Here is a 57,671-nt window from a genome sequence, read left to right as displayed (position 1 = left end):
CGCTTCACCTACGACCACACGGGCTTCACGGGTGCGGGCGGGCTCGTGATGACCCAGATCCTGGGTCACGTCCGGCGGAAGATGCTGAGCGTCGGCCTGTCCGCCGTGCTGAACGATCTGGACGAGGACGGCGAACTCCGTCCCGGAAGCACTCTCAGGCCCAGGACCTGACTCTCTCATCGAGCAGGCCGTAAGTTGTTCGGCGGTCCTGTTGTCGAACCGCGCAGCGATGGCCGGCACCATGCCGCGGAAGATGTCGTGGCCGTGGCCGCGGTCCGTGAGCTGGGCGGTCATCGATCGCTGCGAACGCCTTCCGCGTCCGCAGTGTCGGCCACTTCATTGAGGTCGCCCCATGGACACATACGGGAATAGCGATGAACGGCCCACCGTGACCGCCTGGTCCGCGCACCGGAGCGTCGTGAATCCTGACTGATCGCATTCCGAGCGAAGCGCTCATGCCGGCCCCGTACACACGGACGAGCGCCCTCCCAGGCCGGCTTGGGGCCATGGAAGGGCGCTCAGCAGCCGGCCGCAGGTCATGGCCGCCACGCGTCAGTTGTGGCTGTGCAGGATCTCGTTCAGGCCGCCCCAGACCGCGTTGTTCGGGCGGGCCTCGACGGCGCCGGAGACCGAGTTGCGGCGGAAGAGGATGTTGGAGGCGCCGTTCAGCTCGCGGGCCTTGACGATCTGGCCGTCGGGCATGGTGACGCGGGTGCCCGCGGTGACGTACAGGCCGGCCTCGACCACGCACTCGTCGCCGAGGGCGATGCCGACGCCCGCCTCGGCGCCGATCAGGCAGCGCTCGCCGATGGCGATGATGACGTTGCCGCCGCCGGACAGCGTGCCCATCGTGGAGGCGCCGCCGCCGATGTCCGAGCCGTCGCCGACCACGACGCCGGCCGAGATGCGGCCCTCGACCATCGAGGTGCCGAGCGTGCCGGCGTTGAAGTTGACGAAGCCCTCGTGCATGACGGTGGTGCCCTCGGAGAGGTGCGCGCCGAGGCGGACCCGGTCGGCGTCGGCGATGCGCACGCCCTTCGGGACGACGTAGTCCGTCATCCGCGGGAACTTGTCGACCGAGGTCACCTGGAGGTGCAGGCCCTCGGCGCGGGCGTTCAGCCGGACCTTCTCGATGTCGTCGACGGCGACCGGGCCGAGGGAGGTCCAGGCGACGTTGGCGAGGAAGCCGAACTGGCCCTCCAGGCTCAGGCCGTGCGGCTTGACCAGGCGGTGCGAGAGCAGGTGCAGACGCAGGTAGACGTCGTGCGCGTCGATCGGCTTCTCGTCGATCGAGGCGATGACCGTACGGACCGCGACGACCTCGACGTTGCGGCGGGGGTCCGGTCCGATCGCCTTGGCCGCGCCCTCGCCGAGGAGTTCCACGGCCTGCTCGGCGGAGAGCGTCTCGGTGCCGGCCGGGCCGGGCTCGGCGACCAGCGCGGGGGCGGGGAACCAGGTGTCGAGAACGGTGCCGTCGGCGGCGATGGTGGCGAGCCCGGCGGCCACGGCGCCGGTGGGACGAAGAGCAGTCGTGTCGGTCATGAGGGCAACCTAACCGGCCGGGGGCCGGGGAGGCGAACCAGCGTACGGGGCGTCTCAGGGGGCGGGCCCCGAAGATGCGCCGGGCGGCCCGCCCGCTCCCGGGAGCGGGCCGCCCGGATCTGGAGGATGGCGTCAGGGGCGCCCGCCGGCCTTGTCCGCCACCGCCGTCGTGAGCAGCTCGCCGGCAGTGCTGTCCTTGCCGTCCAAGACCATGCGAGCCGATGAATCGGTGATCTTCACGCCGGGCAGGAGTGCGAGGGCCCGGTACAGCGAGGCCGACCCGTGGGGCGGCATCGCGCGGTGCCCCGGCGGGCTCGGCGGGGCGGGGAGCGGCGCACGCGTCCGCTCAGGGGATCACGCGTTCCAGCACCTCGCGCGCGTACCCCTCGTCGTACGGCGTCCCCGTCAGCAGGACCTGGAGGCAGATGCCGTCCATCAGGGCGACCAGCGCCCGCGCCGTGACCTGGTCGGTGCGCCGTGCGAGCCGTTCGGCCAGGTCGTCGGCCCACTCGGCGGCGACGGGGCGCAGGGCGGGGCGGCGCAGGGCGGCGAGGTAGAGCTCGTACTCCAGCTCCACGGCGGTGCGGTCACCGCCCAGCCAGTCGCCGAGGATCCGGGCGAGGGCGGTGGCGAGGTCCGCCGCGGAGTCGTCCAGGCCGCCGTGCGCGGCGACCGCCTTGGCGAAGCCCTCGTTCGTCTGGCGCAGCGCGGCGACCATCAGCTCGTCGAGGGTCTTGAAGTGGTACGTCGTGGAGCCGAGCGGGACATCGGCCTCGGCGGCGACGGTGCGATGGCTCAGCCCCGCGAGCCCGTTGTCGCCGACCACGCGGATCGCCGCCTCGATGATCCGCTGCCGGCGGTCGGGGTCGTAACGGCGGGGCATCAGTGCGCACCTCCCAGGTTCAGCACCACCACTCCCGCGATGATCAGCACGATCCCGGCGACCTTGACCGTGCTCAGTCCCTCCCCGAACAGCAGCAGGCCGAGCACGGCGATGGCCGCGGTGCCGACCCCGGACCAGATCGCGTACGCCGTGCCGATCGACACGGACTTCAGCGTCTCGGCCAGGAGCAGGAACGAGACGACGTATCCCAGTGCCGTCAGCAGCGAGGGCCAGAGTCTGCTGAAGCCGTCCGCGTACTTCATCGCCGTCGTGGCGGCGACCTCGGCGGCTATGGCGCCGGCGAGCATCAGGTATCCCATGTGTACGAGTGTACGCAACGTTGTGTACGGCCGTACACAACAGTGCGGCGCCAGGCTCTGCGGGCGGCTGCGGCGGCGCGGACCGGACGGTGCGCGCAGGGCGGTGCGGCTCGACCGGCCGTCGGTCACAGGCCTGCCCAAGCAGGTGCGGGGCAGACCGAGTTGAAGCTCGGACCCGGTTCACGGAAACGGGTTTCCCCGCGGCCGGCACCCCCGCGGTCGGACGCGCGCCATTGGTACTGTCGCTTCCGCTCCCGCACACCACTCGGGGATGTTTAATCTTCACAGAAACCGCTAGCTGAAACGGCTCCCCGCAGCCCCGTAACTCCACTAGTGTGTGCACCTCTGTGATCCACCATTGCTTCACGCTTCACTCACTCCACCCTCACATCCCCGGCCGCTGCCTTGGCGCCGCTGGAGGAAACGCGCATGCCTGAAACCACCCCCCAACCCCCGCCGCATCCCCCCTGGGAGAACGGCTGGGTCCCCGACACCTCCCGGGCTCCCGGAACCCGAAGACTCTGGCTGGCCGGCACGCTGGCCATAGCCACCGTCGTCGCCTGCGTCACGGCGATAGCCGTCAGCCACAGCACCGCTGACAATGCGTCATCGAACCCGACGGCGTCCGCGAACACCGACAAGGGCCCCGGGCTGCTCTCCTTCGCCTCGCCGTCGGCGCCGGGCACGACCGCTCCCCCGAAGGGCACGTCGGGAATGTCGGCGACCTCGCCGTCCGCGTCCACGTCCGCCACGGCGACGGCCACCTCGCCCGGCACCGGCCCGAAGAGCTCGCCGTCCAGCGCGAAGCCCTCCAAGTCCACGCCGTCCAAGGGAAGTTCCGGCGGCTCGGGCGGCTCGGGCGGCTCGGGGCAGCAGCCCAGCAGCTCCGGGGAGTCGGTCCGCTCGGTCAACTACCCGGACCGCTACTGGCACGTGAGCGGCAGTTACGTGTATCTCGACCAGCCCCGCGGCTCCGAGTCCCGCGAGGACTCGACCTTCGAACTGGTCAAGGGCCTGGCGAACGCCTCCTGTTACTCCTTTGCCACGCACGACGGGCTGTACCTGCGCCACCAGAACTTCGTGCTGCGCGCCGAGAGAAACGACGGCAGCGGCCTCTTCCAGCAGGACGCCACCTTCTGCCCGCAGAAGTCGCCGTACTCGGACGACGTGCTGTTCCAGTCGGTGAACTACCCCAACTACGCCCTGCGGCACAAGAATTTCCAGCTGCGCCTGGACCCGTACGGCTACAACACGACCAACCGCCAGGACTTCTTCTTCGACCTCGTGGACGGGCTGAGCTGAGACATGGAGAAGCGGCGGCACCCCAGGCAGGGTGCCGCCGCTTTCGTATGCCGGGTCTCAGACGTTGAACCCGAGCGCCCGCAGCTGCTCACGGCCGTCGTCGGTGATCTTGTCGGGGCCCCACGGGGGCATCCAGACCCAGTTGATGCGCAGCTCGTTGACGAGGCCGTCCGTGGCGGACTTGGCCTGGTCCTCGATGACGTCAGTCAGCGGGCAGGCCGCCGAGGTCAGGGTCATGTCGATCGTCGCGATGTTCGCGTCGTCGATGTGGATGCCGTAGATCAGCCCGAGATTGACCACGTCGATGCCCAGCTCGGGGTCGACGACGTCGTACAGCGCCTCGCGGAGTTCCTCCTCCGAGGCCGGCTTCATCTCAGCGGTCTCGCTCATGCCGTCTTCCTTTCGGCTTCGGCGCCACCCAGCACCTGGGCCGTCGCGTCCTTCCACGCCATCCAGCTCAGGAGGGCGCACTTGACCCGGGCCGGGTACTTGGAGACTCCGGCGAACGCGACCGCGTCCTCCAGGACCTCCTCCATCGCGTCGTCGGGCTCGATCCGGCCCTTGGACTGCATGAGCTCCAGGAAGGTCTCCTGGATCTTCCGCGCGTCCGCCAGGTCCTTGCCGACCAGCAGGTCGTTCAGTACGGAGGCCGAGGCCTGGCTGATGGAGCAGCCCTGGCCCTCGTACGAGACGTCCTCGATCGTCGTGCCGTCGTACTTCACTCGGAGGGTGATCTCGTCGCCGCACGTCGGGTTCACATGGTGTACCTCGGCGTCGCCATCCCTGAGACCACGCCCGTGCGGGTGCTTGTAGTGGTCCAGGATGACTTCCTGGTACATCGAGTCCAGCTTCACGGTCTCAGCTCACGCCCTTCAGCCGAAGAAGTTCCGTACATGCTCCAGGCCCTCGACCAGAGCGTCGATCTCGGCCGGAGTGGAGTACAGATAGAACGACGCTCGCGTGGTCGCAGGAATTCCGTAGCGCAGGCAGACGGGGCGGGCGCAGTGGTGGCCGACGCGGACCGCGATGCCCTGCTCGTCGAGGACCTGGCCCACGTCGTGCGGGTGGATGTCCCCGAGGGTGAAGGAGATCGCGGCGCCCCGGTCCTCGGCCGTGGTGGGGCCGATGATCTTCAGGTCCGGGACCTGCTGGAGGCGCTGGACCGCGTACTCCGTCAGCGCGTGCTCATGGGCGAGGATCTTGTCCATGCCGATGGCGTTGAGGTAGTCGATGGCCGCGCCGAGGCCGACCGCCTGGGCGACCGGCGGGGTGCCCGCCTCGAACTTGTGGGGCGCCGGGGCGTACGTCGACGAGTGCATCGACACGGTCTCGATCATCTCGCCGCCGCCGAGGAACGGCGGCAGGTCCTCGAGGAGCTCCTGACGGCCCCAGAGGACGCCGATGCCGGTCGGCCCGCACATCTTGTGGCCGGTGAAGGCCACGAAGTCGGCCTGGAGGGCCTGCACGTCCAGCGGCATGTGGGGCGCGGCCTGGGAGGCGTCGATGCAGACGAGGGCGCCGACCTCCTGGGCGCGGCGCACTATCGCCTCGACCGGGTTGACCGTGCCCAGGATGTTGGAGACCAGCACGAAGGAGACGATCTTCGTCTTCTCGGTGATGACCTCGTCGATGTTGGACAGGTCGAGGCGGCCGTCGTCGGTGAGGCCGAACCACTTCAGCTTCGCGCCGGTGCGCTGTGCGAGGAGCTGCCACGGCACGATGTTGGAGTGGTGCTCCATCTCCGTGATGACGATCTCGGTCTCGTGGTCCACCCGGTAGGGCTCGTCGGCCCAGCCCAGCATGTTCGCCACGAGGTTCAGCGACTCGGAGGCGTTCTTGGTGAAGATCACCTCGTCGCGGCTGGGCGCGTTGATGAACTCCGCGACCTTGTCGCGCGCGCCCTCGTACATCGCCGTGGCCTCCTCGGCGAGCACATGCACACCGCGGTGGACGTTGGCGTTGTGGCGCTCGTAGTACTCGCTGAGGACGTCCAGTACCTGGCGCGGCTTCTGGCTGGTAGCCGCGTTGTCCAGGTACACGAGCTTCTTGCCGTCGTGGACCAGACGGTCCAGGACGGGGAAGTCCTTGCGGATCGCCTCGGTGTCGAGGAGGCCCGGCAACTGTGTCACGCGGATACGCCACCCTTCGTGTATGCCTCGTAGCCCTCGTCCTCCAGCTTGTCGGCGAGCTCGGCACCGCCGGACTCGACGATCCGGCCACCGGAGAAGACGTGGACGAAGTCGGGCTTGATGTAGCGCAGGATGCGCGTGTAGTGCGTGATCAGCAGGGTGCCGACCTCGCCGGTCTCACGGACGCGGTTGACACCCTCGGAGACGATGCGGAGGGCGTCGACGTCGAGACCGGAGTCGGTCTCGTCGAGGATCGCGATCTTCGGCTTGAGCAGTTCGAGCTGGAGGATCTCGTGGCGCTTCTTCTCGCCGCCGGAGAAGCCCTCGTTGACGTTGCGCTCGGCGAAGGAGGGGTCCATGGAGAGGCGCTCCATGGTCTCCTTGACCTCCTTCACCCAGGTGCGCAGCTTGGGGGCCTCGCCACGGATGGCGGTGGCGGAGGTGCGCAGGAAGTTGGAGACCGAGACACCGGGGACCTCGACCGGGTACTGCATCGCCAGGAACAGGCCCGCGCGGGCGCGCTCGTCGACGGACATCTCCAGGACGTCCTCGCCGTCGAGCAGCACGGTGCCGCCGGTGATCGTGTACTTCGGGTGACCCGCGAGGGAGTAGGCGAGGGTCGACTTGCCGGAGCCGTTGGGGCCCATGATGGCGTGCGTCTCGCCCTGCTTCACGGTGAGGTCGACGCCCTTGAGGATCTCCTTCGTGGCGTTGTCGGCCTCGACGGTGACGTGCAGGTCTCGGATTTCAAGCGTTGCCATGGGTGCCTCAGGACTCCTGGGTGAGGGAGACGAGCACGTCGTCCCCTTCGATCTTTACGGGGTATACGGGGACGGGGCGCGTGGCCGGGAGGCCGGACGGCTTGCCGGTGCGCAGGTCGAAGCTGGAGCCGTGCAGCCAGCACTCGATCTGGCAGTCCTCCACCTCGCCCTCGGAGAGCGAGACGTTGGCGTGGGAGCAGATGTCGTAGATGGCGAACACCTCTCCCTCGGTCCGGACGACCGAGACCGGCGTGCCGTCGAGTTCCACCCGCTTCGGGGTGTCCTCCTCCAGCTCGCTCAGCCCGCAGGCGCGTACGTACGCAGTCGACGTCATGCGACCGAGGCCTCCAGCTCCTCCTCGATCTTGGCGAGCAGGCGCTCCTCGATGTCGGCGACACCGATCTGCTGGACCAGCTCGGCGAAGAAGCCGCGGACCACCAGGCGGCGGGCCTCGTGCTCCGGGATGCCGCGGGCCATCAGGTAGAAGAGCTGCTCGTCGTCGAAGCGGCCGGTGGCGGAGGCGTGCCCGGCGCCGACGATCTCACCGGTCTCGATCTCCAGGTTCGGCACCGAGTCGACCCGCGCGCCGTCCGTGAGGACCAGGTTGCGGTTCATCTCGTAGGTGTCGGTGCCCTCGGCCTTGGCCTCGATGAGGACGTCACCGATCCACACCGCGTGCGCGTCGTCGCCCTGGAGCGCGCCCTTGTAGGCGACGTTGGACTTGCAGTGCGGGGTGTTGTGGTCGACCAGCAGGCGGTGCTCCTGGTGCTGCCCGGCGTCGGTGAAGTACAGGCCGTACAGCTCGGCCTCGCCGCCGGTGCCGGCGTAGGCGACGCGCGGGTGCAGCCGTACGACGTCGCCGCCGAAGGTGACGACCACGGACTTGAAGCTGGCGTCCCGGCCGACCAGGGCGTTGTGCTGGGCCACGTGGACGGCCTTGTCGTCCCAGTCCTGGACGGAGACGACGGTGAGCTTGGCGCCGTCGCCGAGGACGTACTCGACGTTGGCGGCGGTGACCACGTCACCGGTGTGGTCGATGACGACGACGGCCTCGGCGAAGGCGCCCAGCTCGACGACCTGGTGGCCGTAGGCGACCCCGCCCTGGCCGTGCACGCTCATCCGGATCGGCTCGGTGAGCACCGTCTCCTTGGGGACGGTGACCACGCCGGCCTGCTCGAAGGCGGAGTACGCCTGGGCGGCGACCCGGTCCACCGGGGTGCCGGCCCGGCCGAGCCGGGGGTCGTCGCGGCCGACCAGCTCGACGGTGACGCCCTCGGGGGCCTCCACCGTGACCTTCAGGCTGTCGCCGGTGGCGACCGCCGTGCCGTCGTGCAGCCCGCGCAGGCGCTCCAGCGGGGTGAACCGCCACTCCTCCTCGCGGCCGTGCGGGACCGGGAAGTCCGCGACGTCGAAGGAGGGGGGCGCGCTCATGCGCGTGGCGACGGTCGACTCGGCGGCCACCGCGATGGCGCCGGCGGTGGTGGAGCCCACCGGGGTGTTCTGAGCCTCAGCCATGGCTGTCGGTCTGCTCGCTTTCTTACGTGAGGGGCGTGACGGTGACGGCGGTCGCTTAGCCGACCGCGCCTTCCATCTGGAGCTCGATCAGCCGGTTGAGTTCGAGGGCGTACTCCATGGGCAGTTCCTTGGCGATCGGCTCGACGAAGCCGCGCACGATCATCGCCATCGCCTCGAACTCGGAGAGACCGCGGCTCATCAGGTAGAAGAGCTGGTCCTCGGAGACCTTGGAGACGGTCGCCTCGTGGCCCATGGACACGTCGTCCTCGCGGACGTCCACGTAGGGGTACGTGTCGGAACGGGAGATCGTGTCGACGAGCAGCGCGTCGCACAGCACGTTCGACTTGGATCCGGCGGCGCCCTCGCCGATCTCGACGAGACCGCGGTAGGACGTACGGCCGCCACCACGCGCCACGGACTTCGACACGATGTTGGACGACGTGTTCGGCGCCATGTGGACCATCTTGGAACCGGCGTCCTGGTGCTGGCCCTCGCCCGCGAAGGCGATGGAGAGGGTCTCGCCCTTGGCGTGCTCGCCCATCAGGTAGACGGCCGGGTACTTCATCGTCACCTTGGAGCCGATGTTGCCGTCGATCCACTCCATGGTGGCGCCCTCGTAGGCGACGGCGCGCTTGGTGACCAGGTTGTAGACGTTGTTCGACCAGTTCTGGATGGTCGTGTAGCGGCAGCGGGCGTTCTTCTTGACGATGATCTCGACGACCGCGGAGTGCAGCGAGTCCGACTTGTAGATCGGGGCCGTACAACCCTCGACGTAGTGCACGTAGGCACCCTCGTCGACGATGATCAGGGTCCGCTCGAACTGGCCCATGTTCTCCGTGTTGATACGGAAGTAGGCCTGGAGCGGGATCTCCACGTGGACGCCCGGCGGGACGTAGATGAAGGAGCCGCCCGACCACACGGCGGTGTTCAGCGAGGCGAACTTGTTGTCACCGACCGGGATGACCGTGCCGAAGTACTCCTTGAAGAGGTCCGGGTGCTCCTTCAGCGCGGTGTCGGTGTCCAGGAAGATGACGCCCTGCTCCTCCAGGTCCTCGCGGATCTGGTGGTAGACGACCTCCGACTCGTACTGGGCGGCGACACCGGCGACCAGGCGCTGCTTCTCCGCCTCCGGGATGCCCAGCTTGTCGTAGGTGTTCTTGATGTCCTCGGGCAGGTCCTCCCAGGACTCCGCCTGCTTCTCCGTGGAGCGCACGAAGTACTTGATGTTGTCGAAGTCGATGCCGGAGAGGTCCGAGCCCCAGTTCGGCATGGGCTTCTTCTCGAAGAGGCGCAGGCCCTTGAGGCGGAGCTTGGTCATCCACTCCGGCTCGGACTTCTTCGCCGAGATGTCCCGGACCACGTCCTCGTTGAGACCACGCTTCGCGGAGGCGCCGGCCTCGTCGGAGTCGGCCCAGCCGTATTCGTACTTGCCCAGGCCCTCGAGCTCAGGGTGGGCAGTCTCCGTGGGGAGAGTCATGCGGGGTTCCTCCCGGCCGTGCTAGCAGATGCGTCAGTGGAAATCTTGGGGATGAACGTCGTGCAGACGCCGTCGCCGTGCGCGATGGTCGCCAGTCGCTGGACGTGCGTTCCGAGCAGCTCGGCGAAGATCTCCGTCTCCGCCTCGCACAGCTGGGGGAACTGCTCCGCGACATGGGCGACCGGGCAGTGGTGCTGGCACAGCTGTTCGCCGACCGGTGCGGTGCGCGCCGTTGCAGCGTACCCGTCCAGACTCAGGGCCTTGGCCAGCGCTTCCGTGCGCTCGTCGGGGCTCACGCTCTCGATCGCCTTGCGGTAGGCGCTCGCCTGGGCCGTGATCCGGGCCCGCGCGAAGGCGGCGACCGCCTCCTGGCCACCCCCCTGCTCGGCGATCCAGCGCAGCGCGTCGGCGGCGAGTTTGTCGTACGACTGGTCGAAGGCGTCCCGGCCGCAGTCGGTGAGCGCGAAGACCTTGGCGGGCCGGCCACGCGTCCGCGCGCCGTACACCCGCTGCTCGCGCGCCTCCACGACGTCGTCGGCGACCAGGGCGTCCAGATGCCGGCGTACGGCGGCGGGGGTCAGGCCCAGGCGGCCGGCCAGCTCGGTGACGGTCGACGGGCCGTGGTCCAGGATCGACCGCGCGACCCGGTTGCGCGTCGAGCGCTCACCGGTCGCTAGCTCCTCCTGCTGGGTCCCCATGGGGGTCTCCCGAGCCTCGCCGACGTTTTTCACAACGCCATTGTTGCGTAATTCCTCAGAGCCAGGCAAGCGGCGTCCGAGCGAACGGACGGTGCCCTGCATCACTTAGGCATGCCTAACCTGCCACCTGCCCTGACCTGCGGAAACGATCTTTGATCGATCATCCGTCGACTAATGGGGTGGCGTTCCACCGCCCCCTCGGGAACACTCGCGAACCATGCCCACACCGCCCCCGACCGGCCCTCTTGTCACCCGGGACACCCTCGCGCAGCAGCTTGGCCTGCTGGGTGTCGAGCCCGGCGAGACCCTCCTCGCACACACCTCGCTCAGCTCCCTCGGATGGGTGAACGGCGGAGCCGTGGCGGTCGTCCAGGCACTCCTCGACGCCCTCGGTTCGGACGGCACCCTGGTGGTCCCCACCCAGACGGGCGACCTCTCGGACCCCGCGGTGTGGGGAAATCCGCCGGTGCCCGAGGAGTGGTGGGAGACGATCCGGGCCACCATGCCGCCGTACGACCCCCGGACCACCCCGGCGCGCGGGGTGGGCGTGATCCCCGAGACCGTGCGGAACTGGCCCGGCGCGCTGCGCAGCGCCCACCCTCAGACCTCCTTCGCGGCCGTCGGCCCCCGCGCGGCGGAGATCCTGGACGGCCACGCCCCCGACTGCCGGCTCGGCGAGCAGAGCCCGCTGGCCCGCCTTGAGAAGCTGCACGCGCGCGTGCTCATGCTCGGCACCGGCTACGCCACCTGCACCAGCTTCCATCTCGCCGAGTACCGGATCCCCTCCCCGCGCGTCCGGGTCGGCCGCCCCGCCCCCGGCGGCGGCTGGGAGGAGGTCACCGAGGTGTCGATCACCTCCGACCGCTTCGACGAACTCGGCTACGACTTCGAACGCGACCGCCCGGTGGTCGTCCGCGGCCGGGTCGGGGCGGCCGAGGCCCGGCTCTTCCCGGTGGCGGAAGCCGTGGCCTACGCCGAACGCTGGCTGGCCGTGCACCGACCCCGTGAGGAGGAGATCCGGCCACCCGGCCGTCCGGGTGACGGCAGGCGTCCTTAGACTCTGTCTCCATGCGAAGTGAGCCGGTGGTCCAGGTGCGGGACCTGGTGAAGCGGTACGGCACCAAGACCGCCGTGAACGGACTCGATCTGACCGCCGAGGCGGGCGTCACCGCCGTACTCGGCCCCAACGGGGCGGGCAAGACGACCACGATCGAGACCTGCGAGGGGTACCGGAGGCCGGATTCCGGCACGGTACGCGTCCTGGGTCTCGATCCCGTACGGCAGTCCGCCGAGCTGCGCCCCAGAGTCGGCGTGATGCTCCAGTCCGGGGGCGTCTACTCGGGCGCCCGCGCCGACGAAATGCTGCGGCACGTGGCGAAGCTGCACGCGCATCCGCTGGACGTGGACGCGCTGATGGAGCGGTTGGGCCTCGGCGGCTGCGGCCGGACGTCGTACCGCCGGCTGTCCGGCGGCCAGCAGCAGCGCCTCGCGCTCGCCATGGCCGTGGTCGGACGCCCGGAACTGGTCTTCCTCGACGAGCCGACGGCCGGCCTCGACCCGCAGGCCCGCCACGCCACCTGGGACCTCGTCCGGGACCTGCGCACCGACGGGGTCTCGGTCATCCTCACCACCCATTACATGGAGGAGGCCGAGCAGCTCGCCGACGACGTCGCCATCATCGACGCCGGCCGGGTGATCGCCAGGGGCACCCCCGAGGAACTGTGCAAGGGCGGCGCCGAGAACACCCTGCGGTTCACCGGCCGCCCCGGCCTCGACGTCGGCTCACTCCTCAAGGCACTGCCGGCCGACTCCACGGCCGCCGAGCTGACCCCGGGCTCCTACCGGGTGGTCGGCAAGGTCAACCCGCAGCTGCTGGCCACGGTGACCTCGTGGTGCGCCCAGCACGGCGTGATGCCCGACCGCATCTCGGTCGAACGCCACACGCTGGAGGACGTCTTCCTGGAGCTCACGGGCAAGGAGCTGCGCTCATGACCACCACGACCGATACCGGCACCGGCACCTTCACCCCCCGGCCGGGTGCCGCCCCGCTCCCCCGCATGATCGCGGCGCAGGCGGCGCTGGAGACGAGAATGCTGCTCCGCAACGGCGAGCAGCTCCTGCTGACGGTGGTGATCCCCACACTCCTCCTCGTGCTCTTCAGCTCGGTGGACGTCGTCGACACGGGATCCGGCAAGGCGGTCGACTTCCTGACCCCTGGCATCCTCGCCCTCGCCGTCATGTCCACGGCCTTCACCGGCCAGGCCATCGCGACCGGCTTCGAGCGGCGCTACGGGGTCCTGAAGCGCCTCGCCTCCTCCCCGCTGCCCCGCTGGGCCCTGATGACCGCCAAGACCGCGTCGGTCCTGGTCACCGAGATCCTCCAGGTGATCCTCCTGACGGCGATCGCCTTCGCCCTCGGCTGGTCCCCGCACGGCAACCCGCTCGCCGTCCTGCTCCTCCTGGTCCTCGGCACGGCCGCCTTCTCCGGCCTCGGCCTGCTGATGGCGGGCACGTTGAAGGCGGAGGCGACCCTGGCGGCCGCCAACCTCGTCTTCCTGCTGCTGCTCGTGGGCGGCGGCGTCATCGTCCCCCTGGACAAGTTCGGCGGCGCCCAGTCCGTCCTCGGCCTCCTGCCGATCTCCGCGCTGTCGGACGGCCTGCGGGACGTGCTGCAGCACGGGGCGGGCACGCCCTGGAGGGACCTGGGGATCCTCGCCGTCTGGGCAGTGGTGGGGCTGGGGGCGGCGGGGAGGTTCTTCCGCTGGGAGTGAGGGGGAATGACGCGGTCCGGTCTTGCGGGGTGCGACGGGTGACGCCCTCGTGTCTCCCGCGCGAATGAGAGGCACACGCAGCGGGAAGACCCCCACCCGTGTTCGATTCCGCGGACTCACCGGCACCAAGATCACTGCAGCCGCTGCTGCACGACGTCGTCATCTGTGTCGACGCCCCGGCCTTCGCCGCCTCACCGCGCGACGGACAATTGCGCGGCGCACACGTCCAGGGCTTCTACGACCATGACCGGCGTCTGTTGCACACGCTGTGCCTGCTCCTCAACGACCGGGAGCCCGAGCCCATCGGTGTCCAGTCGCTCAGCCCGCATCAGGTGCGGTTCACCGCGGTCCTTCGCGACCCGGGAGACCGTACGGACGATCCGACGATGATCGTCGAGCGGGTGCGCACCGCGGGCATGGGCGAGACTATCTCGCTGCGCAACGTCGGCACCCGCGAGCGCCGGCTGCGGGTGGAACTGGCCGCGGCCACCGACCTGGCCGACATCGCCGACGTGAAGCGGGGCCTCCGCCGGGCGCCCGTGCCGTGTACCGGGTCGCGCGGCGGGGTGGGACTGGAATGGCGCTCCGCCTCCGGGCACGCGGAACTCCGTACCACCCCGTCCGTGACCGGCCCCGCGGTCGCCGACGGCCCCGAGGGCGGCACCCTCACCTGGTCGCCGGTGGTCCTGAGACCGGGCGACTCGTGGCAGGTCACGGTCACCGTCGCGGGCCGTGCGGTTCCCGAGCCGCCGGGACACCCGATACGCCCGGGTGACCCCACCCCGTGGAGCGAGCCGTTTGTCGAGACCGACGACCGGCGGCTACGGGATCTGGTCTCCTGGGGCCTGCGAGACCTCGACGCGCTGCGGCTCGCGGACCCGCTGGGCGGTACCGACGGCGGCGCCGAGGACCAGTTCATCGCGGCGGGCTGCCCCTGGTACCTCACCCTGTTCGGCCGGGACTCGCTCTGGTCGGCACGGATGCTGCTGCCGCTCGGCACCGACCTGGCCCGTGGCACCCTGTGGGCACTGGCCCGCCGTCAGGGCAAGGAGCACGACGTCTTCCGGGAGGAGGCACCCGGACGCATCCTCCACGAACTGCGCCCCGCCACGGCCCTGCACGGCAACGGCATGCTGCTCCCCTCCCACTACTACGGCTCGGTCGACGCCACCCCGCTGTTCGTGACACTGCTGGTGGAGGCCTGGCACTGGGGGCTGCCGGACGCCGAGGTCGACGCGCTGCTGCCGTATGCGGAACGTGCCATGCGCTGGGTCCTGGAACGCACCGGCGAGGACACCGACGGCCTGCTCCGATACAACCCACCCCGCCCCAATGGGCTGCGTCATCAGTCGTGGAAGGACAGCGAGGACGCGGTACGGGACGCCGAGGGCCGCCACATAGAGCCGCCGTTGGCGCTCTGCGAGGTGCAGGGGTACGCGTACGAAGCGGCGAACGGCCTGGCCGAACTACTCCAGCACCGCAACCGGCCCGACGAGGCCCAACAGCTCCTGAACTGGGCCACCGCCCTGAAGAAGCGTTTCGCCGACCTGTTCTGGCTGCCGTCCGCCGACGGGCCGGCCACCCGCTACGTCGCCATCGCGGTGGGCCACGGCCCCACCCCCGTCAGCGGTCCCGCCTCGAACATGGGACAGCTGCTGTCGACGGGAATCCTGGACGAGGACGGCTGCCGTGACGTCGCCGCCTGGCTGGCCCACCCTCAGTTCAACTCCGGGTGGGGCCTACGCAGCCGGTCGGCCGCCGTGCCCGGCTTCAATCCTCTCAGTTATCACGGCGGTTCGGTGTGGACGCACGACACGGCGATCGCGGTGGGTGGGCTGTGCGCAACGGGACACCACCGGGAGGCACAGGCCCTGCTGCACGGACTGCTCGACGCCGCGACCCACTTCGGGTACCGGATGCCGGAGCTGTACGCGGGCGACGCCCGCAGCAACGGCTCCCCCGCGCCGCTGGCCTACCCTGCGGCCTGTCGTCCGTCGGGCTGGTCGGCGGCATCGGGAGTGGCGGTCCTGGCCGCGCTGCTGGGGCTGCGGCCCGATGCCGCCCGCAGGACTCTGGCGACGAGACCCGCGATGCGCGTGCCGATCAAGGTACGTGGTCTGGTGCTTGACGGCCGACCGCTCTCGGTCGAGGTCACGGAAGACGGCGACTGTGCGGTCACCGAATTGCCCGAGGAGTGGCGGTACATGGGGAGCTGAGGAACGTCGCTCAGTACGAGTCGGTACTCGGTGAGCGGACACCACGCCGGGACCGAGTGATCCGGCTCTCCCTGGGCAGAGACGCACCATGGCAAATGTCTCCTGGCCCGCATTCCAACGTCTGTTCGCATGCGATCGTGCTGGCATCCGAGTAGCCCTGGACTGGGAGCGGTTGGCGGCTCTTCACCGTCAGGGACTCGTCACGATCGTGCACGAAGACGCCACGCTGGACAGGCTGCCACCGACGCACGAGTACTACACCCCCTGGTATGCCGACGGGACAGGGCGGCCCACCGACTACCGCGCCCCTGACGCACATCCGCTACGCGCCGCCGACCTCGCACACAACGGCCGGGCTCTGTCCCCTGCACAGCACGGGCAGGTGACGCACTTTGAGCGTGTACTACCTCGATCTGGTTGCAGGCTCTTACTCCCCGTCATCGACCTCGGCGGCGACCGTCGGCTGGTGCTGGACGGCAACCACCGGCTCGTCGCCCTGTTACGCCATGTGGCCGTAGGCGGCTCGTTCCGGATCGCGGAGTACCGGATCGTGGCACCCCTGGATCCCCACCTCCTTCCTGATCTTGGCCATTGGATGGCAAACTGAGCCGATCCGGAGCAAGTCGCTTGCGACTCAGGGATGTTGGGGGAAGGTGTGGGGGATCCCACCATGGCATCGGCCACCTTACGCACCAGACTGTGGGGACGTTACGGGGCGTGGTTGATCGGGGCGTTCACCGCGTTGGGTAGTTATGCCCCGGCCGTCGCGGCAATCCCGGGCACCGGCTGGTGGCGATACCCTGCCGCTGGCGCCGGGGCCGTAGCGGCGGCCAGTGTCGTGATCACTGCCTGGCCACGCCCTAGTCCTGCGCCACCCGACCCGCCCCCCGTTCTCCCACCGCCCCGGGCGCGAGTGGCAGTCCGCTACACACCTGGAGACGCCACCTGGGCAAAGTGGCTGGCCGACCTCCTTAAACGCACTGGCCGCATATCGGTGGACGAACCATGGCAACAACCACAGACTGCCTCACGAGAAGCGGCTCTCACCGTGGTGATCGTGTCGGCGGCCACGGCTTGCTGGCCCAGCACGGCGATACCGGACCGGCCTTATCTCTACCTGCGTGTCGAAGAATGCCCACCCCCGGACGGCCCCGCGGGCTTGGTCGTGGACCTCGCCCTGCTGTCCGCGGAGACCGCCAGCGAACGCGTGCTGGAACTGATTGACGCCGAGGTGCCGCGCTCGGCGGTGTCGGCTACGGACACGGATCCCGTCCCCTACCCGAGGCTGGACTCTGCCGTGTCCAATATTCCGCCTCGCAATACCCTGTTCACCGACCGCTCCGAGGATTTGGCCCGCGTCGCCAGAGTATTCCTAGGCCCTCAGCAGAACGACGCATTGCGCTCGTGCGCGGTTGTCGGAGTCGGCGGTGTGGGCAAAACCCAGCTCGCGATCGAGTACGCTCACCGATTCGCCTCGCACTACAACGTCATCTGGTGGATCAAGGCGGAGTCTCCTGTGTCCGTCCTGGACGACCTCACTCACCTCGCCCAGCGGCTCGAGATTCCCCCTGACGCGGACAGCAATGTGGTCCTCGGAACTCTTTGGAGAGAGCTCGGTGCCCGTCACCGCTGGCTCCTGGTGTTCGACAACGCTCTCGACAGTGCAACCGTGGCCGCACACTTGCCACCGTTGACCAACGGGGATGTACTGGTCACGTCGTACGTGCGCAGTTGGCACGGCCGCGTCACACAAGTGGAACCGCTGGACGTCTTCCGGGAGGAATACTCCGTGGAATTCCTGCGCAGACGCAGCCACGACCTGGGGACAGAGCCGGCCACCGCCGCCGCCGTGGCATCTGCCCTGGGGCACCTGCCGCTGGTGTTGGAACAGGCTGCCGCCTACGCCGAGGAGACCGGTACGACACTTGCCCAGTTCGAACGGGTCCTGCACCAACAGCCAGCCTCACCGCCCGTCCTCTCCCAGGCAACCTGGTATCAGCCCGTCATGACCACAACGTGGCGCATGTCCCTGCAACAGGCCTGCGCGGAGGAGCCCCGGTCTCGCGAACTGGTCCTGCTTCTGGCCTTCTTCACCTCCGACCGCCTCCCGCGCGCGATCTTGGCGGACCACGCGTCCGTCCTGCCACCCCCGTTACGGGACCACCTGACATCCGAGTTGGGTGTCAACGCACTGCTTCGGCCACTGCTGTCCTTCTCTCTGGTGCGGGCCGAGGCCGACGGCACACTGGGAGTCTCCCGGCAGGTCCAGGACTTTCTGCGTTCCACGCTGCAGGCCAACGAGCACAGGTGGTACGCGGATGCGGCGTCGCTCCTTCTGGAGTCGGCCTTTCCAGCCGATCCGGTCAGCTCCCTGAATTGGCGGACGTGCGCCACACTTCTTCCGCATGTGTTGTCAGTGGTGCAGCACGGCGGGGCAAACGGCACCACCGAACCGCTGGCCTGGGGCCGGCTGCTATGTCGTGCGGGCACCTATCTTCACCACCGTGGAGACTATCTGCGCGCCAGGGACCTGCTTGAGCAGTCCCTGGGGATCTGGGAGGCCGCCGCACAGGATGACCAGCGCCCAGAATTGGTTGAGACCCTGACCGCGCTCGGTCGGGTGCAGTACCACTTGGCTGCACTCGACGACGCGCGCCGAACCGCGGAGCGAGCTGTGCGCCTCGGCAAAGATCTGTACGGCGAGAACGATCCCAGGATCGTGTCACAGCTGCTGCATCTCAGCCGGATCCAGCGCGAGCAATGGCAGCTGGGCGCAGCAGAAGAGACGGCGACCGCTGCACTGGACGTGTGCACAGCCGCATACGGGGTGAACCATGCCGCTCGCGCGGACTGCCTAATGGTCCTGGGAGACGTGCACTGGCGCAGCGGCGCCCTTGGCGCGGCATGGGACTGCTATCACAGGGCCCTGACACTGCGCGAGCAAGTGGACGGTTCTCGCCCCGGTGACCTGGCCACGAGCCTCAAGCATCTGGCGATCATAGCCTTGGAACGTGACGCCCCCGAGGAGGCCCTGGAAGACCTGGACCGGGCACGGGCGCTGCTCATCTCCGTAAACGAGGAGGACCATCCCGATGTCGCCGATGTGGACAACCATCGAGGCGAGGCACTGCGCAGGATCGCCCGTACCCATGCGGCCAAGGAAGCTCTGGAGCACGCCCTGAGGGTGCGCAGCCGCCTCGGTGACCACCCCGACGTAGTCGGCACGCTTATCAACCTGGGGCGGCTCGACCGTGACACCGATGACCTCGAACAGTCGGCTGAACGCCTGGAAAAGGCACGCCGGATGGCGGCCGCCGTGATGGGCCCGGATCATCCCTATGTGGCAGACGCGGAGCGTGAATTGGCCGAGACGCTGTTCGCCCAAGGCGACAGGGACCGGGCGGTTGCCATTCAGAGCGTGGCCGTAAACCGCTACGAAGCGGCGTACGGCCACGATCACACCTTGGCCAGGCAGGCCAGGAGCCGTCTGAACGCGATGCGTGGGAGCGCTTCAAATAACAACGGCCCCGAGAGCTAACAGATCGTCCATGCCACGGGGTGCACGTCTACTTGTACGGGGCGCTTATGCGAATACTGCGCGAGAACCACCTGTCCAAGACCGCTCTCAGCTCTGTCACAGGCGCGTTGGCAATCTTTCTGTCCGTGGTCGCCCAGGAAACCCATGGCACAGAGTTGATGTGGCTGGCCTCAAGCGCCGGAGTACTCGGGGGCGTCTCCGCGATCTCCGGCTATTTCATCGTCCACCTCCGCTCTCCGCATTCCACCGACGCAGCCGAGGCCCAGGGCTCGTTGTACGTACCTCCGCCCAACCTTCCCGATCCCTCGAGGTACTTCACCGGACGCATACAGGAACTCCGCGACATCGCAAAGGCGTTACGGCCAGGCCGCCGCAACGGTGGCGTCAGGATCGCCGTCGTCCACGGGCTGGCCGGTGCCGGCAAGTCCCAGTTGGCCGCCGCCTACGCCGAGGAGCGGCTCAGGCACCACCGTTCCCTGGTGTGGTGGCTGTCGGCATCCAGTTACGAGCGGCTCAGAAGCGACCTGCTGGAGCTGGCGGCCTGCCTCGGCATTCCGGAGCACGACTCCAAGAACGTCATGCTCAACCGGCTCTGGGGAAAGCTCCGTGATTCTCCCGGCTGGTTGCTCGTGTACGACGACGTGCGACGGGGCAGCATCGGACCGCTGAACGAGGAGAGCGAGGACTCACGTCAGTCCCTGCTGCCGCGGGCCGGGCACGGCGAGGTCCTGATCACCACTCAACAGCGGGAGGGCTGGGACGGGCACCGCGCCGTCTCCGCCCTGATCGAGCTGTCCGATCTCGGAGTCGCGGACGGTCTCTCCTTCCTCAGGGTCCGCGTCGACGACGAGAGCAGCGACGGACAGCTCGAAAAGCTGGGTGCGCAACTGGACTGGTGGCCTCTCGCACTGGAACAGGCAGGTGCGTACATCGCCGGGACGGAGATCTCCGTCCCGGAATATCTGCGTCGGCTGCCCGACCTGCCCAAAGGCCGCAATGTCGTCGCCGTCACCTTGCGGCTCGCCTTCGAACGGGTGACGGCCGCCGACCCGGTTGCCGAGGACCTCATGCGCCTCTGTTCCTTCCTGGCCTCCGAGGACGTGCGCAAGGACATGCTGCTGGGCAACCGAGCGGTGATCCCCTCTCCGCTGCGGGACGTCATGGAGGACCCCGCCGCGTTCAACCACGTGGTACGTCGGCTATCCGACTACTCGCTGCTGCGCCGCACCGGGGACAGCAGGCTCAACACCGTCACCTACGCCATGCACCCCCAGGTTCAGTTCCACGTCCGCCAGGACATGGACGAGGAGTCGCGACTGCTGTGGTCACAGGCCGCCGTCCAACTCCTCGAAGCGGCGTTCCCGAAACGACCGTGGCAGCTGGACCAGCGCATCATGTGCGAGGGGCTGATGCCCCGCGTCGTGGCGGTGACCGCCGAGCTGGCCTGGGCCGCCGACGCCGGGGACCACGGGCTCGGCACTGCCCGCGCCCCCCAGGCACTGGTCCGTCTCCTGCACCGGGTCGGCCAGTACCAGGAACACCGCTACGACTGGAACCGCGCCCTGGACTATTTCAAGCAGGAGGCGGTCCTCCGCGGTCTGCACACCGACGACTATCTGGGGCGTACGACGGCTCGGCTGTCCGTGGCCAACCAGCGCTATCGGCGCGCACAGCTCGCCAAGGCGGAGCAGGAGTGCCGTGCGGCGTTGGACGAGTCTGAGAGCCACGAGGGCGTCCCAGGGTTGCTGCCGCTCCGGGCCAAATGTCAGCGGCTGCTCGGCGGGATCCTGCGGGAACGCACCAAGTTCACCGAGGCTCTCGAAGCGATGGAACTCGCCATCTCGATGTACGAGAGCCCGGAAGCCCGCTGGGAGGACCTCGACCGGGCCGTCGCCGAGCAAGAACTCGGCCTGATCCATCGCAACGCCGGGCAGCTGGGGCAGGCGCTGGAACGCTACCAGGGCGCCGAGGACCGGATGCCCAGCCAGGGCAGCGAGGAGCCCCGCGACCATCTGGTCTTCCGGGCGATGCTGCAGCGCGACCGGGCCATCGTCGCCCAGGACCGGGGCGACCTGGCGACCGCCGAGCGCGAGCTGCGTGCCGCCCTCGTGGTCTTCGACGGCTACCGCGGTACCGACGACTTCGAGACCTCGCAGGTCTGCAAGTTCCTGGCGGACGTCCTGCGGCGCCGCGCCGAGGAGGCGCGGGCCCGCGCGCGGGAGACCCACCGTCCGATGCGACGCGTCCGGATGATGCGCGAGGCACGCCAGCGGCTCGACGAGGCCGACGCGCTCCTCGGACCGGTGGTGGCCCTGCATTTAAAACGCCGCGAGAGCGAGGAACACAAGTACGCGGCCTGCCTCAACAAGCTGGGGTCTCTGCGACTGGCCCAGGGCCGCCACCAGGAGGCTCTGGACGCCCTGCTGGAGGCGGAGTCCATCTACCGCGGGTCCTACGACGCCGAACATCCCTACCGCGCCAAGACCCTCTCCCGCCTCGGCGCCGTCCTGATCGCCACCGGCGGCACGGCCGTCCTCTCCACGGGCGAGGAAGTGAACGCCGAGCAGACGCTGCTGCTCGCCGAAGAAATCTTCCGTACCCGTCTCGGCGACAGCCATCCCTCGCTCGTCGCGGTGTACGAACGCCTTGCACAGTGCACCAGGGACGCGACCGCGAAGGCGGAGCTCCGTGGCCGAGCCCTCCGGATCAAGGCGCTGTACAGCGAGCCGCTGCCCGAGCCGCACCCGTCGATCACTCCCGACGCGGCACCCTCGTGAACGCATGCACAAGCAGCCCCCTACCATGGTGCCCGTGCCAAAGCTGACCCCCACCGACCTCGTAGCGGCGCTGCGCAACCCGCTCGCCTTCATCGCCGATCACTGGACGCCGGAGCCCCGGACCGTCCGGCGGGCGGCTCTCGCCGCGCTCGTGATGTCGGTGGTCATCGTGGTCACCGGCGGTGCGGTGCGGCTCACCGGCTCCGGGCTCGGCTGCCCGACGTGGCCCGAGTGCACCGCCGGCTCGCTGACCCCGACCGACGCGCTGAGCTACCACAGCGCCATCGAGTTCACCAACCGCATGCTGACCTACGTGCTGTGCGCGGCGGTCGGCTGGGCGATCATCGCGGCGCGGTCCCAGAAGCCGTTCCGGCGCGGCCTGACCCGGCTGGGCTGGGCGCAGTTCTGGCTCGTGATGAGCAACGCGATCCTGGGCGGCATCGTGGTGCTGGTCGGCCTCAACCCGTACACCGTCGCCGCGCACTTCCTGCTGGCGACGGCCCTCATCACGGTCGCCGCCCTGATGTGGCAGCGCACCCGCGAGGGCGACGGCGAGCCGCGTCAGCTGGTCGGAAAGGCCGTGCAGCAGCTGGTGTGGGCCCTGGTGGCCGTGTCGCTGCTGCTCATCGCCGCGGGCACGGTGGTGACCGGCGCGGGACCGCACCCGGGCGACTCCGGCGACGTCGAGCGCATCGACGTCAGCTGGTCGGGCGTCGCCGAGTTGCACGCGGTGTTCGCCTGGATCGTGGTGTCGCTGACCTTCGCCCTGTGGTTCTTCCTCAAGGGCGTCGGCGCGCCCCAGGGGCCGCGGGACCGCGTCCGCGACCTGTTCCTGATCCTGCTCGGTCAGGGCGTGATCGGGTACGTCCAGTACTTCACGCACCTGCCCACGGTCCTGGTCGGCCTGCACATGTTCGGCTCCTGCCTGGTGTGGATCGGCGTGCTGCGGGTCCTGTTCTCGCTGCGGGAACGCGCCGAGGTCACGGCCGACGTGCCCGCTCAGTCGTACGACGCCGTGAGCGCGTCGATCGCCGGGCCCAAGTAGTCCCGGGTCAGCCGGGCCCGGCGCGCCGTCCACTCCTTGGTGGGCGCGGCGGCGTGAGCGTCGTAGCGGCGGCTTCGGATGTCCTCGACGACCTCGGCGGGGGCGCCGAGACCGGGCAGCAGGTCCAGTGCCTCGCGTTTGGAGATCAGGCGGCCCTCGCGGGCGGTGACGGTGGCCCGGGCGAAGGTGATCAGACCCAGATCGACCCAGACGTCCCGCGTCCACCGCGAGGCCTTGTCGACGGCGGGTCGCCAGTACTCCCGCTGGTCACGGACGACGAAGTCACCGAGTTCCCGGTCCGTCACGGACGGCAGCAGTCCGGCGGGGGCTCGGCCGTGCAGCACCCGTCCGAAGGCGTGCAGCTCACGCCGGGTCACCGGGGTGACCGGCCGTTTGAACAGCCGCTGGTGCGCCCAGGTCCAATGGCGGCGGGCTGGGTCCGCCGCGGTCGACGGGGTCAGATAGGTGCAGTGCAGGACGGCGGCGAGCGGGAGCGCGCGCAGCCGGGCGTGCGCCACGCGGATCCGCCATACGACGGCCGGGGTCACCGGGCCCGGCAGCACCGCGATCAGGTCCAGGTCGCTGCGGCCCTCCTGGTAGTCGTCGCCCGCGGCGAGCGAGCCGTGCGCCCAGACGGCCACGGGATCCAGTGCCGACAGCTCGCGGACGAAGCGGGCCAGCAACGTCTCGGTGTCCATGCGCTCAGTCTGTACAGCTCACTCCAGCCCGTACACCCGTTTCGCGTTCCCCGCCGCGATCAGTCCGGCCACCCGCTGGGCGTCGCCCAGGGACCACGCGTCCTGCGCGACCCAGGTGCCCAGGACCCGGGCGAGGGACTCGCGGAAGAGGCGGGCGCCGACCACGTGCAGCTCGGGCAGGCCGTGGGCGCCGCTGGAGAAGAGGATCTTGCCGAAGGGGGCCAGTTCCAGGATCTCGGCGAGGATCGTCGCGGCGCGGGCGCCGGTGCGGACCAGGGCCGCGCCCGAGTCGGCGTACACGTGCGGGAAGACGCCGGCGAGGTGGGCGGCGTGGCGGTGGTAGGGGTAGCCGTGCAGAAGGACCAGGTCGGTGCCGAGGCCCGCGGTGGCCCGGACGAAGTCGGTGAGCAGGACCGGGTCGGTGCGGTCGATCCGGGCGCCCGGCTCGCCGAGGCCCGCGTGCAGCTGGAGGGGGAGGCCGGAGGCCACGGCGATCCAGAGCAGGTGCCGGAGCAGGACGGGGTCGGTCAGCTCGCCGCCGACCGGGCGGTCCGCAAGCCAGCGGCCGGCCGCGCCTCGCACCTCGCCGGGGCCGGGGGGTTCGGGGGCCAGGGCCAGGCCGTGCCGGAGACCGGCGACGGAGGTGAAGGCGACCGCGTTCGCCGCCGCGCCGTGCACCGACTCGGCGAGGTTGGCGAGGAACGACTCGACGGTGCCGGAGGTGTCGGCGACCTGCTCGGCGAGGAGTTCCAGACGGACGATCTCGCGGGCCTGCGCGTCGCCGGTCGAGGCCATCTCGGCCGGGCCGGTGAGGTCGCCGGGCAGGCCGGTGTCGACGAGGTAGGTGGTGATGCCGCTGCCCCGCAGGAGACGGCGGCCGGTCTCCAGGACGCCGAGTTCGCGGCGCCGGGCCAGGTAGTGGGCCGGTGCGCAGTGGGGTTCCAGGTCCAGGAGCGGGGGGCACCAGCGCCGTACCGCGAAACCGGTCTGGGTGTCGAAGAGGGTGGTGCCTGCGGCCGGGGGGCCTTCGGTGCGGGCGAGCTGGGCCTCGAAGGTGCCGAGGCCGAGCTCCGTACGGAGGACGCCGTGGCAGTACTGGTCCACCAGGGACGGCGTTTCGATCATCCGGGCTCCCCGTGGACGACGGTTGCTTAACCGTCTTAACGGGTGAACGGGATCGAAGTCGCGGGGTGCGGTGGTTCTTCGGGCGCGGGCCGGTGGGGGTTGTTCGCGCCCACGCGGCGGTGCCGCACATCAGAGTCCCGCGCCCCTGACGGGGCCCGGGATCAGCCGCCGATCTGAATGCCGGCCATCCGCTTCCACTCGTAGGGCCCCGTCTGGATCTTCGCCGCGAACTCGCCGTCGAAGGACTCGTGGACCGTGATGCCGGACTTGGCGACGGCCTGCTCGGCGATCTCGTACGTCGGGGCCACCAGGTCGCCCCAGCCGCCGTCCTCGCCGACGAGGACGATGCGGGCGCCGCGTTCGCCGATGTAGGCCACCTGGCCCTCGGCGCCGCCGTGGGCCTTCGCGAAGGAGTCGATCCGCTTGGCGAGGCGCGCCACCTTGCGCTCGGCCTTCTGGTCAACCTGCTGGGTGTCAACCTGCTGCGTGTCTGCCATGGACAGGATGCTACTCACGAGTAGATCCACTGGCGAGGGCAGGGCGATGTGACCTGCGTCAGCGCAGGAAGGGGTCGACCGCCACGGCCACGAAGAGCAGGGAGACATAGGTGATGGACCAGTGGAACAGGCGCATCTCCTTGAGCTTCGCGCCCGTCACCTCCGCCTTCGCGCGGTTCTGCAACCCGTGCGCCTCCCACAGCCACCAGCCGCCCGCCACCAGGGCGACCAGCGTGTAGAACCAGCCGGTGTAGCCGAGGGGGGTGAGGAGCAGGGAGACGCCGACCATCACCCAGCTGTAGACGACGATCTGCTTGGCGACCACCTTGTTGGAGGCGACGACCGGCAGCATCGGCACGCCCACGCGCGCGTAGTCGTCCTTCACCTTCATGGACAGCGGCCAGTAGTGCGGCGGCGTCCAGAAGAACATGACGAGGAAGAGGATGATCGGCGCCCACGACATGGAGTCCGTGACGGCCGACCAGCCGATCAGCACCGGCAGACAGCCGGCGATACCGCCCCAGACGATGTTCTGCGAGGTACGGCGCTTGAGGATCATCGTGTAGACGACGACGTAGAAGAGCAGCGCTCCGAGTGACAGCCAGGCGCTCAGCCAGTTGACGGTGAAACCGAACAGCAGGGTGGAGACGACCGCCAGGGTGATGCCGAAGGCGAGGCACTCGCGCGGGCTGACCATGCCGGTCACCAGCGGACGCTGCGAGGTCCGGTCCATCAGCGCGTCGATGTCCCGGTCGATGTACATGTTCAGCGCGTTGGCGCCGCCCGCCGAGAGGTAGCCGCCGACGCAGGTGAGCAGCACCAGCGTCAGGTCGGGCACACCCTGCTGCGCCAGGAACATCACCGGAACGGTGGTGATGAGCAGCAGCTCGATGATCCGTGGCTTGGTCAGCGCCACGAAAGCTTTGACACGGGCCCCGAACGGCCGGTGGCTCGGGCTCTCGCTCGCACCGAGCACCCCCTCCCCCAGTGCCTTAAGGGCCTGGGAGGTGCCCCCAGGACGGGATTCGACGGCCGTCACGCACACCCCTGACAGAGACTCCCAGCGAGCCCCGCCGTGTGAACTCACGGTAAAGGCTCGCGCGTACCACGCCACTTTAGACGTTGCCCATACCCCGACCTTCGCGGGGGTGGGGTCGTGTTGGCGGGCGTCTCGGGAGAGGGGTGGGGTGGCTCGATTGAGCAGTCAGATGAGCGGTTCCGTATTCATGTGCCGAATGCCTTCTCGGCCAGTCGGGAGGCGGATCCCCGAGAGTCCCGGCAGTCTGGAAACACTCGAAAAAATGCACGTCCTTACGGGGGTAGGCTCGACAACGGCCGGTGGGCACCCAGTGCACCGGCAGCCGGTGCGGGCGTGTGCCCGGGCGACCGGTAACCGAACATGTGGAGAGGAGCCCTGACCCAGGGTGAGCACCAAGCCGACCACCACAGACCTCGACTGGACCGAGTTGGACCAGCGGGCCGTAGACACCGCCCGCGTCCTGGCCGCCGATGCCGTACAGAAGGTCGGCAACGGCCATCCGGGTACGGCGATGAGCCTGGCGCCGGCCGCTTACACCCTCTTCCAGAAGGTGATGCGGCACGACCCGTCCGACCCCGACTGGGTGGGCCGCGACCGCTTCGTGCTGTCCGCCGGTCACTCGTCGCTGACCCTCTACACGCAGCTCTACCTGGCCGGCTTCGGTCTGGAGCTGGCAGACCTCGAAGCCTTCCGCACCTGGGGCTCGAAGACCCCCGGTCACCCGGAGTACGGCCACACCAAGGGTGTGGAGACCACCACGGGTCCGCTGGGCCAGGGTGTCGCCAACGCGGTGGGCATGGCCATGGCCGCCCGCTACGAGCGCGGTCTGTTCGACCCGGACGCGCCGCAGGGCGAGTCGCCGTTCGACCACTACATCTACTGCATCGCCGGTGACGGCTGCCTCCAGGAGGGCATCTCCGCCGAGGCGTCCTCGATGGCCGGCCACCAGAAGCTCGGCAACCTGGTCCTGCTGTGGGACGACAACCACATCTCGATCGAGGGCGACACCGAGACGGCCGTCTCCGAGGACACCGTCAAGCGGTACGAGGCGTACGGCTGGCACGTGCAGCGGATCGCGCCGAAGCCGGACGGCGACCTGGACCCGCACGCCATCTACAACGCGATCGAGGCCGCGAAGAAGGTGACGGACAAGCCGTCCTTCATCGCGATGCGCTCGATCATCGCCTGGCCCGCCCCGAACGCGCAGAACACCGAGGCCGCGCACGGCTCGGCGCTGGGCGACGACGAGGTCGCGGCCACCAAGCGCGTCCTGGGCTTCGACCCGGAGAAGAGCTTCGACGTCGCCGAGGAGGTCATCGCCCACACCCGGAAGGCCGGGGAGCGCGGTGCCGCGGCGAAGGCTGAGTGGGAGAAGTCGTTCCAGCTGTGGCGGGACAACAACGCCGAGCGGGCCGCCGACTTCGACCGCATCGCCGCGGGTGAGCTGCCCAAGGGCTGGGAGGAGAAGATCCCGGTCTTCGAGCCCGGCAAGGCTGTCGCGACCCGTGCGGCCTCCGGCAAGGTGCTCCAGGCGCTCGGCGCGGTGATCCCGGAGCTGTGGGGCGGTTCCGCCGACCTCGCCGGGTCGAACAACACGACCATCGACAAGGACAGCTCGTTCCTGCCGGCGGACAACCCGCTGCCGGGCGCGGACCCCTACGGCCGCACCATCCACTTCGGTATCCGCGAGCACTCCATGGCCGCGGAGATGAACGGCATCACCCTGCACGGCAACACCCGTGTCTACGGGGGGACGTTCCTCGTCTTCTCCGACTACATGCGCAACTCGGTGCGGCTGTCGGCGCTGATGCACCTGCCGGTGACCTACGTGTGGACCCACGACTCCATCGGTCTCGGCGAGGACGGCCCCACCCACCAGCCGGTCGAGCACCTCGCCTCGCTGCGCGCCATCCCCGGTCTGAACGTCGTGCGTCCCGCCGACGCCAACGAGACCGCGATCGCCTGGCGCGAGATCCTCCGGCGCTACACGAAGGTCTTCGGCAAGGGCGCTCCGCACGGCCTGGCGCTGACCCGTCAGGGCGTGCCGGTGTACGAGTCCAACGAGGACACGGTCAAGGGCGGTTACGTCCTGTTCGAGGCGTCGGGCGGGACCCCCGAGGTCATCCTCGTCGCGACCGGCTCCGAGGTGCACGTCGCCGTCGAGGCGCGCGAGCAGCTGGAGGCCGACGGCGTGCCCACGCGCGTCGTGTCCATGCCGTGCGTGGAGTGGTTCGAGGAGCAGGACCAGGGGTACCGGGACAGCGTCCTGCCGCCGTCCGTCAAGGCACGGGTGTCGGTCGAGGCGGGTATCGGTCTCACCTGGCACAAGTACGTCGGGGACGCCGGCCGCATCGTTTCCCTGGAGCACTTCGGTGCTTCCGCCGACGGCAAGGTGCTCTTCCGCGAGTTCGGCTTCACTGCCGAGAACGTGGCCGCCAAGGCCCGGGAATCCATCGCCGCCGCCCAGCGCTGACGCTCATATACGACACGTAGGAGATGTAATTCCATGACAGACGCACTCAAGCGCCTCTCCGAGGAAGGCGTCGCGATCTGGCTGGACGACCTGTCGCGCAAGCGGATCACGTCCGGCAACCTCGCCGAGCTGATCGACCAGCAGCACGTCGTGGGCGTCACCACCAACCCGACGATCTTCCAGAAGGCGATCTCTTCGGGCGACGGCTACGAGCAGCAGGTTTCCGACCTCGCCGCCCGCAAGGTGACCGTCGAAGAGGCCATCCGCATGATCACCACGGCGGACGTCCGCGACGCCGCCGACATCCTGCGCCCGGTGTTCGACGCGACCGACGGCCAGGACGGCCGGGTGTCGATCGAGGTCGACCCGCGCCTCGCGCACAACACCAAGGCGACCGTCGCCGAGGCCAAGCAGCTGGCCTGGCTGGTGGACCGCCCCAACACGCTCATCAAGATCCCGGCCACCGAGGCGGGTCTGCCGGCGATCGCCGAGGTCATCGGCCTCGGCATCAGCGTCAACGTCACGCTGATCTTCTCGCTCGAGCGTTACCGCAAGGTCATGGACGCCTACCTGACCGGCCTGGAGAAGGCCAAGGAACGCGGCCTGGACCTGTCGCTCATCCGTTCGGTGGCGTCGTTCTTCGTGTCCCGCGTGGACACCGAGGTCGACAAGCGCCTGAACGAGGTGGGCACCGACGAGGCCAAGGCGCTGCGCGGCAAGGCCGCCGTCGCCAACGCCCGGCTCGCCTACCAGGCCTACGAGGAGGTCTTCTCCTCCGGCCGCTGGCAGGCGCTGGAGAACGCGGGCGCCCGCAAGCAGCGTCCGCTGTGGGCCTCCACCGGCGTGAAGGACCCGGCCTACAAGGACACCCTGTACGTCGTCGACCTGGTGGCGCCGAACACGGTGAACACCATGCCGGAGGCCACCCTCCTCGCGGTCGAGGACCACGGCGAGATCACCGGCGACACGATCACCGGCACGTACGAGCAGGCCCGCGCCGACCTCGACGCCGTCGAGGCGCTCGGGATCTCGTACGACGACGTGGTCCAGGTTCTGGAGGACGAGGGCGTCGAGAAGTTCGAGGCGTCCTGGAACGACCTGCTCAAGTCGACCCAGGCGGAGCTGGAGCGCCTGGCCCCCTCGGAGGGCTGACATCTTGTCAAGCAGCAACCCGCTGCGTGACCCCGCCGACCGACGGCTCCCGCGTATCGCGGGGCCGTCGGGCCTGGTCATCTTCGGCGTCACGGGCGACCTCTCCCGCAAGAAGCTCATGCCCGCCGTCTACGACCTCGCCAACCGGGGTCTGCTGCCGCCGGGCTTCTCCCTGGTCGGCTTCGCCCGCCGCGAGTGGGCCAACGAGGACTTCGCCGCCGAGGTCCACGACGCCGTCAAGGAACACGCCCGCACCCCGTTCCGCGAGGAGGTCTGGCAGCAGCTCATCCAGGGGATGCGCTTCGTCCAGGGCACCTTCGACGACGACGACGCGTTCGAGCGCCTGCGCTCCACCATCGAGGAGCTGGACAAGGCGCAGGGCACGGGCGGCAACTTCGCCTTCTACCTCTCCGTACCTCCGCGCTCCTTCCCGGTGGTCATCCAGCAGCTGAAGAAGCACGGCCTGGCCGACCAGTCCGGCGGCTCCTGGCGGCGCGCGGTCATCGAGAAGCCCTTCGGCCACGACCTGAAGTCGGCCGAGGAGCTCAACAAGGTCGTGCACGAGGTGTTCGAACCGGACCAGGTGTTCCGGATCGACCACTACCTCGGCAAGGAGACCGTCCAGAACATCCTGGCGCTGCGCTTCGCCAACACCATGTACGAGCCGATCTGGAACCGGTCCTTCGTGGACCACGTGCAGATCACCATGGCCGAGGACATCGGCATCGGCGGCCGCGCGGGCTACTACGACGGCATCGGCTCGGCCCGTGACGTCATCCAGAACCACCTGCTCCAGCTCATGGCCCTCACCGCCATGGAGGAGCCGGCCTCCTTCGACGCGGACGCGCTCGCCGCGGAGAAGGAGAAGGTGCTCGGCGCCGTACGGCTGCCCAAGGACCTCGGCAGGTCGACCGTGCGCGGCCAGTACGCGGCCGGCTGGCAGGGCGGCGAGAAGGTCATCGGCTACCTCGAAGAGGACGGCATCAACCCCAAGTCGAAGACCGACACCTACGCCGCCGTGAAGCTGGGGATCGACAACCGCCGCTGGGCGGGCGTCCCCTTCTACCTGCGCACCGGCAAGCGCCTCGGCCGCCGCGTCACCGAGATCGCGGTGGTCTTCCAGCGGGCGCCGCACTCCCCCTTCGACCAGACGGCCACCGAGGAACTCGGGCAGAACGCGATCGTCATCCGCGTCCAGCCCGACGAGGGCGTCACCGTCCGCTTCGGCTCCAAGGTGCCCGGCACCTCGATGGAGATCCGGGACGTGTCGATGGACTTCGCCTACGGCGAGTCCTTCACCGAGTCCTCGCCGGAGGCGTACGAGCGGCTGATCCTGGACGTGCTGCTCGGCGACTCCAACCTCTTCCCGCGCACGGAGGAGGTCGAGCTGTCCTGGAAGATCCTCGACCCGATCGAGACGTACTGGGACACGCACGGCAGGCCCGCCCAGTACAAGTCCGGCACCTGGGGCCCCGCCGAGGCCGACGAGATGCTGGCACGAGACGGACGGAGCTGGCGCCGCCCATGAAGATAGACCTCACGGACACCACGGCCGGCAAGGTCAACAAGGCGCTGGTGGAGGGTCGCCGGGCCATCGGCACCCCTGCGGTGGGCATGGTGCTCACCCTCGTCATCGTCACCGACGAGGAGAACGCCTACGACGCCCTCAAGGCCGCCGGCGACGCCTCGCACGAGCACCCCTCGCGCACGCTGGTGGTCATCAAGCGCGTCTCCCGCTCCCCCCGCGACCGTACCGCGTCCCGCCTGGACGCCGAGGTCCGGGTGGGCGCGGACGCCGGCTCCGGCGAGACGGTGGTGCTACGGCTGTACGGCGAGGTCGCCGACCACGCCGACTCGGTCGTGCTGCCGCTGCTGCTGCCGGACGCGCCGGTCGTCGTCTGGTGGCCGGTGAACGCCCCGCTCGACCCGGCGAAGGACCCGCTGGGCGCCCTCGCCCAGCGCCGGGTCACCGACACCTACTCCTCCGAGCAGCCGGTACGGGAGCTGTCCGCCCGCGCGGACGCCTACACCCCCGGCGACACGGACCTGTCCTGGACCCGGATCACGCCCTGGCGCTCGATGCTGGCGGCCGCCCTGGACCAGGTGGTCTGCGAGGTCAAGGCCGTCGAGGTGGAGGGCGAGGAGTTCAACCCGAGCTGCGAGCTGCTGGCGATGTGGCTCGCGGACCGGCTGGACGTCCCCGTCAAGCGCTCCCTCTCGGCCGGCCCCGGCCTGACCGCGGTCCGCCTCGCCACCAGCGAGGGCGCGATCGCGCTCGACCGCGCGGACGGCTCCCTGGCCACCCTGTCCATCGACGGTCAGCCGGACCGTGCGGTGGCGCTGAAGCGGCGCGACACGGCCGAGCTGATCGCGGAGGAACTGCGCCGGCTCGACCCGGACGACACCTACGCGTCCGCGCTGCGGTTCGGCGTGGAGCGCCTGAACGCGTCGGCCTCCCCGGCCACGGAACCGGTACCGGAGACCTCGGATCCGGAGGCTTCACCCAAAGGAGAACCGGTCACCCACGCGGCAGCAGCCCCCCAGGCCGCTGCCGAGGTTCCCACGACAGAAGCGGCACCGCAGGAAAGGCCGCCGCTGAAGAAGAGGGCGAAGGCGACATGAGCACTCCCCAGCTGGTCGTGCACCGTGACAAGGAGCTGATGGCGCAGGCCGCCGCGGCCCGTCTGATCACCAAGATCGTGGACGCCCAGGCCTCCCGGGGCGAGGCGTCCGTGGTCCTCACGGGCGGCCGCAACGGCAACGGCCTGCTGACGGCCCTGGCGGCGGCCCCGGCCCGGGACGCCATCGACTGGGGCCGGCTCGACCTCTGGTGGGGCGACGAGCGCTTCCTGCCCGAGGGCGACCCGGAGCGCAACGTCACCCAGGCCCGAGACGCCCTGCTCGACCAGGTCCCGGTGGACCCGAAGCGCGTGCACGCCATGCCCGCGTCGGACGGCCCCTGGGGCGCGGACGTGGACGCGGCGGCCGAGGCCTACGCGGCGGAGCTGGCCCGCGCGGCCGGCCCCGAGAACCACGGCTCGGTGCCCACCTTCGACGTCCTGATGCTGGGCGTCGGCCCGGACACCCACGTGGCCTCGCTGTTCCCGGAGCTCCCCGCGGTCCGCGAGACGGAACGCACGGTGGTCGGCGTCCACGGCGCCCCCAAGCCGCCGCCGACCCGCGTCTCCCTCACCCTCCCCGCCATCCGCTCGGCCCGCGAGGTCTGGCTGCTTGCGGCGGGCGAGGACAAGGCCGAGGCCGTCGCCATCGCCCTCTCCGGCGCGGGCGAGATCCAGGCCCCGGCAGCGGGCGCCCAGGGCCGCCAGCGCACCCTGTGGCTGCTGGACTCGACGGCGGCCTCCCAGCTGCCGCGGTCGCTGTATCCGCCGGCTTCGGCGTGACGAAGTACTGACAGAGAACCCGTACGGCCACCACGGCTGTACGGGTTCTCTCATGACCGGGCCTACCGCCCGCGCAGCTCCCGGTACTTGGCCACCAGCGCCTTCGTCGACGCGTCCAGGCCGGGTACCTCCGCGCCCTCCGTCAGCGCGGGTTCCACGCGCTTGGCGAGGACCTTGCCGAGTTCCACGCCCCACTGGTCGAAGGAGTCGATGTTCCAGACTGCGCCCTGGGTGAACACCTTGTGCTCGTAGAGGGCGACGAGCTGGCCGAGGACCGACGGGGTGAGTTCCTTCGCGAGGATGGTCGTCGTCGGGTGGTTGCCCTTGAAGGTGCGGTGCGGGACCTGCTCCTCGGGGACGCCCTCCGCGCGGACCTCGTCGGCGGTCTTGCCGAAGGCCAGCGCCTGGGTCTGGGCGAAGAAGTTCGCCATCAGCAGGTCGTGCTGTGCCTTGAGTTCACCGCTCAGCTCGGCGACCGGCTCGGCGAAGCCGATGAAGTCCGCCGGGATCAGCTTGGTGCCCTGGTGGATCAACTGGTAGTACGCGTGCTGCCCGTTGGTGCCCGGCGTGCCCCAGACGACCGGGCCGGTCTGCCAGTCGACCTCCTTGCCGTCGCGCGCCACGTACTTGCCGTTGGACTCCATGTCGAGCTGCTGGAGGTAGGCGGTGAACTTGGACAGGTAGTGGGAGTACGGCAGCACCGCGTGCGACTGGGCGTCGTGGAAGTTGCCGTACCAGATGCCCAACAGGCCCAGGAGGAGGGGCACGTTGGACTCGGCGGGGGCGGTGCGGAAGTGCTCGTCGACCAGGTGGAAGCCGCCGAGCATCTCGCGGAAGCGGTCCGGGCCGATGGCGATCATCAGCGAGAGGCCGATCGCCGAGTCGTAGGAGTAGCGGCCGCCGACCCAGTCCCAGAACTCGAACATGTTGGCCGTGTCGATGCCGAAGTCCGAGACCTTCTCGGAGTTCGTGGAGAGGGCCACGAAGTGCTTGGCGACCGCTTCCTGACCAGCCTTCAGCTCGGTGAGGAGCCAGTTGCGGGCGGAGGTGGCGTTGGTGATCGTCTCGATGGTGGTGAACGTCTTGGAGGCGATGATGAAGAGCGTCTCCGCCGCGTCCAGGTCGCGGGTGGCCTCGTGCAGGTCGGCGCCGTCGACGTTGGAGACGAAGCGGACCGTGAGGTCGCGGTCGGTGAAGCTGCGCAGCACCTCGTAGGCCATCGCCGGGCCGAGGTCGGAGCCGCCGATGCCGACGTTGACGACGTTCCTGATGCGCTTGCCGGTGTGGCCGGTCCAGGCGCCGGAGCGGACGCGGTCGGCGAAGTCGCTCATCTTGTCCAGGACCGCGTGCACCTGCGGCACCACGTTCTCGCCGTCGACCTCGATCACCGCGTCACGCGGGGCGCGCAGGGCGGTGTGCAGCACCGCGCGGTTCTCGGTGACGTTGATCTTCTCGCCGCGGAACATGGCGTCCCGCAGCCCGAACACGTCGGTGGCGGCGGCCAGCTCGCGCAGCAGCCGCAGCGTCTCGTCGTTGACCAGGTGCTTCGAGTAGTCGATGTGGAGGTCGCCGACCTGGAGGGTGTAGCCCGCGCCGCGTCCGGGGTCGGCGTCGAACAGGTCCCGCAGATGCGTCTCGGAAAGCTCCTCCCGGTGCTTGGCGAGGGCGGTCCACTCGGGCGTCTGGTTGAGCCTGGTACGGCCGTCTGCGTTCATTCCGACTTCAGCCTTCTTCCTTGCACCTGTCCTGTTGCGTGCCTGTGCCGCTGCCGTTCCAACCTAGTTGATCAGCTCGGGGCACGGCCTGCCGTCGCGCTGTCCCGCGGCGCAACAACAGGTACGTCCGGCTGGCGCACCGGTATCAACGAGGTGACGGCCAGGCCGAAGAGGACGGCGGCCAGCAGCGCGGGCCCGTTCAGGCCGTAGGCTCTCGCGACGGCTCCGCCGAGGAGGGCGCCGACCGGCGCACCGGACGTGGAGGAGGTACGGAAGGCGGCGGCGATCCGGCCGGTCATCCACTCGGGCGCGCGTTGCTGCATCAGCGTGACCTGGTTGACGTTCCACACCATGTTCATCGCGCCGAGCAGCAGCATGCCGACGACGAGGGCGCCGAGGTGCCGGACGGTGGCGATGAGCAGCAGGGAGGACGTCTGGACGGTCCCGGCGACCAGCAGGGCCCGGACCCGGCCGGTGCGGCGGGCGATGCGCTGGGCGAGGAAACCGCCGGTGATGCTGCCGGCCGAGTACGCGGTCATGGCCGCGGCGTATCCGGCGGTACCGGCGTGCAGCCAGCGCGTGACATGCAGCACCAGGGTGGCGATCAGGGCGCCCATGCCGATGTTGCAGAGCAGGGTGGCCACGCAGGTCGCCCGCAGGGCCCGGTCCTGCCACAGGGCGCGCAGCCCCTCGCCGATCTCCGCGCGCAGGGTGCTGCCGGCCGGGCGTGGCGCCCGCTCCGGCGGCCGGGTCCGCAGCGAGGCGACCAGGGCGGCGGCCGCGAGATAGGTGCTCGCGTCGGCCGCGAAGGGCATGAACGCGCCGGCCGTCAGGAGCAGCGGCACGAACGGGGCCCCGAGCAGGCCGCCGGCGAGCTGCTGGCCGGTCATCAGCCGGGCGTTGGCTCCGCCCAGGGCGTGCCGGTCCACCAGGGAGGGCAGCAGGGCCGTGGAGGCGTTGTCGAAGAGCGTCTGCAGGGTGGTGAGCGCGAAGGCGAGCAGGAGCAGGAGGGGGATCGAGGCGTGACCGAGCGCCACGGCGAGGGCGAAGGCGGCGACGAGCACGCCTCGTACCGTGTCCACCGCCCACATCGCGCGCCGCTGGTCCACCCGGTCCGCGACGGCACCGCCGAGCAGGCCGAACAGCAGCCACGGCACATAGCCGCAGGCGGTCACCGAGGCGATGGCGAGCGGGTCGTCGGTCAGGCGCGCGGCCAGCAGAGGCAGCGCGGACGTCCGTAACGCGTCTCCGAACCGGGAGACCACGGCGGCCGTCCACAGCCGCCCGAATCCCCCGCGCCACGCGGGTGCCCCCTCGCCCACCGTCACCGCCGCCCCCTCACGATTCGCCGATACACGAACCGTAGAGGGCACCACTGACAACGGGCCGGACGTGTACCCGGCCCGGGCCGCGGAGACAGCTCCGGCCAGGCGCCTCATGGGCACCCGGCCGGTCCCAACTTCTAGATCTCGCCCCGCAGTTTGGCGAGCGCCTCGGCGAGGATCGCCTCGCCGTCCGCGTCGCTGCGCCGCTCCCGTACGTACGCGAGGTGCGTCTTGTACGGCTCGGTGCGCGGCGGGTCCGGCGGGTTGTCCCGGTCCTGACCGGCCGGGAAGCCGCAGCGCGGGCAGTCCCAGGTCTCGGGCACCTGCGCGTCGCTGGCGAAACTCGGCTGCGTCTCGTGCCCGTTGGAGCACCAGAAGGAGATGCGCAGACGGGGCGCGGACTCACCGCGCTCGGCCTCGCCCATCGGCCCCGCCCCGACCCGGCTACCTCGGATCGCGTTGCCACTTGCCACGGTCGTAACTCCCTGCGTGATGGTGCCGCGAAGCGAGTCGGCGTGTCGCTTCGTTGCGAGCGCCTCAGTCTACGTAAGGCCCAACGCGCGTCCAGTGGTGGGAGTTACCGCCCCGCACCTAGACGCAAGCCCCATGATAGGCCGCGCTCAGGTGCGCGTACCGAACATGGGGCCTTACGTACAGATTGTGCGTGTGTGCGAGTCGCGGATCAGCTGTTCGTCTTCATCACAATGCCGAGGACGATGATGCACGCGAGCCACAGCAGACCGACCACCAGGGTGATCCGGTCCAGGTTCCGCTCGGCGACCGAGGAGCCGCCGACGGAGGACTGCATACCGCCACCGAACATGTCGGAGAGGCCGCCGCCCTTGCCCTTGTGCATCAGCACCAGCAGCATCAGCAGCAGGCTGAAGACGATCAGGGCGATCGAGAACCCCAAAACCACGGCTGGACCAACTCTCTCGGATTCGGATGAACGACTGTGGTGAACCACGGGGACAAAGCGGCAAGCCACCTTGTCCCCGCAAGGGTACGACGGATCGTCCCCTGGGCCTACTCGCTCGGCCCGATCACTGATCGCGGAAGCGCACGATCTTGACGAATTCGTCCGCGTCCAGCGAGGCACCGCCGACCAGGGCGCCGTCGATGTCGGCCTGCGCCATGATCTCGGCCACGTTGCCCGCCTTGACGGAGCCGCCGTACTGGATGCGGACCTGGTCGGCCAGCTCCTGGCTGTACAGCTCGGCGAGCTTGGCGCGGATCGCGGCGCAGACCTCCTGGGCGTCCGCGGCGCCGCAGACCTTGCCGGTGCCGATGGCCCACACGGGCTCGTAGGCGATCACGACGGTCTCGGCCTGCTCGGCCGGGAGGTCCTTGAGGCCGCCCTCGACCTGGTCGAGGGTGTGGGAGACGTGGTTGCCCGCCTCGCGGACGTCCAGCTCCTCGCCGACGCACAGGATCGGGGTCAGACCGTGCTTGTAGGCCGCCTTGACCTTGGCGTTCACGATCTCGTCGGTCTCGGCGTGGTACTGGCGGCGCTCGGAGTGGCCGATGACCACGTACGTGCACTTCAGCTTGGCCAGCATGGGGCCCGAGATCTCGCCGGTGTAGGCACCGGAGTCGTGCGCCGAGAGGTCCTGGGCGCCGTACTTGATCTTGAGCTTGTCGCCGTCGACCAGGGTCTGCACGGAACGCAGGTCGGTGAAGGGCGGCAGGACGGCGACCTCGACGGCCTCGTAGTCCTTGTCGGCCAGGGCGAAGGCCAGCTTCTGGACGTGCGCGATGGCCTCGAGGTGGTTGAGGTTCATCTTCCAGTTGCCCGCCATGATCGGCGTGCGCCCGGAAGAAATAGATGCGGCCATGTGGGTCAGTCCTCCAGTGCGGCGAGGCCGGGGAGCGTCTTGCCCTCGAGGTATTCGAGGGAGGCGCCGCCACCGGTCGAGATGTGTCCGAACGCGTTCTCGTCGAAGCCGAGGATGCGCACGGCGGCTGCGGAGTCCCCGCCGCCGACGACGGTGAAGCCCTTGGACTCGACGAGGGCCTGGGCGACCGCCCGGGTGCCCGCGGCGTAGTCGGGGTGCTCGAAGACGCCCATGGGGCCGTTCCAGAAGACGGTGGCGGCGTCGGCGAGCTTCGAGGCGTACAGCTTGGCGGTCTCCGGGCCGATGTCCAGGCCCATCTGGCCGGCCGGCATGGCGTCCGCGGGGACCGTGTCGGGGTTGGTGGAAGCCTTGGCCGACAGGTCCGGGAACTCGGGGGCGACCAGGGTGTCGACGGGCAGCACGATCTCGACGCCGGTCTTCTCGGCGCGCTCGAGGTACTCGGTGACGGTCGCGAGCTGGTCCTCCTGGAGGAGGGAGCTGCCGACCTCGTAGCCCTTGGCCTTGAGGAAGGTGTACACCATGCCGCCGCCGACGAGGATGCGGTCGGCCTTGCCGAGCAGCTGGTCGATCACGGCGAGCTTGTCGGAGACCTTGGCACCGCCGAGCACGACGACGTACGGCCGCTGGACGTCCTCGGTGAGCTTCTTCAGGACGCCGACCTCGGTGGCGATCAGGTAGCCGGCGTAGTGCGGCAGCCGGGCCGGGAGGTCGTAGACGGAGGCGTGCTTGCGGTGCACGGCGCCGAAGCCGTCGCCGACGTAGACGTCCGCGAGGGCGGCGAGCCGGTCGGCGAACTCGCCGCGCTCGGTGTCGTCCTTGGCGGTCTCGCCGGCGTTGAAGCGCAGGTTCTCGATGACCGCGACCTGGCCGGGCTGGAGGCCGTTCACCGCGTCGTGGGCGGCGGGGCCGACGGTGTCCTGGGCGAACGCGACCGGGGCGTCGAGCAGTTCACCGAGCCGCTCGGCGGCCTGGAGCAGGGAGAACTTCGGGTCCGGGGCGCCCTTGGGCCGGCCCAGGTGGGAGGCGACGACCACCTTGGCGCCCGCGTCGGCCAGGGCCTTGACGGTGGGCAGGACGGCACGGATGCGGCCGTCGTCGGTGATGAGACCGTCGGCCATCGGCACGTTGAGGTCGGCGCGGACGAAGACCCGCTTGCCGTCGACCCCTTCGGTGAGGAGTTCGTCGATCGTCTTCATGGTTGGGGACTCCTACAGGAGGGCTCTTGATCGTACGAGGACTGATCGAACCGTATGCGGTCGGGTCGATCCTTACGTGCGTCAGGGCCCGGGCGGCACGACCGTGCGCTGCCCGAGCCCTGCTACCGCATCGCGGTGCCTGTTCGGCCGATCAGAGCTGTTCGCCGACGAAGACCGTGAGGTCGACGAGGCGGTTGGAGTAGCCCCACTCGTTGTCGTACCAGCCGAGGACCTTCACCGTGTTGCCCTCCTGGACCATGGTCAGGGAGGAGTCGAAGGTGCAGGACGCCGGGTCGCTGACGATGTCCGAGGAGACGATCTCGTCCTCGGTGTACGCCAGGTAGCCCTTCAGGTCGCCGTCCTCGGAGGCCTTCTTGAACGCGGCGTTGACCTCGTCCTTGGTGACCTCGCGCTGCAGCGTCACGACCAGGTCGGTGGCGGAGCCGGTCGGGACCGGGACGCGCATGGCGATGCCGTCCAGCTTGCCCTTGAGCTGCGGGAGGACCAGCGCGGTGGCCTTGGCGGCACCCGTGGTGGTCGGGATGATGTTCTCGGCGGCGGCACGCGCGCGACGCAGGTCCTTGTGCGGGAAGTCCAGGATGCGCTGGTCGTTGGTGTACGCGTGCACCGTCGTCATCAGGCCCTTGACGATGCCGAAGTTCTCGTCGAGCACCTTCGCCATCGGCGCCACACAGTTGGTGGTGCAGGAGGCGTTGGAGATGACGTGGTGGTTCGCCGGGTCGTACTTGTCCTGGTTGACGCCCATCACGATGGTGATGTCCTCGTCCTTGGCCGGAGCCGAGATGAGGACCTTCTTGGCGCCGCCGGCGATGTGCTTCTCGGCGTCGGCCTTCTTCGTGAAGATGCCGGTCGACTCGATGACGATGTCGACGCCCAGCTCGCCCCACGGGATGTCGGCGGGGTTGCGCTCGGACAGCACCTTGATGGTGTGACCGTCGACGGTGATCGTGTCGGCGGTGTGCGACACCTCGGCCTTGAGGCGGCCGAGGATCGTGTCGTACTTCAGCAGGTGCGCGGTGGTCGCGGTGTCACCCAGGTCGTTGACAGCCACGATCTCGATGTCAGCGCCCTGCTCCAGCAGCGCGCGGAAGTAGTTGCGACCGATACGACCGAAGCCGTTGATGCCTACGCGGATCGTCACGAACCGATCTCCTCGTTGGTACGCCGGCCATGCGGTGCCGGCGAGCTGTGTTTGGGATGTCCCCGACCACCCACGACCCTACCTCCCTGAGGCTCCCGTGGTGACATCCAGATGCCCCATACACGGCGAGGCGGTCCGTACCCGCCAGTAGGGGTACGGACCGCCTCGGATCGGGGGTCGTTTTGCACCGTTTTGTCAGTTGATGCCGACCTGTTTTTACCGCGCTTTCACTCGTTCGTGAGCGGGTCGGCTCACTTGTCGCATGCCCTCGGGGTCAGTTGTCGAGTGCTGTCAACGCCTTCTTCACCAGAGCGGCACGATCGGCCGCGGAACCGACCTGTTCCAGGCCGAAACCGAGCAGCACGGTGCGGTCGGTGGTGACCGCTCCGTAGGTCTTGAACAGGGCGCCGGTGCGCTCCCAGTCCTTGAGGACGGCCGGGCTGCCCGCGGGCGGTCCGGCGACGCTCCAGGCACCGAGGGAGGTCTCGAAGCCCTCGGTCTCGGTGGCCGTGCCGCCGAGCACGAGCGAGGCGTCGTCGACGAGGACGCCGTGCCCGCCGGTGCCCGGGTCGGTGATGTAGCCGATGGAGATCTCGACGGACTTCCCGGCGTAGGCGCTCAGGTCGAAGCTCACCGGCTGCCAGCCCGCCGAGCTGCCGGTGAAGCTGTTCCAGGTGCCGCTCGTGCCGCTCGCGGTGCACTGGTTGTCGGCGATGGTCAGGTAGTGCTTGAGCCACGGGTGCTCGGCGATCAGGAAGCCCGCCCCGCACTCGCTCGGCACGGTGCTGCTGGTGGCGCCGTTCTTGTCCGGCAGGGTCGTCCAGTCGTCGCTGCCCACGACGTGCGCCTCGACGACCGCGTGGTCGTAGCCGGGTTCGGTGTCCCACAGCAGCCTGGCGCTGAGGGTCGGCTGCTGGGACGCGGTGGCGCCGGTGAGGTCGATGGTGCGGGTGAGGCGCTTGTAGGCGTCGTCGGTGTGGACCGCCGCGGCCATGTACGACCCGGAGTACGGCCCGTACGGGTTGACGGTCCCGGCGAACTGGCCGGCGCCCGAGCTGGCGAACTGCGGGTACGTGTCGGGTGAGAGCTCGTCGGAGGTGACGGCGTAGGTCCCGGCCTTGTCGAGCGGATTGGCGGACGTACCGCTCAGGGCCCCGCTGAAGCCGTCCAGGGTGCCGGAGCCGTTGAAGCCGGTGGCTCCGGGCGTCGACGTACGGGAGTAGGCGCCCAGGTAGTACTGGCTGAAGTCGTTCGACGGGGTGCCGTCGGCGAGCTTGACGCTGCCGCCGGCCAGCTCGCCCGCCTCGATCAGCTTGCCGCCCTCGTTGAGGTAGGCGCGCAGCTGGAGCTGGGTGTCGTTGCCGGGGCCCGCGGTGCCCGAGTAGTGGACGACCGTCTTGAAGTGCTTCAGCACGCCCAGCGCGTCGGGTGCGCCCTGGGTGGCGACGTCCCAGACGACCGCCTTGTGCCCGGCGGCCTTCAGCGCGTCGACGTAGGTCTGCGCCTGGGTGGCCTTGGCGCCCTCCTCGGCGACCACCAGGGTGTCCGCCTTGGCCCGCGCGGCGACGGTGTACGTGAAGTGCGCGCTGGAGACCTTCTTGCCGCCCTTCGTCTCACCGGTGAACCACACCTCGACCTTGTCGCCCGGGTCGCCGTCCTTCACCTTGGCCCGGTACTCGTCGAAGTAGAGGTTGTCGGCGCCGCCGTACGTCTCGCCGCCCTTCCAGGCCTTGAGCGCCTTGTCCCGGGTGCGGCCGCCGTTGACGCGGTACCTGAGCTCCTTGTCGCGGATCGCCTTGCGGACGACGACGGAGACCTCCTGGTCGGCGCCGCGCGAGTACGACGTGGAGAACGTGGCCGGGGTGAAATCCGCGGCGCCAAGTCCGACCGAGGAGCTCGGCTGGTCGGGGTGGGCGGCGGTCTCGGCGACGGAGAGCGCGAAGGGGATGTTCTTCTCGAACTCGTCCTGGATCAGCTTCTCGTCGTCCGGGAAGTTGAAGACCGACTGGCAGTCGGCGGCGTTCCAGGCGTCGTTCGGATCGATGTTCGATGCCGTCTGGCAGGTCGACATCTCGGGGGTGAACATCGCCATGCCGTTGACGTTCGACGCGTGGCCGTCCGCCTCGCCGTTGGTGGTGTACAGCTCCGAGGAGACCTGCGAGTGGTAGCCGGGGATCGCCGGGTTGTCCGGGGTGCCGGCGAGCGCCTTGTAGAGGACGTCGTCCGGGGTCGGGGTGGCCACCTGCCAGCCGACGCCGTAGAGGAGGAGCTCGGCGGCGGAGTGGTAGTTGATGCCGTACGCGAACCCGATCCGCTTCTCGAAGGCGTCCAGCGCCTTGGTCTCGGGCTCGGACTCGGGGCTCGTGCCGCGGTAGGTCTCACTGGTGGGGTTGGGGGACGAACCCTCGTCGTCGTAGCCCCACTTGTAGCCGAAGTTGCGGTTGAGGTCGACGCCGTCGCCCGTGCCGATGACCCCGTCGCCGTTGACGTCCCGCAGGTTCTTGCGCCACAGGCGGGTGTCGGAGTTCTGGAAGGTGTAGTCGTAGCCGTCCGGGTTGGCGGACAGCACGAACCACAGTTCGGTCGAGTCGACGATCTTCTTGATGCGCTTGTCGCTGCTGTAGTTGTCCAGGTAGTAGTGCATCAGCCGGCGGGTCATCTCCGGCGTGATCCACTCGCGGGCGTGCTGGTTGGACACGTACAGCACGGAGGGCTTGGAGCCGTCCTTCGACTTCTTCGCACCCTTGGTCAGCTTGAGGGCGAGGATGTCCTGGCCGTCGACGGTCTTGCCGATGGACTCGACCTTGGTGAGACCGGGGTTGGCCTGCGCGGTCGCGAGGATCTCCTGCTCGAGCCCGCCACTGCCGCTGTACGGGCGGAACACGCCCTGCGAGGCGCCCTCGACCCGCGCCTCGGCCCTGGCCGACACCGTGTGCTCGGTGAGGTCGACGCCCTGCTTCTCCAGCTTCTTCGCCTGCTGGTCGGTCAGGTACAGCTCGACTTCCGTCTTACCTGATCCGGTGACCTGTTCGCCGAGTTCGTTGCCGTCCTGCCCGGCCTGGAGCAGGAGGGGAATCTGTTTCTTGGTGACGTCGGCGTGGAAGACCTTGACCGGGTCGGGGTCGGGTTTCGCCGGACTCCCGGTCTGCGCCTGGGCCATGGGCGCGAGTGCGGCTCCGCCGATCAGGAGCGCGCCGACAGCGAGGATCGATCTCGCTCTGTGTCTCATGAACCCCCCTAGCAGTGGTTCGCCACGGCGGCGAACTCCTGCCAGGCTCATGACACTTCATGATCCAGTCAAGGGCGACTCACGGACAGCTGACGGTGGCTTAAAAACCACGCAAATGGCGGTGCCGACGACCGTGCGGCCGTCGGCACCAGCGAGGTGACGGATCCTCAGCCTGCGAGGTTGTCGGCCAGCTCCTCGGAGAGGTTGGCCTCGGTGCCCGGGATGCCCAGATCGGACGCGCGCTTGTCGGCCATCGCGAGGAGACGGCGGATCCGGCCGGCGACGGCGTCCTTGGTGAGCGGCGGGTCGGCGAGGGCGCCCAGTTCCTCCAGGGAGGCCTGCTTGTGCTCCATGCGCAGCCGGCCGGCCGCCGCCAGGTGCTCGGGAACCTCGTCGGCGAGGATCTCCAGGGCACGCTGGACCCTGGCTCCGGCGGCCACGGCCGCGCGGGCGGAGCGGCGCAGGTTGGCGTCGTCGAAGTTGGCGAGGCGGTTCGCGGTGGCGCGGACCTCGCGGCGCATCCGGCGCTCCTCCCAGGCCAGCACCGACTCGTGCGCGCCGAGGCGGGTCAGCAGCGCGCCGATCGCGTCACCGTCACGGACGACCACCCGGTCCACCCCGCGGACCTCACGGGCCTTCGCCGCGATGGACAGCCGACGGGCCGCACCGACCAGCGCGAGCGCGGCCTCCGGGCCCGGGCAGGTCACCTCCAGGGAGGAGGAGCGGCCGGGCTCGGTCAGCGAGCCGTGCGCCAGGAAGGCACCGCGCCAGGCCGCCTCGGCGTCGCAGGTGGCCCCGGAGACGACCTGCGGTGGCAGGCCCCGGATCGGCCGGCCCCGGCCGTCCACCAGCCCGGTCTGGCGGGCCAGCTGGTCGCCGCCCGCCACCACCCGCACGACGTAACGCGAGCCGCGCCGCAGTCCGCCGGGTGCCATCACGATCAGCTCGGAGCTGTGGCCGAAGATCTCCAGGATGTCCCGCTTGAGGCGCCGGGCCGCCATCGCGGTGTCCAGCTCCGCCTCGATCACAATGCGCCCGCTCACCAGGTGGAGGCCGCCCGCGAACCGCAGGATGGCGGAGACCTCCGCCTTCCGGCAGCAGGTCCGGGTGACGGGTAGCCGGGAGATCTCGTCCTTCACCGCTGCCGTCATCGCCATGGGCCGATCCTTCCATGCATCCGAAAAATACGGTCGTACGCGGCGGCCAACAGCTCCGGGTCGTGCCGGGGTGAACCGTCGGTCCGGGCCACGGGGCTCAGCTCGACCGCGGCTCCCAGCCGTTTGGCGGCCTCGGTGAGCGAGTCGCGGTCGGGCACGGCGGCCTCGTCGGCCAGCACCACGTCCAGGGCGAGTTTAGGGGCGTGTCGCCCCAAAACCTCCAAATGACGCTGCGGTGAGAAGCCTTCGGTTTCTCCCGGCTGCGGTGCCAGGTTCAGGGAGAGCACCTTGCGGGCCTTGGTCTCGGTGAGCGCGTCCAGCAGATCGGGCACGAGCAGGTGCGGGATCACCGACGAGAACCAGGAGCCGGGGCCGAGCACCACCCAGTCCGCGTCCAGGACGGCCGCCACGGCCTCCGGCACGGCCGGCGGGTCGTGCGGCACGAGGTGCACGGACTGCACCTCACCGGGCGTGAGCGCCACGGTGGCCTGCCCCCGGACGAGGTCCACCTCCTCGGGCCGCTCCGGGTCGTGCCCCTTGACCAGGGCCTGCAGCTCCAGCGGCACGGCGGACATCGGCAGCACGCGTCCGTGCGCGCCGAGCAGCCTGCCGACCAGGTCCAGGGCCTGGACATGGTCGCCGAGCTGCTCCCACAGGGCGACGATCAGCAGGTTGCCGACCGCGTGCTCGTGCAGGTCGCCCTTGGACTGGAAGCGGTGCTGGATGACCCGGGCCCAGGTCTGGCCCCAGTCGTCGTCACCGCACAGGGCGGCGAGGGCCTTGCGAAGATCACCCGGCGGGAGCACACCCAGCTCGTCGCGCAGGCGCCCGCTGGAGCCGCCGTCGTCGGCCACCGTGACGACGGCGGTGAGGTCGCCGGTGATCCGGCGCAGGGCGGCGAGCGAGGCGGACAGGCCCATGCCGCCACCCAGGGCGACCACCTTGGGCTGGGCACCGCGGCGGCGCGGCCGGGCGCCGCGGGCCTCGACGGGACGGCCTGAGCGGGACTCCGGCACCATCCGGCGCAGCCTGCTCAGCCGTGGACTGCGCTCGGTCACTCGCGCCCCATGTCCCGGTGCACGACTACGGTCTCCACTCCCTCTGCGGACAAGCGGGCGGCGAGCTTCTCGGACACGGCGACCGAGCGGTGCTTGCCGCCCGTGCAGCCGATGGCGATCGTCACGTAGCGCTTGCCCTCCCGCCGGTACCCGGTCGCGATCAGCCGCAGCAGCTCGGCGTACCGGTCGAGGAACTCCTTGGCGCCCGGCTGGTTGAAGACGTACGCCGACACCTCCTCGTTGAGGCCGGTGTAGGGGCGCAGCTCCGGCACCCAGTGCGGGTTGGGCAGGAACCGCATGTCGGCGACCAGGTCGGCGTCGACCGGCAGGCCGTACTTGAAGCCGAACGACATCACGGTGGCCCGCAGCTCGGGCTCCTCCTCGCCGGCGAACTGGGCGTCCATCTTGGCGCGCAGCTCGTGCACGTTGAGGCTGGAGGTGTCGATCACCAGGTCGGCGTCGCCGCGCAGCTCGCGCAGCAGCTCCCGCTCGGCGGCGATGCCGTCGACGATCCGGCCGTCGCCCTGCAGCGGGTGCGGGCGGCGCACCGACTCGAAGCGGCGGACCAGGGCGTCGTCGGAGGACTCCAGGAAGACGATCCGGCGGGTGACACTCCGGCTGTCGAGGTCGGCGAGGGACTCGCGCAGGTTGTCGAAGAAACGCCGGCCGCGCACGTCGACGACGACCGCGATCCGCGCCACGTTGCCCTGGGAGCGGGCGCCCAGCTCGACCATGGTGGGGATGAGGGCCGGCGGGAGGTTGTCCACGACGAACCAGCCGAGGTCCTCCAGGCACTTCGCCGCCGTGGAACGGCCGGCTCCCGACATGCCGGAGATGATCACCAGCTCGGGAATGGCCGCCTCGGGCACCCCGGCCGCAGTGGCGTCCGTACTCACTTCTGCTCCGTTGTCCTGGACCGCTTCGGCTTGCGCTTCCTGCGGCTGATCCTGGCGCCCCGCGTCGTGCGTTCCCTCGGGCTCGCCCTGCGATTCGCTGAACGCCGGATCTCGCTGTGCTGTGGGTTGTGCGTCGCGCTCGGTCATCTCTCCTGGCCCCGTCGATCGTCCGGGGCGCCCGCGGGTACGGGCTCCCCCGAGGCGTCCGCCGTCGTCTCGGGCGCCTCGTCTTCCCTGTCATCCATGATCTCTCCGGTCGCCGTGTTCACGGCGGGTGCGGCCGGGGCCGCCTGGGCGAGGGCCACGGCGATGGTCTCGGCCGTCTTGCGGCCTATCCCGGGCACTTCCTGGATCTGTTCGATTGTGGCGGACCGCAGCTTCTTCACCGAGCCGAAATGCTTGATCAACGCCTGTTTGCGGGTCTCGCCGAGCCCCGGTACGTCGTCCAGGGGGCTGGAGCGGAAGCGCTTGGCCCGCTTGGTGCGCTGGTAGGTGATGGCGAAGCGGTGCGCCTCGTCACGGATCCGCTGGAGCAGGTAGAGGCCCTCGCTGGTGCGGGGCAGGACCACGGGGTCGTCGTCCTCGGGCAGCCAGACCTCTTCGAGGCGCTTGGCGAGGCCGCAGACGGCGATGTCGTCGATGCCGAGCTCGTCGAGCGCCCGCTTGGCGGCGGCGACCTGCGGCTGGCCGCCGTCGACGACCACGAGCTGGGGCGGGTAGGCGAACTTCTTGGGGCGGCCGTCCTCGTCCTTGAAACCGTTGACGGGGCCGGCTTCGGGGTCGGGGGCGGGGTCGGTCGTGAGGGTGCCGGACTCCGTGGCGGGGTCGGACTCCGTGGTGGGGTCGGATTCCGTGGTGGGGTCGGATTCCGTGGTGGGGTCGGATTCCGTGGTGGGGTCGGATTCCGTGCGGGCGTCCTCGGCGCCGTCCTCCGCCCACTCGCCGGTCCGCTCCTTCTCGGCGAGGTAGCGGCGGAAGCGGCGGGTGATCACCTCGTGCATGGAGCGCACGTCGTCCTGGCCGGCGAAGCCCTTGATCTGGAACCGGCGGTACTCGCCCTTGCGCTGCAGGCCGTCCTCGAAGACGACCATGGAGGCCACCACGTCGTCGCCCTGGAGGTGCGAGATGTCGTAGCACTCGATGCGCAGCGGGGCGCTGTCCAGGTCCAGGGCGTCGGCGATCTCCTCCAGCGCGCGCGAACGGGTGGTGAGGTCGGAGGCGCGCTTCGTCTTGTGCAGGGCGAGCGACTGCTGGGCGTTGCGCTGCACGGTCTCCATCAGGGCCTTCTTGTCGCCGCGCTGCGGGATGCGCAGCGAGACGTTCGACCCACGGCGGTCGGCGAGCCACTCCTGGACCGGCTCGACCGGCTCGGGCAGGGCCGGGACCAGCACCTCCTTGGGGACGGCGTCTCCGGTCTCCTCGCCGTAGAGCTGCTGGAGGGCGTGCTCGACGAGAGCCCCGGTGGTGACGTCCTCCACCTTGTCCGTCACCCAGCCGCGCTGGCCGCGCACGCGTCCCCCGCGCACGTGGAAGATCTGGACGGCCGCCTCCAGCTCGTCCTCCGCGACCGCGATGAGGTCGGCGTCGGTCGCGTCGGCGAGCACGACCGCGCTCTTCTCCATGGCCTTCTTCAGCGCCTCGATGTCGTCGCGCAGCCGAGCGGCCCGCTCGTACTCCATCTCCTCGGCGGCCTCCATCATCTGCTTTTCCAGACGGCGGAGGTAGGTGCCGGTGCGGCCGGCCATGAAGTCGCAGAACTCCTCGGCCAGTTCGCGATGCTCCTCCGGCTCGATCCGGGCGACGCAGGGGGCCGAGCACTTGCCGATGTAGCCGAGCAGACAGGGGCGTCCGGTGCGGGCGGCGTTCTTGAACACCCCGGCCGAGCAGGTGCGCACCGGGAACACGCGCAGCAGCAGGTCGACGGTGTCCCGGATCGCCCACGCGTGGCCGTACGGCCCGAAGTAGCGCACGCCCTTCTTCTTGTGACCGCGCATCACCTGGACCCGCGGGAACTCCTCGTTCATCGTCACCGCGAGGTACGGGTAGCTCTTGTCGTCGCGGTACTTCACATTGAACCGGGGGTCGTACTCCTTGATCCAGGAGTACTCCAGCTGGAGCGCCTCGACCTCCGTGGACACCACGGTCCACTCCACGGACGCCGCCGTGGTGACCATCGTCCGGGTGCGGGGGTGCAGGCTCGCCAGGTCCTGGAAGTAGTTCGCCAGGCGCTGGCGCAGGCTCTTCGCCTTTCCGACGTAGATCACCCGGCGGTGCTCGTCACGGAACCTGTACACCCCGGGAGTGTCCGGGATCTGTCCCGGCTTGGGGCGGTAGCTGGAGGGGTCGGCCATGTCTCACACCCTACTGGCGAGCACCGACACCGCGACGAGCCTGTGGACAACCGTCGGCGGGACGGGGCGGGGCGGGGGCCTACGGCTGGCCCGGTGGCTCCGGCGACCCCGGCGGCTCCGCCGGGGGCAGCGCCGACGGGACAAGGGGGCAGCAGGGGCACAGGGGGCAGCAGGCCTGCGGGAGCGCGGGACGCCCAGCCCAGTGGGCTCCAGGGGCTCGTGGCCGGTGACAGCCGCACACCGGCGGCAGCCCGCGGACCACGGACCGCGGAAGTACAGCGATGCACCATAGCCACTCGGCGCGCGGCACTCGGCGCGCGGCACTGGCCGCGCGGACTCCGTGCCTCCGGGCGAGCGACAGCTCCGTGGTCGCTCGCCCGCTGCCGCCGCCCGCCCGGAGAGCGGATCGCGGAAGGATCGCGGATCGCGGAATCGGACACCTCGGCGGCATCGCGAGCCGTTCCGGCATGCCACACTCGCGGGCCCGGTACGCGACCGGCGCCGCGCCGCTTCGCGGATCGCGACGGATCTTGCTCTGCTTCCTCCCCAAATCACCCCCTCCCCCACCGACGATCTCCAGCCTCCTGGCCGAGAGCAGCAGTCCCGCGCCCCCACGGTCCCGCCGGTGACGGGGTCACGCCCCGGCCAGGTGGGCGCTCTCGACCGGCCGAAGGTGTTGTCGGGGATTGGTCAACACGCTTCAATGCGGGGGAACTCGGGGCCGTGAGCGACGGCCTGCGGACGCGGCGTGCCCAGGTGCGGCCGCCCCGGCGCCGACGGGGTGGCCCCGAACCGCGCCAACGGCCTGACCCGCCGTTGCACCCCCCAACAGAGAGGCCCCCTGCATGCGGCACGGCACACAGCACGCGGACGTCGCGACCGCGGAACTGGACTCGGCCCTGCGCGGCGGACCCTTCCACGTGGCCCTGCGCGCCGCGATCGCCGCCCGCGGGCTGCCGCTCCAGCGCGTGCAGCACCATCTGTCCCGCTACGGCGTCAAAGTGGGCGTCACCAGCCTGAGTTACTGGCAGCAAGGTGCCCGCCGCCCGCAGCGCCCGGAGTCGCTGCGGGCCGTCCGCGCGCTGGAGGAGATCCTCGAGCTCCCGGACGAGTCCCTGATCCGGTTGCTCGCCGAGACCCCCGACCAGAGTCCCACCATGCGCCGCCCCGCCACCCGCTCCTACCGTTCCCTGATCGAGGCCTGCGACGCCCTCGACCGGATGCAGGCCGAGCTCGGCTGGTCCCTCGACGGCGGTCTGCACACCCTGGGACACCACGAGCGGGTGCGGATAGGCCCCCACCGAGAGCTGGCCGCCCGCGAGTCGCAGCACATCGTGCGCGCCCACCGGGACGGCGTCGACCGCTTCGTGGCCGTCCACCACGGCGACCCCGGCTGTGCCCCGCAGCACATGACCGTGCGCGCGCTGGAGAACTGCCGCGCGGGGCGTGTCCGTGCGGACGAGGAGACCGGTCTCCTCGTCGCCGAACTCCTCTTCGGCACGCGTCTGCGCTCCGGCGACACCTTCCTCTTCCGCTACGCCGTCGAGGACGGCACGGCCGGTGTCTCACGCGAGTACGTCCGCGGTTTCGGCTTTCCCGGCGGCCAGTACACCCTCCAGGTGCGTTTCGCCGCCGAGGCACTGCCGACACGCTGCCACCGGTTCACCCAGCACTCGGCGGCGGCACCCCGCAGTGGCCGGCAGACCCTGCCGTTCAGCGGGTTGCACCGCTCCGTCCACCTGGTCGAGCCCCGGGTACGGCCGGGCCTGCTGGGGATCGGCTGGGACTGGGATTGAACCGGCGCCGAGACCCAGCCCTCGGATCAGGCGCCGGGTCCCGCCACGATCCGGCCGTTCGATGCCTTGACCGGCAGTTCGTTCAACGGCTCGGTGGCGGGTGACCGCACCACCTTCCCGGTCACGGCGTCGAACTCACTGCCGTGGCAGGGGCAGACCAGGGTCGTGCCCTGGAGCTTGTTGATCGGGCACCCCGCGTGCGTGCAGATCGTGCTGTACGCCTTCAGCGTGCCGTCGGCGGACCGGCTGACGACCACGTTGTGCTCCCGGTAGAGCCGGGCGCCGCCCTTGTCGACCTCGCTCTCGGCTCCGAGGTCGACCGGCACGGTCGGCGTGGCCTCCGCCGTGGCCGCACCGCCGGGCGCCTTGCAGGCGGCCGCTCCCAGTCCGGCGACCGAGGTGACGGCCGCTCCGCGCAGGACGGTACGGCGACTCGCGAGGGGGCGGACGGACACGAGGGGCTCCCGGTGGATCGAGGCGGTGCGGAACTCCGGGAGACAGCTGCCCGGGACCGTGCGGGACGACACTACCTGGGTGGATCGTCCCGCTTCGGGGTGGGGGGCGGAGTGAGGGCGAGGATTGCTCGAGAGCGCGTAAACGCTTACGCAAGCGTTTACGCGGCCGTGTCGGATGGGGTAGTTTCCGGCTGAAGGCCCCCGCGGCGGCCGGGGGCGGGAACCGACGTGCCGATGGGAACCGGCAGCCCGAGCCGGAACCACAGAGCCCTCGCCCGGGGCGGAAATCGACAGGGGAACCTCATGCCCACCATGGCCGACGTCGCCCGGAGCGCCGGTGTCTCGGTGGCGACCGTCTCCCATGTGCTGAACGAGACCCGCCCGGTGCTGCCCCACACGCGTCAGGCCGTGCTCGACGCCATCGAGGAGCTGGGCTACACGCCCAACACCCTGGCCCGCTCCCTGGTCACGTCCCGCACCCGTTCCATCGGGCTCGCGGTGTCGGCGATCAGCAATCCCTACTTCACGGAGATCCTCCAGGGCGTCGAGGCCGCCGTCCTGGAGCACGGCTACAGCCTGCTCATCGCCGACCCCCACGACGACCCCGAGCACGAACGCAAGGTCGTCCAGCTCCTCCACGAACGCCGTGTCGACGGCCTGATCGTCGCCCCCTCCGCCGACCCGCGCGCGCTCCTCGCCTACCTCGGCCGTCATGCCGTACCGACCGTTCTCCTCGACCGGGTCATCGACGGCCGTGCGGACGCCTCCCCGCCCGTCGACCAGGTCTGCGCCGAGAACACCGAGCCGACGGCCCGGCTCGTCACCCACCTCGCCGGTCTCGGGCACCGCCGGATCGGCCTGGTCGCAGGGCTGCCGGGGCTGAGCACCACCGACGAGCGGGTCACCGGCTATCGGCAGGGGCTGGCCACGGCCGGGCTGGCCTTCGACGAGGACCTGATCGTCCCGGGCAACTCGGAATCCGCGGGCGCCGAGCAGGCGACCGCCGCCCTCCTGTCGCTCGCCGCCCCGCCCACGGCACTCGTCACCGCCAACAACGCGATGACCATCGGCGCCCTGCGCACCCTGCATGCACGGGGCCTCTCGGTACCGGACGACATCGCCCTGTGCTGCTTCGACGACTTCGCCTGGGCCGACCTCTTCTCGCCCCGGCTCACCGCCATCGCCCAGCCCAGCAGGGAGCTCGGCGCCGAGGCGGTCCGGGTGCTCCTCGAACGGCTGGCCTCACCCGGCCGCCCGGCCCGCACCGTACGGCTCCCCTGCGCCTTCGTGCACCGGACGTCGTGCGGGTGCCGGGAGGAGGACGGCACCGCGGACACCCCCAGCAGCCGTAGCACCCCCAGCACCCCGGGAAAGGAACCCTCGTGATCGTCGTCGCCGGTGAGGCACTGATCGACCTGGTACCGCAGGGCACGGGCGCCCTCGCGGCGCTGCAGCCGGCGCTCGGCGGCGGCCCGTACAACACGGCCGTGGCCCTCGGCCGCCTGGGCTCCCCCGCCGCGTTCTGCTCCCGGGCCTCCCGTGACGCCTTCGGCGAGGCCCTGCTGGACGGGCTGCGGCGGGCGGGTGTGGACGTCTCCCTGGTGGAGCGCGGCCCGGAACCGACCACCCTCGCGGCCGCCACGATCGACCCGCGGGGCTCCGCCTCTTACTCCTTCTATGTCGAGGGCACGGCCGACCGCCTGTTCACCGCCCCCGCCGGCCTGCCCGCCACGACTCGGGCCGTCTCCTTCGGCACACTCTCGCTCGTCCTGGAACCGGGGGCGAGCGCCTATGAGGAACTGATGCGCGACGCGGCCGGGCAGGGCCTTTTCACCGCACTCGACCCGAACATCCGGGCCGGTCTGATCGCGGATCCGGACGCCTACCGGGCGCGTTTCAAGAGCTGGCTGCCCTCGGTGACTCTCCTCAAGCTCTCGGAGGAGGACGCCCTGTGGCTGGGCGGCACCCCGCACGAATGGCTGGCGGCGGGCCCCTCGGCCGTGGTGATCACCCACGGCGGTGACGGTCTCAGTGCCTTCACCCGCGACGGCACCGTGTACGCCGTCCCCGGTGAGGAGGTCGCCGTCGTGGACACGATCGGCGCCGGTGACACGGTGAACGCGGCTCTGCTGCACGGATTGGCCGCTCAGGACGCCCTCTCCGCCGAGGCGCTCCTGGGACTGGGTGCCGACGGCTGGACGAGGCTGCTGCGATTCGCGGCGCGGGCGGCAGCGATCACGTGCTCCCGGGCGGGTGCGGAACCGCCGTACGCCTCCGAACTCGAAGGCTTCTCTCTCTGACGCGCTGTTGAGGGGTCAAGGTCCGTCGTGGCCGCGGAAATCGGGCGGCTGATCGTGGAACGAGCGGCGCCCCACGGGAAGTTCCCGTGGGGCGCCGCATTTCATCGGATCTGCCGGGATCCATCTGGATCTGCCAGGATCCGCCTGAACAGATGAACAGGCGGGACCTCAGGCCTTGCGAGCCCGCGTCGTCTTCTTGGCGGGCGTCACCTTCTTCGTCGCCCCGGCCGCCTTCTTCGTGGCCGTGTTGTCGGCGGTCGTGGCGGTCGCCGTCTTGCGCGCCGTCGACTTCGCCGCGACCGTCTTCTTCGCCGCCGTCCTGCGCGGTGCCTTCACCGAACTGGCGTCGCTGATGCGGTCGGCGCCGAGGATCTCGCGCAGGAACTTGCCGGTGTGGCTGGCCGGGACCGCGGCGACCTCCTCGGGCGTGCCCTCGGCGACGACGAGTCCGCCGCCGGCGCCACCCTCGGGACCCATGTCGACGACCCAGTCGGCGGTCTTGATCACGTCGAGGTTGTGCTCGATGACGATGACCGTGTTGCCCTTGTCCACAAGGCCCCCGAGGACCTTCAGCAGCTTGCTGATGTCCTCGAAGTGCAGACCGGTGGTCGGCTCGTCGAGGACGTAGACCGTACGACCGGTGGAGCGCTTCTGCAGTTCGCTGGCGAGCTTCACACGCTGCGCCTCACCGCCGGACAGGGTGGTGGCGGACTGGCCGAGGCGGACGTAGCCGAGGCCGACGTCCTTCAGCGTGTTCAGGTGGCGGGCGATCGACGGGACGGCCTCGAAGAACGCCGTGGCCTCCTCGATCGGCATGTTCAGGACCTCGGAGATGGACTTGCCCTTGTAGTGGACCTCCAGGGTCTCCCGGTTGTACCGGGCGCCGTGGCAGACCTCGCACGGGACGTAGACGTCCGGGAGGAAGTTCATCTCGATCTTGATGGTGCCGTCGCCCGCGCAGTTCTCGCAGCGGCCGCCCTTGACGTTGAAGGAGAACCGGCCCGGCAGGTAGCCGCGGACCTTCGCCTCGGTGGTCTCGGCGAACAGCTTGCGAATGTGATCGAAGACACCGGTGTACGTCGCCGGGTTCGATCGCGGGGTGCGGCCGATCGGCGACTGGTCGACGTGCACGACCTTGTCCACGAGGTCGTCGCCGTCCACGCGCGTGTGCCGGCCGGGGACGTTCCGCGCGCCGTTCAGCTCGCGGGCCAGGTGCGTGTACAGGATGTCGTTGACCAGCGTCGACTTGCCGGAGCCGGAGACGCCCGTGACGGCCGTGAAGACACCCAGCGGGAAGGACACGTCGATGTCCTGGAGGTTGTTCTCGCGGGCGCCGTGCACGGTGAGCCGACGGGAGGGGTCCTGCGGGCGGCGGATGTCGGGGAGCGGGATCGCCTTCTTCCCCGACAGGTACTGGCCCGTCTGCGACTCGTCGTTGGCGAGCAGTTCCTTCAGGGAGCCGCTGTGCACGACCTTGCCGCCGTGCTCGCCGGCGCCGGGGCCGATGTCGACGACCCAGTCGGCGACCTTGATGGTGTCCTCGTCGTGCTCGACGACGATGAGTGTGTTGCCCATGTCGCGGAGCCGGACGAGGGTCTCGATCAGCCGGTGGTTGTCGCGCTGGTGGAGGCCGATCGACGGCTCGTCGAGGACGTACAGGACACCGACGAGACCGGAGCCGATCTGGGTGGCCAGTCGGATGCGCTGGGCCTCGCCGCCAGAGAGGGTGCCGGCCGCGCGGTTCAGCGAGAGGTAGTCGAGGCCGACGTCGACCAGGAACCGCAGTCGCTCGTTGACCTCCTTCAGCACCCGCTCGGCGATCTTCTTGTCGCGGGCGTTGAGCCTGAGCTCGCCCAGGAAGTCCGCGCAGTCGCTGATGGACATCGCGGAGACCTCGGCGATCGACTTCTCCATGATCGTGACCGCGAGGACGATCGGCTTCAGGCGCGTGCCCTGGCAGGTCGGGCAGGGCACCTCGCGCATGTAGCCCTCGAAGCGCTCACGGCTGGCGTCGCTCTCGGCCTCGCTGTGCCGGCGCTTCACGAACGGCACGGCGCCCTCGAAGGGCGTGGTGTACACGCGCTCGCGGCCGTACCGGTTGCGGTAGCGGACCTCGATCTGCGTCTTGTGGCCGTAGAGCAGGGCCTTCTTGGCGCGCTGCGGCAGCCCGGCGAAGGGGATGTCCGTGCGGAATCCCAGCGCGTCCGCGAGGGCGCCGATCAGACGGCCGAAGTAGTCCTTGGTGTGGCCGTGCGACCAGGGGTGGATGGCACCCTCGTCGAGCGACTTGTCCTCGTCCGGGACGATCAGCTCCGGGTCGACCTCCATGCGCGTGCCGATGCCGGTGCACTCGGGGCAGGCGCCGAAGGGCGAGTTGAAGGAGAAGGAGCGGGGCTCCAGCTCCTCGAAGGAGAGGTCGTCGTACGGGCAGTACAGGTGCTCCGAGTACATGCGCTCGCGCTCCGGGTCGTCCTCGGGGAGGTCGACGAAGTCGAGCACGACCATGCCGCCGGACAGGCCGAGCGCGGTCTCCACGGAGTCGGTGAGGCGGCGCTTGGCGCTGTCCTTCACCGTGAGGCGGTCGACGACCACCTCGATGGTGTGCTTCTCCTGCTTCTTCAGCGTCGGGGGTTCGGAGAGCTGGATGGTCTCGCCGTCCACCCGCGCGCGGGAGTAGCCCTTGGTCTGGAGGTCGGCGAAGAGGTCGACGAACTCGCCCTTGCGCTCGCGCACGAGCGGCGAGAGCACCTGGAAGCGGCTCCCCTCCGGCAGCTCCAGGACCCTGTCCACGATGGCCTGCGGCGACTGGCGCGAGATCGGGCGGCCGCACTCGGGGCAGTGCGGCTTGCCGATGCGCGCGAAGAGCAGCCGCAGGTAGTCGTAGACCTCGGTGATGGTGCCGACCGTAGAGCGCGGGTTGCGCGAGGTCGACTTCTGGTCGATGGACACCGCGGGCGACAGGCCCTCGATGAAGTCCACGTCCGGCTTGTCCATCTGGCCGAGGAACTGGCGGGCGTACGAGGAGAGCGACTCCACGTAGCGACGCTGGCCCTCGGCGAAGATCGTGTCGAAGGCCAGGGAGGACTTGCCCGACCCGGACAGGCCCGTGAAGACGATGAGCGAGTCACGAGGCAGGTCGAGCGAGACGTTCTTCAGATTGTGCTCGCGCGCGCCACGGACGATGAGACGGTCGGCCACAGCCGGTCCGCACCTTTCTTGAGAGAAGTGACAGGGGCAGGGCCCCGTGCTTCTTCAGACTAGGGGGAGCCACTGACAACGCCGGTCGGATTCCTGGATGCGTAAACAATCCCGGACCATCCAGCATGCCCGACGCCGCCACCGACGATATAGCACGCGCATTCGATTTACGGAGCCCGTGCGAAACCTTCACCCGAAGGTGTGGCGGGGCTACTGTCAGCCCCATGATTGATCACGCTCATGACCTGGCGTCTGTACATGAAGCGACCGAACGGCTCCTCACCGCAGTCGCCGCACTGGACAACGCGGCCGCCGCGCGGCCGTCACGGCTGCCGGGCTGGACGGTCGGCCACGTCCTGGCCCACCTCGCCCGCAACGCGGACGCCCTCGGCAACGTCCTGGACGGACGTCCCATGTACGTCTCCGCCGAGGCACGGGACGCCGACATCGAGCGGGACGCACCGCGCGCGCTCCACGTACAGCTCGACGACCTGCGCGCGAGCCACGCCGGATTCCGGGCCCGGGCGGCCGAGCCCGCGGACTGGTCGCGCACGGTGGAGCTGCGCAACGGGGTCACCGACACCGCGGCCCGGGTGCCGTTCCGCCGCTGGGCCGAGG

48 protein-coding genes (2 of these 48 running past the window's edge) are annotated in these 57,671 nt (G+C 69.9%); 19 read left to right on the top strand and 29 right to left on the bottom strand.

All coding sequences use genetic code 11. The features are described from left to right. Positions 1 to 171 carry the end of an SRPBCC domain-containing protein gene (locus ACFY0P_RS18630; RefSeq protein ID WP_388913694.1) on the top strand. The gene continues 309 nt to the left of window position 1, outside the view, so 171 of the gene's 480 nt are visible here — the last part of the coding sequence; its start codon lies beyond the left edge, outside the window; its stop codon occupies positions 169 to 171. Between the two features lie 381 nt (positions 172 to 552). Here ACFY0P_RS18630 and dapD read toward each other — a convergent pair whose 3' ends face one another. The 3 genes from dapD to ACFY0P_RS18615 form a co-directional block, all read right to left on the bottom strand. Next, positions 553 to 1,542, bottom strand: a complete 990-nt coding sequence (gene dapD, locus ACFY0P_RS18625) for a 2,3,4,5-tetrahydropyridine-2,6-dicarboxylate N-succinyltransferase (RefSeq protein ID WP_388913691.1) — start codon at positions 1,540 to 1,542, stop codon at positions 553 to 555. A 346-nt stretch (positions 1,543 to 1,888) separates the two neighbouring features. After that, a complete protein-coding gene (locus ACFY0P_RS18620) occupies positions 1,889 to 2,425 on the bottom strand; it encodes a TetR/AcrR family transcriptional regulator (RefSeq protein ID WP_388913688.1) in 537 nt (178 codons plus the stop codon). After that, positions 2,425 to 2,745 carry a DMT family transporter gene (locus tag ACFY0P_RS18615; RefSeq protein ID WP_388913685.1) on the bottom strand — a complete coding sequence of 107 codons (321 nt, stop codon included), beginning with the start codon at positions 2,743 to 2,745 and terminating at the stop codon, positions 2,425 to 2,427. Before ACFY0P_RS18615 ends, ACFY0P_RS18620 begins: the two co-directional genes overlap by 1 nt. A 429-nt stretch (positions 2,746 to 3,174) precedes the next feature. Here ACFY0P_RS18615 and ACFY0P_RS18610 point away from each other — a divergent pair, with 429 nt between their 5' ends. Next, positions 3,175 to 4,047 carry an AbfB domain-containing protein gene (locus ACFY0P_RS18610; protein WP_388913682.1) on the top strand — a complete coding sequence of 291 codons (873 nt, stop codon included), beginning with the start codon at positions 3,175 to 3,177 and terminating at the stop codon, positions 4,045 to 4,047. Between the two features lie 57 nt (positions 4,048 to 4,104). On the opposite strand, the gene ACFY0P_RS18605 is transcribed toward ACFY0P_RS18610, so the two are convergent. From ACFY0P_RS18605 to ACFY0P_RS18570, 8 genes are read right to left on the bottom strand one after another with little or no spacing between them, the layout of a single operon-like run. Further along, positions 4,105 to 4,437, bottom strand: coding sequence for a metal-sulfur cluster assembly factor (locus ACFY0P_RS18605; protein ID WP_031166063.1), 333 nt, complete (start codon positions 4,435 to 4,437; stop codon positions 4,105 to 4,107). Next, the gene (gene sufU, locus ACFY0P_RS18600) at positions 4,434 to 4,901 is read right to left on the bottom strand and encodes a Fe-S cluster assembly sulfur transfer protein SufU (protein WP_388913678.1); all 468 of its coding nucleotides are present in this window, start codon (positions 4,899 to 4,901) and stop codon (positions 4,434 to 4,436) included. Before sufU ends, ACFY0P_RS18605 begins: the two co-directional genes overlap by 4 nt. A gap of 18 nt (positions 4,902 to 4,919) precedes the next feature. Beyond that, positions 4,920 to 6,176, bottom strand: a complete 1,257-nt coding sequence (locus ACFY0P_RS18595) for a cysteine desulfurase (protein ID WP_388913675.1) — start codon at positions 6,174 to 6,176, stop codon at positions 4,920 to 4,922. Continuing rightward, positions 6,173 to 6,937, bottom strand: coding sequence for a Fe-S cluster assembly ATPase SufC (sufC, locus tag ACFY0P_RS18590; protein ID WP_351485768.1), 765 nt, complete (start codon positions 6,935 to 6,937; stop codon positions 6,173 to 6,175). The genes ACFY0P_RS18595 and sufC overlap by 4 nt, the downstream gene beginning before the upstream one ends. A gap of 7 nt (positions 6,938 to 6,944) precedes the next feature. Further along, on the bottom strand, positions 6,945 to 7,271 hold the full coding sequence (locus tag ACFY0P_RS18585) for a non-heme iron oxygenase ferredoxin subunit (protein ID WP_388913671.1): 327 nt from the start codon (positions 7,269 to 7,271) through the stop codon (positions 6,945 to 6,947). Then, a complete protein-coding gene (sufD, locus tag ACFY0P_RS18580; RefSeq protein ID WP_388913668.1) occupies positions 7,268 to 8,452 on the bottom strand; it encodes a Fe-S cluster assembly protein SufD in 1,185 nt (394 codons plus the stop codon). Before sufD ends, ACFY0P_RS18585 begins: the two co-directional genes overlap by 4 nt. Before the next feature lie 55 nt (positions 8,453 to 8,507). Further along, positions 8,508 to 9,929 (bottom strand): Fe-S cluster assembly protein SufB, encoded by a 1,422-nt coding sequence (gene sufB, locus ACFY0P_RS18575; RefSeq protein WP_388913665.1) that lies wholly within the window; start codon positions 9,927 to 9,929, stop codon positions 8,508 to 8,510. Next, complete coding sequence (locus ACFY0P_RS18570) at positions 9,926 to 10,660, bottom strand: helix-turn-helix transcriptional regulator (RefSeq protein ID WP_388913662.1); 735 nt, start codon at positions 10,658 to 10,660, stop codon at positions 9,926 to 9,928. Before ACFY0P_RS18570 ends, sufB begins: the two co-directional genes overlap by 4 nt. A 184-nt stretch (positions 10,661 to 10,844) precedes the next feature. Here ACFY0P_RS18570 and ACFY0P_RS18565 point away from each other — a divergent pair, with 184 nt between their 5' ends. The 8 genes from ACFY0P_RS18565 (at position 10,845) to ACFY0P_RS18530 (ending at position 22,974) form a co-directional block, all read left to right on the top strand. Then, positions 10,845 to 11,684, top strand: coding sequence for an aminoglycoside N(3)-acetyltransferase (locus tag ACFY0P_RS18565; RefSeq protein ID WP_388913659.1), 840 nt, complete (start codon positions 10,845 to 10,847; stop codon positions 11,682 to 11,684). Between the two features lie 11 nt (positions 11,685 to 11,695). Continuing rightward, positions 11,696 to 12,619, top strand: coding sequence for an ABC transporter ATP-binding protein (locus ACFY0P_RS18560; protein ID WP_388913656.1), 924 nt, complete (start codon positions 11,696 to 11,698; stop codon positions 12,617 to 12,619). After that, positions 12,616 to 13,398: an ABC transporter permease gene (locus ACFY0P_RS18555; RefSeq protein ID WP_388913654.1), complete on the top strand. Its 783-nt coding sequence runs from the start codon at positions 12,616 to 12,618 to the stop codon at positions 13,396 to 13,398. Before ACFY0P_RS18560 ends, ACFY0P_RS18555 begins: the two co-directional genes overlap by 4 nt. Before the next feature lie 98 nt (positions 13,399 to 13,496). Then, the gene (locus ACFY0P_RS18550; RefSeq protein ID WP_388913651.1) at positions 13,497 to 15,614 is read left to right on the top strand and encodes a glycogen debranching N-terminal domain-containing protein; all 2,118 of its coding nucleotides are present in this window, start codon (positions 13,497 to 13,499) and stop codon (positions 15,612 to 15,614) included. Positions 15,615 to 15,702: 88 nt separating this feature from the next. Beyond that, positions 15,703 to 16,221 (top strand): hypothetical protein, encoded by a 519-nt coding sequence (locus ACFY0P_RS18545; protein ID WP_388913649.1) that lies wholly within the window; start codon positions 15,703 to 15,705, stop codon positions 16,219 to 16,221. Positions 16,222 to 16,662: 441 nt separating this feature from the next. After that, positions 16,663 to 19,152, top strand: coding sequence for an FxSxx-COOH system tetratricopeptide repeat protein (fxsT, locus tag ACFY0P_RS18540; RefSeq protein WP_388913646.1), 2,490 nt, complete (start codon positions 16,663 to 16,665; stop codon positions 19,150 to 19,152). A 125-nt stretch (positions 19,153 to 19,277) separates the two neighbouring features. Continuing rightward, complete coding sequence (locus ACFY0P_RS18535) at positions 19,278 to 21,929, top strand: tetratricopeptide repeat protein (RefSeq protein ID WP_388913643.1); 2,652 nt, start codon at positions 19,278 to 19,280, stop codon at positions 21,927 to 21,929. Between the two features lie 25 nt (positions 21,930 to 21,954). After that, a complete protein-coding gene (locus tag ACFY0P_RS18530; RefSeq protein WP_388913640.1) occupies positions 21,955 to 22,974 on the top strand; it encodes a heme A synthase in 1,020 nt (339 codons plus the stop codon). Here the strand turns inward: ACFY0P_RS18530 and ACFY0P_RS18525 are convergent. The 4 genes from ACFY0P_RS18525 to ACFY0P_RS18510 all read right to left on the bottom strand — a co-directional run bounded on the left by ACFY0P_RS18525 (position 22,929) and on the right by ACFY0P_RS18510 (position 26,339). Continuing rightward, positions 22,929 to 23,672: a nucleotidyltransferase gene (locus ACFY0P_RS18525; RefSeq protein ID WP_388913638.1), complete on the bottom strand. Its 744-nt coding sequence runs from the start codon at positions 23,670 to 23,672 to the stop codon at positions 22,929 to 22,931. The genes ACFY0P_RS18530 and ACFY0P_RS18525 overlap by 46 nt on opposite strands. Positions 23,673 to 23,690: 18 nt before the next feature. Continuing rightward, positions 23,691 to 24,797, bottom strand: coding sequence for an amidohydrolase family protein (locus ACFY0P_RS18520; RefSeq protein WP_388913635.1), 1,107 nt, complete (start codon positions 24,795 to 24,797; stop codon positions 23,691 to 23,693). A gap of 161 nt (positions 24,798 to 24,958) precedes the next feature. Beyond that, positions 24,959 to 25,294, bottom strand: a complete 336-nt coding sequence (locus ACFY0P_RS18515) for a hypothetical protein (RefSeq protein ID WP_388913633.1) — start codon at positions 25,292 to 25,294, stop codon at positions 24,959 to 24,961. Between the two features lie 58 nt (positions 25,295 to 25,352). Further along, a complete protein-coding gene (locus tag ACFY0P_RS18510) occupies positions 25,353 to 26,339 on the bottom strand; it encodes a heme o synthase (protein WP_388913631.1) in 987 nt (328 codons plus the stop codon). Between the two features lie 379 nt (positions 26,340 to 26,718). Here ACFY0P_RS18510 and tkt point away from each other — a divergent pair, with 379 nt between their 5' ends. The 5 genes from tkt to pgl are packed head-to-tail and all read left to right on the top strand — an operon-like array spanning position 26,719 to position 33,359. Continuing rightward, on the top strand, positions 26,719 to 28,806 hold the full coding sequence (gene tkt, locus ACFY0P_RS18505) for a transketolase (RefSeq protein ID WP_388913628.1): 2,088 nt from the start codon (positions 26,719 to 26,721) through the stop codon (positions 28,804 to 28,806). 33 nt (positions 28,807 to 28,839) lie between these two features. After that, positions 28,840 to 29,958 carry a transaldolase gene (gene tal, locus ACFY0P_RS18500; protein ID WP_388913625.1) on the top strand — a complete coding sequence of 373 codons (1,119 nt, stop codon included), beginning with the start codon at positions 28,840 to 28,842 and terminating at the stop codon, positions 29,956 to 29,958. 4 nt (positions 29,959 to 29,962) lie between these two features. Further along, positions 29,963 to 31,486 (top strand): glucose-6-phosphate dehydrogenase, encoded by a 1,524-nt coding sequence (gene zwf, locus ACFY0P_RS18495; RefSeq protein WP_388913622.1) that lies wholly within the window; start codon positions 29,963 to 29,965, stop codon positions 31,484 to 31,486. Continuing rightward, on the top strand, positions 31,483 to 32,580 hold the full coding sequence (gene opcA / locus ACFY0P_RS18490) for a glucose-6-phosphate dehydrogenase assembly protein OpcA (RefSeq protein WP_388913619.1): 1,098 nt from the start codon (positions 31,483 to 31,485) through the stop codon (positions 32,578 to 32,580). Before zwf ends, opcA begins: the two co-directional genes overlap by 4 nt. Beyond that, positions 32,577 to 33,359, top strand: coding sequence for a 6-phosphogluconolactonase (gene pgl, locus ACFY0P_RS18485; RefSeq protein ID WP_388913616.1), 783 nt, complete (start codon positions 32,577 to 32,579; stop codon positions 33,357 to 33,359). The genes opcA and pgl overlap by 4 nt, the downstream gene beginning before the upstream one ends. Positions 33,360 to 33,421: 62 nt before the next feature. Here the strand turns inward: pgl and pgi are convergent, their stop codons facing one another. The 12 genes from pgi to uvrC all read right to left on the bottom strand — a co-directional run bounded on the left by pgi (position 33,422) and on the right by uvrC (position 49,304). Further along, positions 33,422 to 35,074: a glucose-6-phosphate isomerase gene (gene pgi / locus ACFY0P_RS18480; protein ID WP_388913613.1), complete on the bottom strand. Its 1,653-nt coding sequence runs from the start codon at positions 35,072 to 35,074 to the stop codon at positions 33,422 to 33,424. A gap of 71 nt (positions 35,075 to 35,145) precedes the next feature. Beyond that, positions 35,146 to 36,339 carry an MFS transporter gene (locus ACFY0P_RS18475; RefSeq protein WP_388914161.1) on the bottom strand — a complete coding sequence of 398 codons (1,194 nt, stop codon included), beginning with the start codon at positions 36,337 to 36,339 and terminating at the stop codon, positions 35,146 to 35,148. A 197-nt stretch (positions 36,340 to 36,536) separates the two neighbouring features. Next, a complete protein-coding gene (locus ACFY0P_RS18470; RefSeq protein WP_003976875.1) occupies positions 36,537 to 36,872 on the bottom strand; it encodes an RNA polymerase-binding protein RbpA in 336 nt (111 codons plus the stop codon). A gap of 209 nt (positions 36,873 to 37,081) precedes the next feature. Continuing rightward, positions 37,082 to 37,312 (bottom strand): preprotein translocase subunit SecG, encoded by a 231-nt coding sequence (gene secG / locus ACFY0P_RS18465; protein ID WP_388914158.1) that lies wholly within the window; start codon positions 37,310 to 37,312, stop codon positions 37,082 to 37,084. A 130-nt stretch (positions 37,313 to 37,442) separates the two neighbouring features. Then, positions 37,443 to 38,198, bottom strand: coding sequence for a triose-phosphate isomerase (tpiA, locus tag ACFY0P_RS18460; protein ID WP_388914155.1), 756 nt, complete (start codon positions 38,196 to 38,198; stop codon positions 37,443 to 37,445). 41 nt (positions 38,199 to 38,239) lie between these two features. Continuing rightward, entirely contained in the window at positions 38,240 to 39,451 is a 1,212-nt protein-coding gene (locus tag ACFY0P_RS18455) for a phosphoglycerate kinase (RefSeq protein ID WP_388913610.1), read from the bottom strand. Between the two features lie 151 nt (positions 39,452 to 39,602). After that, positions 39,603 to 40,613, bottom strand: a complete 1,011-nt coding sequence (gap, locus tag ACFY0P_RS18450; RefSeq protein WP_181806329.1) for a type I glyceraldehyde-3-phosphate dehydrogenase — start codon at positions 40,611 to 40,613, stop codon at positions 39,603 to 39,605. A gap of 274 nt (positions 40,614 to 40,887) precedes the next feature. Further along, the gene (locus tag ACFY0P_RS18445) at positions 40,888 to 43,842 is read right to left on the bottom strand and encodes a M14 family zinc carboxypeptidase (protein WP_388913607.1); all 2,955 of its coding nucleotides are present in this window, start codon (positions 43,840 to 43,842) and stop codon (positions 40,888 to 40,890) included. 167 nt (positions 43,843 to 44,009) lie between these two features. Further along, the gene (whiA, locus tag ACFY0P_RS18440) at positions 44,010 to 44,999 is read right to left on the bottom strand and encodes a DNA-binding protein WhiA (protein ID WP_089100932.1); all 990 of its coding nucleotides are present in this window, start codon (positions 44,997 to 44,999) and stop codon (positions 44,010 to 44,012) included. Beyond that, entirely contained in the window at positions 44,990 to 46,057 is a 1,068-nt protein-coding gene (gene yvcK, locus ACFY0P_RS18435) for a uridine diphosphate-N-acetylglucosamine-binding protein YvcK (RefSeq protein WP_388913604.1), read from the bottom strand. Before yvcK ends, whiA begins: the two co-directional genes overlap by 10 nt. Beyond that, positions 46,054 to 47,100, bottom strand: a complete 1,047-nt coding sequence (gene rapZ, locus ACFY0P_RS18430; RefSeq protein ID WP_388913602.1) for an RNase adapter RapZ — start codon at positions 47,098 to 47,100, stop codon at positions 46,054 to 46,056. The genes yvcK and rapZ overlap by 4 nt, the downstream gene beginning before the upstream one ends. Continuing rightward, on the bottom strand, positions 47,097 to 49,304 hold the full coding sequence (uvrC, locus tag ACFY0P_RS18425) for an excinuclease ABC subunit UvrC (RefSeq protein ID WP_388913600.1): 2,208 nt from the start codon (positions 49,302 to 49,304) through the stop codon (positions 47,097 to 47,099). Before uvrC ends, rapZ begins: the two co-directional genes overlap by 4 nt. An 845-nt stretch (positions 49,305 to 50,149) precedes the next feature. Between uvrC and ACFY0P_RS18420 the strand changes: the two genes are divergently transcribed. Beyond that, on the top strand, positions 50,150 to 51,100 hold the full coding sequence (locus ACFY0P_RS18420) for a hypothetical protein (RefSeq protein ID WP_388913598.1): 951 nt from the start codon (positions 50,150 to 50,152) through the stop codon (positions 51,098 to 51,100). A 26-nt stretch (positions 51,101 to 51,126) separates the two neighbouring features. On the opposite strand, the gene ACFY0P_RS18415 is transcribed toward ACFY0P_RS18420, so the two are convergent. Continuing rightward, the gene (locus ACFY0P_RS18415) at positions 51,127 to 51,555 is read right to left on the bottom strand and encodes a ubiquinol-cytochrome c reductase iron-sulfur subunit (protein WP_388913596.1); all 429 of its coding nucleotides are present in this window, start codon (positions 51,553 to 51,555) and stop codon (positions 51,127 to 51,129) included. A gap of 303 nt (positions 51,556 to 51,858) precedes the next feature. Here ACFY0P_RS18415 and ACFY0P_RS18410 point away from each other — a divergent pair, with 303 nt between their 5' ends. After that, positions 51,859 to 52,941, top strand: coding sequence for a LacI family DNA-binding transcriptional regulator (locus ACFY0P_RS18410; RefSeq protein WP_388913594.1), 1,083 nt, complete (start codon positions 51,859 to 51,861; stop codon positions 52,939 to 52,941). Continuing rightward, the gene (locus tag ACFY0P_RS18405; RefSeq protein WP_388913592.1) at positions 52,938 to 53,855 is read left to right on the top strand and encodes a carbohydrate kinase; all 918 of its coding nucleotides are present in this window, start codon (positions 52,938 to 52,940) and stop codon (positions 53,853 to 53,855) included. Before ACFY0P_RS18410 ends, ACFY0P_RS18405 begins: the two co-directional genes overlap by 4 nt. A gap of 168 nt (positions 53,856 to 54,023) precedes the next feature. Here ACFY0P_RS18405 and uvrA read toward each other — a convergent pair whose 3' ends face one another. Then, complete coding sequence (uvrA, locus tag ACFY0P_RS18400) at positions 54,024 to 57,053, bottom strand: excinuclease ABC subunit UvrA (protein ID WP_388913590.1); 3,030 nt, start codon at positions 57,051 to 57,053, stop codon at positions 54,024 to 54,026. 224 nt (positions 57,054 to 57,277) lie between these two features. On the opposite strand from uvrA, the gene ACFY0P_RS18395 reads away from it, so the two are divergent. Next, positions 57,278 to 57,671, top strand: the 5' portion of a protein-coding gene (locus tag ACFY0P_RS18395; protein WP_388913588.1) for a maleylpyruvate isomerase family mycothiol-dependent enzyme. It continues 296 nt past the right edge of the window; the window shows 394 of its 690 coding nt (coding positions 1-394); the start codon lies at positions 57,278 to 57,280; its stop codon lies off the right edge, out of view.

It is taken from the genome of Streptomyces sp. NPDC001714, assembly GCF_042892755.1.
Classification (GTDB): Bacteria; Actinomycetota; Actinomycetes; order Streptomycetales; family Streptomycetaceae; genus Streptomyces.
Note: the sequence above shows the minus strand (reverse complement) of the source record. Positions and strands in the feature narration are given on the sequence as shown.

Bases quoted from the DNA above. Each gene is read 5' to 3' on its own strand.
- dapD (WP_388913691.1), bottom strand. From the start codon at position 1,542: ATGACCGACACGACTGCTCTTCGTCCCACCGGCGCCGTGGCCGCCGGG.
- ACFY0P_RS18620 (WP_388913688.1), bottom strand. From the start codon at position 2,425: ATGCCCCGCCGTTACGACCCCGACCGCCGGCAGCGGATCATCGAGGCG.
- ACFY0P_RS18615 (WP_388913685.1), bottom strand. From the start codon at position 2,745: ATGGGATACCTGATGCTCGCCGGCGCCATAGCCGCCGAGGTCGCCGCC.
- ACFY0P_RS18610 (WP_388913682.1), top strand. From the start codon at position 3,175: ATGCCTGAAACCACCCCCCAACCCCCGCCGCATCCCCCCTGGGAGAAC.
- ACFY0P_RS18605 (WP_031166063.1), bottom strand. From the start codon at position 4,437: ATGAGCGAGACCGCTGAGATGAAGCCGGCCTCGGAGGAGGAACTCCGC.
- sufC (WP_351485768.1), bottom strand. From the start codon at position 6,937: ATGGCAACGCTTGAAATCCGAGACCTGCACGTCACCGTCGAGGCCGAC.
- ACFY0P_RS18585 (WP_388913671.1), bottom strand. From the start codon at position 7,271: ATGACGTCGACTGCGTACGTACGCGCCTGCGGGCTGAGCGAGCTGGAG.
- sufD (WP_388913668.1), bottom strand. From the start codon at position 8,452: ATGGCTGAGGCTCAGAACACCCCGGTGGGCTCCACCACCGCCGGCGCC.
- sufB (WP_388913665.1), bottom strand. From the start codon at position 9,929: ATGACTCTCCCCACGGAGACTGCCCACCCTGAGCTCGAGGGCCTGGGC.
- ACFY0P_RS18565 (WP_388913659.1), top strand. From the start codon at position 10,845: ATGCCCACACCGCCCCCGACCGGCCCTCTTGTCACCCGGGACACCCTC.
- ACFY0P_RS18560 (WP_388913656.1), top strand. From the start codon at position 11,696: ATGCGAAGTGAGCCGGTGGTCCAGGTGCGGGACCTGGTGAAGCGGTAC.
- ACFY0P_RS18555 (WP_388913654.1), top strand. From the start codon at position 12,616: ATGACCACCACGACCGATACCGGCACCGGCACCTTCACCCCCCGGCCG.
- ACFY0P_RS18545 (WP_388913649.1), top strand. From the start codon at position 15,703: ATGGCAAATGTCTCCTGGCCCGCATTCCAACGTCTGTTCGCATGCGAT.
- ACFY0P_RS18530 (WP_388913640.1), top strand. From the start codon at position 21,955: ATGGTGCCCGTGCCAAAGCTGACCCCCACCGACCTCGTAGCGGCGCTG.
- ACFY0P_RS18525 (WP_388913638.1), bottom strand. From the start codon at position 23,672: ATGGACACCGAGACGTTGCTGGCCCGCTTCGTCCGCGAGCTGTCGGCA.
- ACFY0P_RS18520 (WP_388913635.1), bottom strand. From the start codon at position 24,797: ATGATCGAAACGCCGTCCCTGGTGGACCAGTACTGCCACGGCGTCCTC.
- ACFY0P_RS18515 (WP_388913633.1), bottom strand. From the start codon at position 25,294: ATGGCAGACACGCAGCAGGTTGACACCCAGCAGGTTGACCAGAAGGCC.
- tal (WP_388913625.1), top strand. From the start codon at position 28,840: ATGACAGACGCACTCAAGCGCCTCTCCGAGGAAGGCGTCGCGATCTGG.
- opcA (WP_388913619.1), top strand. From the start codon at position 31,483: ATGAAGATAGACCTCACGGACACCACGGCCGGCAAGGTCAACAAGGCG.
- pgl (WP_388913616.1), top strand. From the start codon at position 32,577: ATGAGCACTCCCCAGCTGGTCGTGCACCGTGACAAGGAGCTGATGGCG.
- pgi (WP_388913613.1), bottom strand. From the start codon at position 35,074: ATGAACGCAGACGGCCGTACCAGGCTCAACCAGACGCCCGAGTGGACC.
- tpiA (WP_388914155.1), bottom strand. From the start codon at position 38,198: ATGGCGGGCAACTGGAAGATGAACCTCAACCACCTCGAGGCCATCGCG.
- ACFY0P_RS18455 (WP_388913610.1), bottom strand. From the start codon at position 39,451: ATGAAGACGATCGACGAACTCCTCACCGAAGGGGTCGACGGCAAGCGG.
- ACFY0P_RS18445 (WP_388913607.1), bottom strand. From the start codon at position 43,842: ATGAGACACAGAGCGAGATCGATCCTCGCTGTCGGCGCGCTCCTGATC.
- whiA (WP_089100932.1), bottom strand. From the start codon at position 44,999: ATGGCGATGACGGCAGCGGTGAAGGACGAGATCTCCCGGCTACCCGTC.
- rapZ (WP_388913602.1), bottom strand. From the start codon at position 47,100: ATGACCGAGCGCGACGCACAACCCACAGCACAGCGAGATCCGGCGTTC.
- uvrC (WP_388913600.1), bottom strand. From the start codon at position 49,304: ATGGCCGACCCCTCCAGCTACCGCCCCAAGCCGGGACAGATCCCGGAC.
- ACFY0P_RS18420 (WP_388913598.1), top strand. From the start codon at position 50,150: ATGCGGCACGGCACACAGCACGCGGACGTCGCGACCGCGGAACTGGAC.
- ACFY0P_RS18410 (WP_388913594.1), top strand. From the start codon at position 51,859: ATGCCCACCATGGCCGACGTCGCCCGGAGCGCCGGTGTCTCGGTGGCG.